Source organism: Microvirga medicaginis, from assembly GCF_052658925.1.
Genome location: NZ_JBQWEL010000010.1, coordinates 1 through 56013, shown reverse-complemented (window position 1 = coordinate 56013; position 56013 = coordinate 1). Strand labels below are relative to the sequence as shown.

The 56013-nt window shown below is 61.6% G+C and carries 54 protein-coding genes, 1 tRNA gene and 1 other RNA gene (1 of these 56 only partly in view); 25 read left to right on the top strand and 31 right to left on the bottom strand.

The annotated features are described in order from the left end of the window. The 7 genes from ACUXUR_RS14165 to ACUXUR_RS14135 form a co-directional block, all read left to right on the top strand. Positions 1–490, top strand: partial view of a LysR family transcriptional regulator gene (locus tag ACUXUR_RS14165; RefSeq protein ID WP_445503008.1) — the 3' portion only. The gene continues 437 nt to the left of window position 1, outside the view; only the last 490 of its 927 coding nucleotides appear in the window; its start codon lies off the left edge, out of view; its stop codon occupies positions 488–490. A gap of 136 nt (positions 491–626) precedes the next feature. Further along, entirely contained in the window at positions 627–1478 is an 852-nt protein-coding gene (locus ACUXUR_RS14160; RefSeq protein ID WP_445503007.1) for a substrate-binding periplasmic protein, read from the top strand. Between the two features lie 5 nt (positions 1479–1483). Beyond that, positions 1484–2245: an amino acid ABC transporter ATP-binding protein gene (locus ACUXUR_RS14155; protein WP_445503006.1), complete on the top strand. Its 762-nt coding sequence runs from the start codon at positions 1484–1486 to the stop codon at positions 2243–2245. 9 nt (positions 2246–2254) lie between these two features. After that, positions 2255–2929 (top strand): amino acid ABC transporter permease, encoded by a 675-nt coding sequence (locus tag ACUXUR_RS14150; RefSeq protein WP_445503005.1) that lies wholly within the window; start codon positions 2255–2257, stop codon positions 2927–2929. Beyond that, positions 2929–3603 (top strand): amino acid ABC transporter permease, encoded by a 675-nt coding sequence (locus ACUXUR_RS14145; RefSeq protein WP_445503004.1) that lies wholly within the window; start codon positions 2929–2931, stop codon positions 3601–3603. Before ACUXUR_RS14150 ends, ACUXUR_RS14145 begins: the two co-directional genes overlap by 1 nt. 28 nt (positions 3604–3631) lie before the next feature. Then, a complete protein-coding gene (gene hydA, locus ACUXUR_RS14140) occupies positions 3632–5113 on the top strand; it encodes a dihydropyrimidinase (RefSeq protein WP_445503003.1) in 1482 nt (493 codons plus the stop codon). Between the two features lie 27 nt (positions 5114–5140). Further along, a complete protein-coding gene (locus ACUXUR_RS14135) occupies positions 5141–6238 on the top strand; it encodes an NAD(P)/FAD-dependent oxidoreductase (RefSeq protein ID WP_445503002.1) in 1098 nt (365 codons plus the stop codon). A gap of 449 nt (positions 6239–6687) precedes the next feature. On the opposite strand, the gene ACUXUR_RS14130 is transcribed toward ACUXUR_RS14135, so the two are convergent. After that, positions 6688–6763 (bottom strand) — tRNA-Lys (locus ACUXUR_RS14130). A gap of 99 nt (positions 6764–6862) precedes the next feature. Further along, entirely contained in the window at positions 6863–7720 is an 858-nt protein-coding gene (phhA, locus tag ACUXUR_RS14125) for a phenylalanine 4-monooxygenase (RefSeq protein ID WP_445503001.1), read from the bottom strand. Between the two features lie 129 nt (positions 7721–7849). Here phhA and ACUXUR_RS14120 point away from each other — a divergent pair, with 129 nt between their 5' ends. Next, positions 7850–8320: an Lrp/AsnC family transcriptional regulator gene (locus tag ACUXUR_RS14120; protein ID WP_445503000.1), complete on the top strand. Its 471-nt coding sequence runs from the start codon at positions 7850–7852 to the stop codon at positions 8318–8320. A gap of 104 nt (positions 8321–8424) precedes the next feature. Here ACUXUR_RS14120 and ACUXUR_RS14115 read toward each other — a convergent pair whose 3' ends face one another. Further along, positions 8425–9987 (bottom strand): 2-isopropylmalate synthase, encoded by a 1563-nt coding sequence (locus ACUXUR_RS14115; protein ID WP_445502999.1) that lies wholly within the window; start codon positions 9985–9987, stop codon positions 8425–8427. A gap of 435 nt (positions 9988–10422) precedes the next feature. Here ACUXUR_RS14115 and ACUXUR_RS14110 point away from each other — a divergent pair, with 435 nt between their 5' ends. After that, the gene (locus ACUXUR_RS14110) at positions 10423–10758 is read left to right on the top strand and encodes a hypothetical protein (protein ID WP_445502998.1); all 336 of its coding nucleotides are present in this window, start codon (positions 10423–10425) and stop codon (positions 10756–10758) included. Here the strand turns inward: ACUXUR_RS14110 and ACUXUR_RS14105 are convergent. From ACUXUR_RS14105 to pdxY, 3 genes are read right to left on the bottom strand one after another with little or no spacing between them, the layout of a single operon-like run. Next, positions 10749–11462 carry an NUDIX hydrolase gene (locus ACUXUR_RS14105; protein ID WP_445502997.1) on the bottom strand — a complete coding sequence of 238 codons (714 nt, stop codon included), beginning with the start codon at positions 11460–11462 and terminating at the stop codon, positions 10749–10751. The two genes, ACUXUR_RS14110 and ACUXUR_RS14105, sit on opposite strands and share 10 nt — an antisense overlap. After that, entirely contained in the window at positions 11459–12364 is a 906-nt protein-coding gene (locus ACUXUR_RS14100; RefSeq protein WP_445502996.1) for a PhzF family phenazine biosynthesis protein, read from the bottom strand. The genes ACUXUR_RS14105 and ACUXUR_RS14100 overlap by 4 nt, the downstream gene beginning before the upstream one ends. 5 nt (positions 12365–12369) lie before the next feature. Beyond that, entirely contained in the window at positions 12370–13218 is an 849-nt protein-coding gene (gene pdxY / locus ACUXUR_RS14095; RefSeq protein WP_445502995.1) for a pyridoxal kinase PdxY, read from the bottom strand. 169 nt (positions 13219–13387) lie between these two features. Here pdxY and ACUXUR_RS14090 point away from each other — a divergent pair, with 169 nt between their 5' ends. Together ACUXUR_RS14090 and ACUXUR_RS14085 are read left to right on the top strand one after the other, a co-directional pair. Then, positions 13388–13909 carry a DedA family protein gene (locus ACUXUR_RS14090; RefSeq protein ID WP_445502994.1) on the top strand — a complete coding sequence of 174 codons (522 nt, stop codon included), beginning with the start codon at positions 13388–13390 and terminating at the stop codon, positions 13907–13909. A gap of 63 nt (positions 13910–13972) precedes the next feature. Next, on the top strand, positions 13973–14128 hold the full coding sequence (locus tag ACUXUR_RS14085; RefSeq protein WP_445502993.1) for a hypothetical protein: 156 nt from the start codon (positions 13973–13975) through the stop codon (positions 14126–14128). 125 nt (positions 14129–14253) lie between these two features. Here the strand turns inward: ACUXUR_RS14085 and ilvC are convergent, their stop codons facing one another. Further along, on the bottom strand, positions 14254–15273 hold the full coding sequence (gene ilvC, locus ACUXUR_RS14080; RefSeq protein WP_445502992.1) for a ketol-acid reductoisomerase: 1020 nt from the start codon (positions 15271–15273) through the stop codon (positions 14254–14256). Between the two features lie 273 nt (positions 15274–15546). Here ilvC and ACUXUR_RS14075 point away from each other — a divergent pair, with 273 nt between their 5' ends. Next, positions 15547–16095, top strand: a complete 549-nt coding sequence (locus ACUXUR_RS14075; protein ID WP_445502991.1) for a DUF924 family protein — start codon at positions 15547–15549, stop codon at positions 16093–16095. Between the two features lie 4 nt (positions 16096–16099). On the opposite strand, the gene ilvN is transcribed toward ACUXUR_RS14075, so the two are convergent. Genes ilvN through ACUXUR_RS14060 form a run of 3 tightly spaced genes read right to left on the bottom strand, consistent with a single transcriptional unit; the run spans position 16100 to position 19144 of the window. Further along, positions 16100–16645 carry an acetolactate synthase small subunit gene (gene ilvN, locus ACUXUR_RS14070; protein ID WP_047188691.1) on the bottom strand — a complete coding sequence of 182 codons (546 nt, stop codon included), beginning with the start codon at positions 16643–16645 and terminating at the stop codon, positions 16100–16102. A gap of 28 nt (positions 16646–16673) precedes the next feature. Continuing rightward, positions 16674–17354: a glutathione S-transferase family protein gene (locus ACUXUR_RS14065; protein ID WP_445502990.1), complete on the bottom strand. Its 681-nt coding sequence runs from the start codon at positions 17352–17354 to the stop codon at positions 16674–16676. Positions 17355–17371: 17 nt separating this feature from the next. Next, a complete protein-coding gene (locus tag ACUXUR_RS14060) occupies positions 17372–19144 on the bottom strand; it encodes an acetolactate synthase 3 large subunit (RefSeq protein WP_445502989.1) in 1773 nt (590 codons plus the stop codon). Between the two features lie 286 nt (positions 19145–19430). Between ACUXUR_RS14060 and ACUXUR_RS14055 the strand changes: the two genes are divergently transcribed. Then, entirely contained in the window at positions 19431–20258 is an 828-nt protein-coding gene (locus ACUXUR_RS14055) for an RMD1 family protein (protein WP_445502988.1), read from the top strand. On the opposite strand, the gene miaA is transcribed toward ACUXUR_RS14055, so the two are convergent. Beyond that, positions 20236–21168 (bottom strand): tRNA (adenosine(37)-N6)-dimethylallyltransferase MiaA, encoded by a 933-nt coding sequence (miaA, locus tag ACUXUR_RS14050; RefSeq protein ID WP_445502987.1) that lies wholly within the window; start codon positions 21166–21168, stop codon positions 20236–20238. The two genes, ACUXUR_RS14055 and miaA, sit on opposite strands and share 23 nt — an antisense overlap. Positions 21169–21182: 14 nt before the next feature. Here miaA and serB point away from each other — a divergent pair, with 14 nt between their 5' ends. Further along, positions 21183–22097, top strand: coding sequence for a phosphoserine phosphatase SerB (serB, locus tag ACUXUR_RS14045; RefSeq protein WP_445502986.1), 915 nt, complete (start codon positions 21183–21185; stop codon positions 22095–22097). A 28-nt stretch (positions 22098–22125) separates the two neighbouring features. Here serB and ACUXUR_RS14040 read toward each other — a convergent pair whose 3' ends face one another. From ACUXUR_RS14040 to ACUXUR_RS13995, 10 genes are all read right to left on the bottom strand, one after another. After that, a complete protein-coding gene (locus ACUXUR_RS14040; RefSeq protein WP_445502985.1) occupies positions 22126–22947 on the bottom strand; it encodes an alpha/beta fold hydrolase in 822 nt (273 codons plus the stop codon). A 220-nt stretch (positions 22948–23167) separates the two neighbouring features. Beyond that, complete coding sequence (gene acs / locus ACUXUR_RS14035; protein WP_445502984.1) at positions 23168–25111, bottom strand: acetate--CoA ligase; 1944 nt, start codon at positions 25109–25111, stop codon at positions 23168–23170. 166 nt (positions 25112–25277) lie between these two features. After that, positions 25278–26747, bottom strand: coding sequence for a DegQ family serine endoprotease (locus tag ACUXUR_RS14030; protein ID WP_445502983.1), 1470 nt, complete (start codon positions 26745–26747; stop codon positions 25278–25280). A gap of 262 nt (positions 26748–27009) precedes the next feature. Further along, a complete protein-coding gene (locus ACUXUR_RS14025; RefSeq protein ID WP_116527710.1) occupies positions 27010–27201 on the bottom strand; it encodes a DUF2065 domain-containing protein in 192 nt (63 codons plus the stop codon). Between the two features lie 7 nt (positions 27202–27208). Next, a complete protein-coding gene (gene hflC, locus ACUXUR_RS14020) occupies positions 27209–28132 on the bottom strand; it encodes a protease modulator HflC (RefSeq protein WP_445502982.1) in 924 nt (307 codons plus the stop codon). Next, positions 28129–29262, bottom strand: a complete 1134-nt coding sequence (gene hflK / locus ACUXUR_RS14015) for an FtsH protease activity modulator HflK (RefSeq protein ID WP_445502981.1) — start codon at positions 29260–29262, stop codon at positions 28129–28131. The genes hflC and hflK overlap by 4 nt, the downstream gene beginning before the upstream one ends. Positions 29263–29396: 134 nt before the next feature. Then, positions 29397–29909, bottom strand: a complete 513-nt coding sequence (locus ACUXUR_RS14010; protein ID WP_445502980.1) for a dihydrofolate reductase — start codon at positions 29907–29909, stop codon at positions 29397–29399. Beyond that, on the bottom strand, positions 29909–30388 hold the full coding sequence (locus tag ACUXUR_RS14005) for a GNAT family N-acetyltransferase (protein ID WP_445502979.1): 480 nt from the start codon (positions 30386–30388) through the stop codon (positions 29909–29911). Before ACUXUR_RS14005 ends, ACUXUR_RS14010 begins: the two co-directional genes overlap by 1 nt. A gap of 48 nt (positions 30389–30436) precedes the next feature. Beyond that, complete coding sequence (locus ACUXUR_RS14000; RefSeq protein ID WP_445502978.1) at positions 30437–30742, bottom strand: DUF2293 domain-containing protein; 306 nt, start codon at positions 30740–30742, stop codon at positions 30437–30439. Between the two features lie 5 nt (positions 30743–30747). Next, the gene (locus ACUXUR_RS13995) at positions 30748–31542 is read right to left on the bottom strand and encodes a thymidylate synthase (protein ID WP_445502977.1); all 795 of its coding nucleotides are present in this window, start codon (positions 31540–31542) and stop codon (positions 30748–30750) included. A 156-nt stretch (positions 31543–31698) separates the two neighbouring features. On the opposite strand from ACUXUR_RS13995, the gene ssrA reads away from it, so the two are divergent. Both ssrA and ACUXUR_RS13985 read left to right on the top strand, forming a co-directional pair. Beyond that, positions 31699–32055, top strand: a transfer-messenger RNA (tmRNA) gene (gene ssrA, locus ACUXUR_RS13990). Between the two features lie 24 nt (positions 32056–32079). Next, entirely contained in the window at positions 32080–32688 is a 609-nt protein-coding gene (locus tag ACUXUR_RS13985) for an SspB family protein (protein ID WP_445502976.1), read from the top strand. Between the two features lie 747 nt (positions 32689–33435). On the opposite strand, the gene ACUXUR_RS13980 is transcribed toward ACUXUR_RS13985, so the two are convergent. Further along, positions 33436–34830 carry a cytochrome P450 gene (locus tag ACUXUR_RS13980; RefSeq protein WP_445502975.1) on the bottom strand — a complete coding sequence of 465 codons (1395 nt, stop codon included), beginning with the start codon at positions 34828–34830 and terminating at the stop codon, positions 33436–33438. Between the two features lie 89 nt (positions 34831–34919). On the opposite strand from ACUXUR_RS13980, the gene fumC reads away from it, so the two are divergent. Genes fumC through ACUXUR_RS13965 form a run of 3 tightly spaced genes read left to right on the top strand, consistent with a single transcriptional unit; the run spans position 34920 to position 36735 of the window. Continuing rightward, positions 34920–36314, top strand: coding sequence for a class II fumarate hydratase (fumC, locus tag ACUXUR_RS13975; protein WP_445502974.1), 1395 nt, complete (start codon positions 34920–34922; stop codon positions 36312–36314). A gap of 13 nt (positions 36315–36327) precedes the next feature. Then, a complete protein-coding gene (locus tag ACUXUR_RS13970; RefSeq protein WP_445502973.1) occupies positions 36328–36516 on the top strand; it encodes a DUF4169 family protein in 189 nt (62 codons plus the stop codon). Then, positions 36517–36735 carry a ribbon-helix-helix domain-containing protein gene (locus tag ACUXUR_RS13965; RefSeq protein WP_445502972.1) on the top strand — a complete coding sequence of 73 codons (219 nt, stop codon included), beginning with the start codon at positions 36517–36519 and terminating at the stop codon, positions 36733–36735. 40 nt (positions 36736–36775) lie between these two features. Here ACUXUR_RS13965 and ACUXUR_RS13960 read toward each other — a convergent pair whose 3' ends face one another. After that, complete coding sequence (locus ACUXUR_RS13960; RefSeq protein ID WP_445502971.1) at positions 36776–40339, bottom strand: AsmA family protein; 3564 nt, start codon at positions 40337–40339, stop codon at positions 36776–36778. An 81-nt stretch (positions 40340–40420) separates the two neighbouring features. Continuing rightward, complete coding sequence (locus ACUXUR_RS13955) at positions 40421–41836, bottom strand: FAD-binding oxidoreductase (protein ID WP_445502970.1); 1416 nt, start codon at positions 41834–41836, stop codon at positions 40421–40423. A 185-nt stretch (positions 41837–42021) separates the two neighbouring features. On the opposite strand from ACUXUR_RS13955, the gene ACUXUR_RS13950 reads away from it, so the two are divergent. Continuing rightward, positions 42022–42564 (top strand): thioesterase family protein, encoded by a 543-nt coding sequence (locus ACUXUR_RS13950; RefSeq protein WP_445502969.1) that lies wholly within the window; start codon positions 42022–42024, stop codon positions 42562–42564. On the opposite strand, the gene ACUXUR_RS13945 is transcribed toward ACUXUR_RS13950, so the two are convergent. Next, on the bottom strand, positions 42561–42836 hold the full coding sequence (locus ACUXUR_RS13945) for a serine hydrolase family protein (protein WP_445502968.1): 276 nt from the start codon (positions 42834–42836) through the stop codon (positions 42561–42563). The two genes, ACUXUR_RS13950 and ACUXUR_RS13945, sit on opposite strands and share 4 nt — an antisense overlap. Positions 42837–42982: 146 nt before the next feature. On the opposite strand from ACUXUR_RS13945, the gene ACUXUR_RS13940 reads away from it, so the two are divergent. Together ACUXUR_RS13940 and ACUXUR_RS13935 are read left to right on the top strand one after the other, a co-directional pair. Then, entirely contained in the window at positions 42983–45358 is a 2376-nt protein-coding gene (locus ACUXUR_RS13940; RefSeq protein ID WP_445502967.1) for an ATP-dependent helicase, read from the top strand. A gap of 125 nt (positions 45359–45483) precedes the next feature. Next, positions 45484–45840 carry a hypothetical protein gene (locus ACUXUR_RS13935; RefSeq protein WP_445502966.1) on the top strand — a complete coding sequence of 119 codons (357 nt, stop codon included), beginning with the start codon at positions 45484–45486 and terminating at the stop codon, positions 45838–45840. A 95-nt stretch (positions 45841–45935) separates the two neighbouring features. On the opposite strand, the gene ACUXUR_RS13930 is transcribed toward ACUXUR_RS13935, so the two are convergent. Further along, on the bottom strand, positions 45936–46817 hold the full coding sequence (locus ACUXUR_RS13930) for a manganese catalase (protein ID WP_445502965.1): 882 nt from the start codon (positions 46815–46817) through the stop codon (positions 45936–45938). A 202-nt stretch (positions 46818–47019) separates the two neighbouring features. On the opposite strand from ACUXUR_RS13930, the gene ACUXUR_RS13925 reads away from it, so the two are divergent. After that, positions 47020–48291, top strand: coding sequence for a class I SAM-dependent methyltransferase (locus ACUXUR_RS13925; protein ID WP_445502964.1), 1272 nt, complete (start codon positions 47020–47022; stop codon positions 48289–48291). 17 nt (positions 48292–48308) lie between these two features. Here ACUXUR_RS13925 and ACUXUR_RS13920 read toward each other — a convergent pair whose 3' ends face one another. Further along, positions 48309–49184, bottom strand: coding sequence for an SDR family NAD(P)-dependent oxidoreductase (locus tag ACUXUR_RS13920; protein ID WP_445502963.1), 876 nt, complete (start codon positions 49182–49184; stop codon positions 48309–48311). Between the two features lie 151 nt (positions 49185–49335). Between ACUXUR_RS13920 and ACUXUR_RS13915 the strand changes: the two genes are divergently transcribed. After that, positions 49336–50256, top strand: coding sequence for a 50S ribosomal protein L11 methyltransferase (locus ACUXUR_RS13915; protein WP_445502962.1), 921 nt, complete (start codon positions 49336–49338; stop codon positions 50254–50256). Between the two features lie 152 nt (positions 50257–50408). Here ACUXUR_RS13915 and ACUXUR_RS13910 read toward each other — a convergent pair whose 3' ends face one another. Beyond that, positions 50409–50633 (bottom strand): hypothetical protein, encoded by a 225-nt coding sequence (locus ACUXUR_RS13910; protein ID WP_445502961.1) that lies wholly within the window; start codon positions 50631–50633, stop codon positions 50409–50411. 293 nt (positions 50634–50926) lie between these two features. Here ACUXUR_RS13910 and ACUXUR_RS13905 point away from each other — a divergent pair, with 293 nt between their 5' ends. Beyond that, positions 50927–52747, top strand: a complete 1821-nt coding sequence (locus tag ACUXUR_RS13905; protein WP_445502960.1) for an aminopeptidase P family protein — start codon at positions 50927–50929, stop codon at positions 52745–52747. On the opposite strand, the gene ACUXUR_RS13900 is transcribed toward ACUXUR_RS13905, so the two are convergent. Genes ACUXUR_RS13900 through ligA form a run of 3 tightly spaced genes read right to left on the bottom strand, consistent with a single transcriptional unit; the run spans position 52744 to position 55912 of the window. Further along, positions 52744–53043 (bottom strand): AzlD family protein, encoded by a 300-nt coding sequence (locus ACUXUR_RS13900; RefSeq protein WP_445502959.1) that lies wholly within the window; start codon positions 53041–53043, stop codon positions 52744–52746. The two genes, ACUXUR_RS13905 and ACUXUR_RS13900, sit on opposite strands and share 4 nt — an antisense overlap. After that, a complete protein-coding gene (locus tag ACUXUR_RS13895) occupies positions 53040–53729 on the bottom strand; it encodes an AzlC family ABC transporter permease (protein WP_445502958.1) in 690 nt (229 codons plus the stop codon). Before ACUXUR_RS13895 ends, ACUXUR_RS13900 begins: the two co-directional genes overlap by 4 nt. 17 nt (positions 53730–53746) lie before the next feature. Next, positions 53747–55912 carry an NAD-dependent DNA ligase LigA gene (gene ligA / locus ACUXUR_RS13890; RefSeq protein WP_445502957.1) on the bottom strand — a complete coding sequence of 722 codons (2166 nt, stop codon included), beginning with the start codon at positions 55910–55912 and terminating at the stop codon, positions 53747–53749. Positions 55913–56013: the final 101 nt, after the last annotated feature.

The window sequence follows — 56013 nt, the reverse complement described above, 5'->3', positions numbered from 1 at the left end:
CCTTTCAGTCCTGCCCGTCGATGAACCAACCATCGCGGACACGGCGATTATGAAGGGAAGTCTCCGGGTTATCTTCCGGCGCGGCCATGAACTCGCGAACCTGTCCGAGATCACCCCCGCTGATCTGGCGTCCTATTCTCTTATCGGCTACGGCCCGCAGACCCCCTACGGTCTCCATATCGAACGCGCCCTTTCGGCGAGCGGCACATCGCTCCGTTTCGACACTGTCGTGCGCTTCACGCCCGTGGCCTGCTCCCTGGTCCAAGCCGGAGCCGGAGTCGGCATCGTGGACGAATTCGTGATCCGCGGCGGTACTTGGCCCGAAATCGAGGCGCGGCCGTTCGTGCCGCATACGCAGATGCACGTTCACCTCGTTACGTCGCGTCTCGAGCCTCTCTCGCGCATTGCTCAGGCATTCACAAAGATCCTGCACGACCTCGGTCGCGCACCGATCCCGAAATCCGATCCGCACACGAACACTGTTTCTTAACACAATGTTATGCCTCGGCCATAAGATAGCATGGGCAAGGAATGGGTGACTGCTGATACGCTGATCTTCGGATGGCTCATTCCATCAATATAATCATAAGGGAACAGAGGTTATGTGGATTTCATCGATGAAGGGAATGCGTACTGCAGTTCAAGGCTTGGCTCTTGCCGCTCTGCTCGCTACTCCCGTCCTGGCACAGGATGCCGATCACCCTCAAAGCGAGAAGCTGAAGATCGCCTGCGACCTCGGTTTCGCACCCTTCTGTTTCAAGAAGCCGTCCGGCGAGATCACCGGCTTTACCTATGATTTCGCGGAAGCCATCGCGAAGAAGCTCGGCCGCCCGGGCATCGAGGTCACGGACAGCAACTTTTCGGCGATTTTTGCTGGGCTGTTCTCCAAACGCTACGAAATGATTCCGGCACCGACAAACATCACCGCCGAACGCGCAGCCCAGATGTTGTTCAGCGAACCCTACATGCCGACCGGCATGGGCTTCCTTGTCAAGAAGGGCGGCAAGATCGCCAATCTTGAGGACCTGAAGGGTAAGGAGCTGACCGTTAATAACGGCAGCATCTCGGACAAGTGGCTCACAGATAATCAGGCCAAGTACGGCTATTCGATCCAGCGCTATAATAAGAATGCGGATGCCGTGCAGGCGGTCATGATCGGTCGCGCTTTCGCGAATGTCGCGGATGCTCCCGTCTCCCGCTACGTCTCGACCCAGGTCCCCAATACCGAGGTTGCTTTTGTCCTCGACAGCGGCCGGAACTTCGGCATTGCCTTCCGCAAGGAAGATACGGATTTCCGTGCAAAAGTTGAGGGGGCCGTCGAGTGCCTGAAGACGGATGGCACCCTCGCCAAGATTTATGAGAAATGGTTCGGCGTTCCGCCGGAGGAAGGATCCTCGACTGCGAAGGTCTATCCTGGAACAGGAGCGCCCGAGTTCGAGGGCTACGATGCCACCGAACGCAAGGCGTCCTGCCAGTGATGGTTATGCAAAATAACATCGGCACCACCGATGACGACGATCTCGTCGTCATTGAGGAGCTCCGTAAGTCTTATGGTACCGTGGAGGTCCTCCACGGTATCAACCTCAATGTGAGGAAGGGCGAGGCCGTCGTCATCGTCGGCTCGTCAGGCTCGGGTAAGAGCACTTGCCTACGCTGCATCAATCGCCTCGAAGAACCCACCAGCGGGCGTATTGTCGTTGGTGGGAGCGAGATCACGGGTAGGAACGTGGATCTCAACGCCCTGCGACGGCGCATCGGCATGGTGTTTCAGAGCATCAATCTCTATCCGCACAAAACGGCGCTAGGCAACGTGACCCTCGCCCTGCGCAAGGTCCTCGGCCTGTCCAAAGCAGAGGCGAATGCGAAGGCCCTCAAGTACCTCGAGCTTGTCGGTCTTGGCCATAAAGCGGACTCTTATCCAGCACAGCTCTCTGGTGGACAGCAGCAGCGTGTCGGTATAGCCCGAGCGATGGCGCTCGAACCGCAGGTGATGCTCTTCGACGAGCCTACCTCGGCCCTCGATCCGGAACTGGTCGGCGAGGTGCTGAATGTGATGGTGCGCACAAAAGAGATGGGCATGACCATGATCGTGGTTACTCACGAGATGCAGTTCGCCCGTGAGGTGGCGGATCGGGTGGTGTTCATGGAACACGGGTCGATTCTGGCGCAAGGTACGCCTGAGGAGATCCTGGTGTCTCCGCAAAATCCCCGCATCCGCGAATTTGTGACACGCACCAAATCCTGACGGCGGCTGATGGATCAGATTGTTCGATATTTCTTCGACTTCCCGCTGATGGCGGCCTACTGGCCGGACATCCTCAGGGGATTCCTCGTCACGGTCCAGATGTCGGTGCTGACGATCGTAATCGGGATTCCGCTTGGGCTCCTGATTGCAATCATTCGGCTCTACGGCATCAAGCCGCTCAACGCACTCATCATCTTCTATATCGACTTCTTCCGTTCGATTCCGCAGCTTGTGCTGATTGTGCTCGCCTACTTCGCCCTACCCCATTTCGGGCTGGTTCTCGAGCCGTTCACTGCCACTGTAGTCGCTCTCGCCGTGGTTCTATCGGCATTCGCGGAAGAGATCTTCTGGGCCGGGATCAATGCAGTCCACAAGGGGCAGTGGGAGGCGGGCCGCTCGACTGGTTTGAGTTTTACTCAGACGCTTTCTTATATCATCTTGCCTCAAGTGGTGCGGATATCTATCCCGCCCCTCACAAATCGCGCGATCGGCATCAGCAAGGGCACCACTCTCGGTTCCGTCGTCGCTGTTCCAGAACTGCTCAATGTCACATCGAGCATCCAGTCTAATGTTGCCAATCCGACTGCCTTGACCGTCGGTGCGCTTCTCTTTCTCGCTCTATTCCTTCCGTTCGTGCGCTTCACGCGCTGGCTTGAGCAGGCCTACGCCCATCCGAGGACCTAATGAGCGAGCTCGTCAACACCTTCTTCAATCTCGACATCCTCTGGGAGGTCTGGCCTCTCCTCGTCGAAGGACTATGGCTGACCCTAGCCCTCGCAGCAGTCGCGATACCTCTCTCCATTGGGATCGGCCTTGTCATCGCGGTCGCGCAAGACGTGCAGAACACTCCGTTGCGCTTCGTGCTCGTTGCCTATGTGGACGTGCTGCGCGCAATCCCGCCCCTCGTCCTGCTGATCTTCATATTCTTCGGCTTTCCGTTCCTCGGCCTTAGCTTAGGAGAATTCCCGGCAGCCGTCCTGGCCCTGACGCTGAACGGTTCAAGCTATTTCGCCGAGATTTTCCGAGCGGGCCTCGAATCCGTGCCGAAGGGACAGCGGGAGGCCGCCCGCTCGACGGGTCTCACTTGGCTGCAAAGCATGGCCTATGTGGTAGCCCCGCAGGGAACCCGCAACGTGCTGCCCGATCTGGTGAGTAACACGGTCGAGCTCTTCAAGCAGACTTCCATCGCGTCTGCGGTGGCGCTGCAGGAGTTGCTGCGCTCGGCACAAATTGCGCAGGGCCTCCTGTACAACCCGACCCCGCTCGTGGCGGCGGCCATCGTGTATTTCCTCATGTTCTGGCCGTTCGTGCGCCTCGTGTCCCGGATGCAGAACAAGACCGTCATGCATTCAGCCTGACCCTTTGGCAGCAAAGGCCGAGTTTCTTATGAGCATGCAATCGTTCGACGTAGTGGTCCGCGGCGGCCGGGTCGTGACTCCACAGGGCGTCGCGGAAACGGACATCGGCATCCGCGACGGCCGGATCGCGGTGGTAGGGTCGGGGCTCTCGTCCGCGGGTGACGTGATCGACGCGCGAGGTCTTCTCGTACTCCCTGGCGGAGTCGATGCACATTGTCATATCGACCAGATGGTTTCGAGTGGTGCCCGCACCGCCGACGATTTCGCTAGCGCGAGCATGGCGGCCGCCTTCGGCGGAACCACCACGCTTATTTCATTCGCAGCCCAGCATCGAGGCCAAAGCCTTCGTCGCGTGGTTGATGATTACAAGACTCGTGCAGAGGGCAAGTCCGTCGTTGACTACGGTTTCCACCTGATCGTGACGGATGCCTCCCAGCAGACGCTGGACATCGACTTGCCTGCGCTTGTGAGCGAGGGCTTCACATCGGTGAAGATTTATCTCACCTACGACGCCCTTCGGCTTGATGATCGAGCAGCGCTCGACGTTCTGGCAGCCGTTCGGCGCGAGGGAGCGATGCCGCTCATCCATGCGGAGAGCCACGACATGATTGCGTGGTTCACTGAGAAACTCCTGTCAGCCGGCTACAGCAAGATCCATCACCTCGCCGACGCAAGACCTATACTCGCAGAGCGTGACGCGGTGCATCACGCAGTCTCCCTGGCAGAACTCGTCAACGTTCCGATTGTGCTGGTCCATATGTCGAGTGCGGAAGCAGTGGAGCAGGTTCGATGGGCTAAGAAGCGTGGCTTCCCGATCCATGCTGAAACCTGCCCGCAATATCTGGTCCTTACGCGCGAGGCCCTTGGCCGGCCGTCTTTCGAGGCCGCCAAGTTCTGCTGCAGCCCTCCCCTGCGCGACAAGACAAGCCAGGACGCGCTGTGGTCGGCGCTAAGTGATGGGACACTCTCGATCCTGTCCTCGGACCATTCCGCCTTCTTGATGGAAGGTCCCGACGGCAAGCTGAGGGATGGTCCTGATACCGCCTTCAACCGGGTCCAATACGGCATGCCGGGCCTCGAACTCCGCCTTCCCCTGATTTTCTCGGAGGGTGTCGTGAGCGGACGTCTGTCGATCGAGCGCTTCGTGGAGGTCACGGCGACCGAGCCCGCTCGCTTGTATGGCCTCGCGGGCCGCAAAGGCGCCATCGCCCAGGGTGCTGACGCCGATCTCGTTCTCTGGGATCCCAAGAAGCAAATCAGGATCGATCCCGATACATTGCACGATGGCCTCGGCTGGACACCTTACGAGGGGCGCGAAGTGACGGGTCTGCCGGTGATGACGATGGTGCGCGGCACGGTTATCTGTCGCGAGGGTGAACGACTTGCACCTGACGGGCACGGCCGCCTTCTGGCTCGGGCGCGGCCGGAGGCCTGCGCCATTGCGACACCGCCGGTCACCGGCTTCGATGTCGTGAGTGGCCGTTTCGTGTGCGACGCCCCCGCCTCTTAGAAAACTCACCGGTCCGGATCCGCTTTCATGGACCATTTCGATGCAATCATCATCGGCGCAGGCGTCGTGGGGCTTGCAGTCGCGCGGGAGCTTGCTCTGCAAGACCTATCGGTTCTCGTGCTGGAAGGTGCAACGGGCATCGGCATGGAGACATCTTCCCGCAACAGCGAGGTGATCCATGCCGGACTTTATTACGAGCCCGGGAGCCTCAAGGCACGCCTCTGCGTTGAGGGGCGCCATGCGCTTTACGCGTATTGCGCTGCACGCGGTATTCCCCATCGCCGATGCGGAAAAATTCTCACTGCATCCAACGAAGCGGAATTGGCTTCTGTAGAGGCATTGGCAGCACAGGGACGCTGCAATGGTGCAGATGATCTAGAGATGATCACGGGACATCAGGCTCGTGCGATGGAGCCTGCTCTCAAGACCGTCGGGGCAATGTGGTCACCTTCTACTGGAATTATCGACAGCCACGCCCTGATGCTCGCTCTGCAGGCGGATGCGGAGAATGCCGGTGCTCTTTTCGCCTTCCGCACGCCGTTTGTCGGCGCCGAGTGTGCTGGAGGCGTGTTCATCGTCCAATGCGGAGGCGATGAGCCCGTGGAAGTCGGCTGCCGAATCCTGGTGAATGCCGCCGGCCTTCATGCCTCAATAGTTGCACGAAAGATCACGGGCCTGTCGGCAAAGGATATTCCGGAAACGCGCTACTGCAAGGGCAACTACTTCATGTCCTCAGGCCGGGTTCCCTTCTCACAGCTCATCTATCCTGCCCCTCATGCTCACGGCCTAGGCGTCCATCTCACCCTCGATATGGCGGGCCAGGCACGGTTCGGACCTGACACCGAATGGATTGATACGCTCGATTATCACGTCAGGCAGGATCGCCAGCATGAGTTCGAAGAGGCGGTCCGTCACTACTGGCCCGACCTGCCCCGAGGCTCACTAGTTCCGGGATATTCAGGCATCAGACCCAAGCTAACGGAGCCAGGGAAACCTTCCGCAGATTTCGAGATTCATGGCGCGGAGGTTCACGGCATCTCGGGCCTTATCAATCTCTTCGGAATCGAGAGTCCTGGGCTGACGTCATCTCTTGCAATAGCACGTGAGGTGGCAAGTCGACTTTGAGAACTTGCCGCTCGTTTAGCTGGCCATTGAGCCCGCTCGCCCGAATGGAGTTTTCGTCATTTTAGTCAGACAAACCCAGCCGACAGCTGGCGCGCGGTCCGTGTCAAGGGCCTGGCCGCTATACGCAGGAAATGCCTGCTTCGGATCAATTGCGGAAGTGCAGCCGCGGCTTCAGACAGTCAGCTTGCACACGACAAGCTGACCTTGAGCACCAAGTCCGGGCGTCGAGACACGTCTCAGTCGCGGTTCGAACCGGTCTCTGTTGAGCCACTCCTCAGAGCCCAGAAAATGTACTTTTTGCGGAGGAGGAAACGCCGGCGAAAGAAGCGGACAGAAAGCGCTCAACTGCCGAGAACCGGGGCAGAGAGACAGCCCGCATCCAGCTAAACCATTGAGAAATGGCACCGTCTCCAGCCACTTGGAAGTTCAGTGATTTTCGGAGGACTGCTTGGTGGGTGTGCAAGGATTCGAACCTTGGACCCGCTGATTAAGAGTCAGCTGCTCTACCAACTGAGCTACACACCCGTCACCGAAGCGAATTCAGCGGCGCGGTCTCCGCTGAAGAGGCCGTGCGTGTAACAAACCGTACGGCCCCTGTCTAGCCCATTTGGAGAGGTTTTTTCCTCAAGCTGCGGATTTCGATTTGGCGCGGTGATAACTGCCGTCACCCTGTGTCAGAATCCGGTCTTCAGGCTGAATTTGCCCGGGCTCGATCTCCCCCTGCCCCTCCAGTTCCTTCCAGAGCGGGATCAGCCGGTCGATGTCCAGGCTCGGCCAAGCTTCGATGCCGTCGAGCACGAAATAGGTCTCCTGGTAATCATCGATGCGGTAGAGAGTGCGCATGACACGGCCAAGATCGAAGGCAACACGGTTCGGTGACGGGCTCTCGAGCGCAAAAATCGTCTCGCCGGGGGACGAGGCGATCCCCGCGCCGACGATGCGCATCCCTTGAGGGGTCTGGGCGAGGCCGAACTCGACCGTGTACCAGTAGAGCCGAGCCAGATATTTCAATGCTCCGTGCTCGGCGGCCACGAGCCCTGCCTTACCGTAGGATTCGAGATAATCTGCATAGATCGGCTGCATGATCAGCGGCACATGGCCGAACACGTCATGGAAGATATCCGGCTCCTCGATATAATCGAGCTGTTCCGGTTTGCGGATCCAGAAGCCCGCCGGGAACTGACGGTTCGCCAGCATGCGGAAAAAGGCGAGATCCGGGATGAGCCCGGGCACGGCCCTGACTTCCCAGCCCGTCGCCGCCTTGAGGCGCTGGTTCATGACGCGGAAGTCGGGGATCCCCTCGTCGCCGATGCCGAGGCGGTCGAGCCCCTCCAGGAACTGGTCGGCGATGCGGCCCTTCAGAATCTCTCTCTGGCGCTTGGCCAGGGTTCTCCAGGTGGCGTGATCGGTCTCGGTGTAATTCTCAAAGCCCTGATCACGGATGTAATCGCGAGGATCGTCGCTGCCGGTGGCTGTGTTCATGGCGTTTCCTCCGTCATTCTTATCATGCAAGGATAACACCCGCTCCAGGTCATTGTTCGCCGGATCTCTCCTGGAAAAGCGCCCGGTCAGTCATAAAATGACCTGAACGCCTCAATCCGTGAAATTTTGATGAAACGTCACCTGTCTCCCTCCGACCGCCGGATCCTGCGTACCATCCAGGGGGATGGGCGCATTCCCAACTCCACTCTGGCCGAGAAGGTGGGCCTTGCCGCCTCTCCCTGCTTACGGCGACTGAAGTCACTGGAAGAGGACGGGATCATCGAGGGCTATCGGGCGCTCGTGAACCGCAAGGCCCTCGGCTTCGAAGTGGAGGCTTTCGTGTTCATCAAGCTGGAGCAATCAGAGCCTGGTTGGCGAACCCGGCTCGTGGACCGGCTGAAGGGCTATGAAGAGGTGATCGCCTGTCACGCCTTGGCCGGCGAGGTGGACATCATCGTCCATGCGGTGGCGCGGGACATCGAGAGCTTCGGCGAGTTCACCATGAATCGGCTCCTCACTCTGCCCGGCGTCGCCGATGTCCGCTCCAGCTTCGTGCTCTCGACCATCAAGCCGCAGAGCCCGATCCCGGTGCCGGATTAATTGAATAGCCTTTTGCGCCATGGCCGCATGTGTTGCGGCCATCCACGTCTTCATCGCCTAAACGTGGATGCCCGGCACGAGGCCGGGCATGACGGGAAGGTCCCTTACTCTGCCGCGTGCTGCGCGTGGAGGCGAACGCCTCGGCTCAACAGCTTGTTGAGCGCACCGAGATAGGCCTGGGCGGAGGCGACCAGCGTATCGGGATCGGCTGCGCGCGATGTCACGCTGCGGCCATCAGCGGAAAGGCGAACAGACACTTCGGCCTGCGCATCTGTGCCTTCCGTCACCGCGTGCACCTGATAGAGCTCCAGCACGGCCTCATGCGGCACCAGCGCCTTGATGGCGTTGAAGGTGGCGTCCACAGGGCCGTTGCCCTCCTGCTCCTCGATGACGGTCTTGCCGTCGACCTGCAGGCGCATGGTGGCGCGCTGCGGACCGCGCGTTCCGGCGACGATGTGGAGCGAGACGAGCTTGATGCGGTCATGCGCGGTGGCGATGTTCTGATCGACCAGCGCCTCAATATCCTCGTCGTAGACATGCTTCTTGCGATCGGCCAGATCCTTGAAGCGCTCGAACGCATCCTGGAACTGGTTATCGGACAATTGGTAGCCCAGCTCTTCCAGCTTGTTGCGGAAAGCGGCGCGACCCGAATGCTTACCCATGACGAGCGAGGTCTTGGACACGCCGACGCTCTCCGGCGTCATGATCTCGTAGGTCTGCGCATTCTTCAGCATGCCGTCCTGGTGAATGCCACTTTCGTGCGCGAAGGCGTTCCGGCCGACGATGGCCTTGTTGTACTGCACCGGGAACGAGGTCGCGGCCGAAGCGAGCTTCGACGCGCGTGTGAGCATCGTTGCTTCGATGCCGGTCTCGTAGGGCAGCACGTCGCCACGCGTCCTGATGGCCATCACGACTTCTTCCAGTGCCGCATTGCCTGCACGCTCGCCGATGCCGTTGATGGTGCACTCGATCTGGCGCGCGCCGCCCTCCAACGCTGCGAGCGAGTTCGCAACCGCGAGGCCCAGATCGTTGTGGCAATGGGCGGAGAAGATCGCCTTGTCCGCATTCGGCACGCGCTCGCGCACGGCCCTGAACATGCCGCGGTATTCATCCGGCGTTGCATAGCCCACCGTATCCGGCAGGTTGATGGTGGTGGCGCCCGCCTTGATGGCTGCTTCCACGCAGCGGCACAGGTAATCGATGGGCGTACGCGTGGCATCCATGGCCGACCATTCGATGTCCTCGATCAGGTTGCGCGCCTGGGTCACCGTAGTGGTGATGATCTCCAAAACCTCTTCTTCGGTCTTGCGCATCTGGTGCGCCAGATGGATCGGCGAGGTGGAGACGAAGGTGTGGATGCGCGGCTTCTTGGCATGGCGCACGGCCTCGCCGGCCCGGGCGATATCGGCCGAGATGGCGCGGGCGAGACCGGCGACGGTCGCGTTCTTCACCTGCTGCGCGATGAGAGACACGGCCTCGAAGTCGCCGTTGGAGGCGATGGGGAAGCCCGCCTCGATGATGTCGACGCCCATGGCATCGAGCAAAGCCGCAACCTCGAGCTTTTCCTCCAGCGTCATGGTCGCGCCGGGGCATTGCTCGCCGTCGCGCAGGGTGGTGTCGAAGATCAATACGCGGTCCTTGGAGGAGCCGGTGGTGGAAGCGGTCATCGTGTCAGTCCTTCTCGGAGGGAGCGCTATCCAGGGTCTTTAAGCCATGCGCTCGGGGTTGTTCTTGAGATCTTCCAAAAACCCCTGAGAGCCCAGGCGACAGCGCCCAGCCGACCCTCAGGGGCGGCTAAGGAGAAGGAGGCCAAGGAGAAGCGCGCGGCCGGCCGCTGAAGCGGTGCCGTTCTTGCCAGCGCTGTGGGAGCCGATTGCCATCGCTGCCCATTCCTCCAAAGACCGCGGCGCAGCCCGCGAACAACGGGCATGTTTGTAACGGGAGGTTCATGGAATGGCAAGCACTTGAAACAAACGAAAAGCCAAAGCTCGACGATGGTCTAGGAAATATCGTCCGAGGCCTGGTCTGGCCGGAGGTCAAAATGCTCTAGATCAGAGCAAGCTTGGCTTTTGTTCAGGCCATCCCAACATGAGGTGCCTTCGATGACGAACGCGATCCGTGGCTTATGGCTCACCGGCCTCGTGGCCCTGCCGCTCGCCGCCTGCAACCAGACCGCCTCGGGCCCTGCCCCGGTGCCTGCCGGCACAAGCGTCACGCCTTCGAGCTTCCGCATGCCGGACGGCTCCGGCTGCCAGGGCGAGATCGCCCGCTACCGGGCCGTGATGAGCAACGATCTCGCCATGGGCCATGTCAACCAATCCGTCTACAACCGCGTCGACCGGGAGATCGGGCAGGCCGAGGCCGCCTGCGCCGCGGGCCGCGATGCCGAGGCCCAGCGCATGGTCCGCGCGACGAAGGCCCGTCATGGCTATCTGTGAGTGAAGACCCACTCGAAGAAGGATTGCAGAAAGAGGGGCATCGTCTTCGGGTCGATGTCGTCCACTCGGCGGATGATCCGCACATCCTGCAATTCGGGCTCGGGGTCTTTGGCGATGTTGGCGCGGATGAGGCGGGCGCCCTCCTCCGCCGTCATCGGCAAAGTCACCATGCGCAGCAGGGCCATGGTCGGCCAGCGCTGGACGATGATCCACTCGTCATCCACGTGGAACTCGTTCTCCTGAAGACCTGTCTCTTCGATCAGCTCGCGTGTCAGGCTGGAGGCAAGGTCGACAGTGCCGTCAGGCCTGAGATCTGATAGATCGGGCGTCCCCGCCGCGAAATAGACGCGGCCCGCATTCGTGGTATGCGCGCCCATGACGCCGCAGATGAAAGCGCCGTCCGATCCCCGCAACGCGCCCATGGCAAAGCCGTTGGCAATGCTCCTGTCGGGATAGCCGCTGTCGATCCAAGCAACGAAATCGGCGTAGCTCGTCTCGAAGTAGGTGTTGCGGCACTGGTCCTGCTCGAACTCGACATTGCGGAGCAGCAGAACCCGTCCGTTGAACATCTTCGGCTTGTCCGCCGTGCGGCGCTTCCAGTTCGCCTCGATCAAGGAGCGGTTCTGCTCAGCCCAGGCCCATTCCATGGGCACGCACCTCGCCTCGACGCGCGAGACGCGCCTGATCTGAACCTCGCGATTCACGCGATGATCTCGCCACGGGTTACCATGACCGCGCTGCCGCCGATCTCGGCGGAAATCAGCGCACCATTCTTGATGGTCATCTGCAGGAAGATCTCGCTCGGACGGCCCATCTCGACGCCCTGCTCGATGACGATGTTATGCTCGCCATCTCCGAGCGGCTCGCATTGCATGAGCGCGCCTGCGAAGGCTGCAACGGCAGAGCCGGTGGCCGGATCCTCCAGGACGCCCATGCCGGGACCGAACATGCGGGCACGGAATCGCAGGCCATCCGCATTCGGCATGCGGGTATAGACATAGGCTGCGGGATGATCGCTGTCGGCGAAAGCCTTGTCGAACGCCTCGCCCTGCGGCTTGGCGCGGGCCAGCGCATCGAGCGATGCGACGGGGACGAGATCGTAAGCCACACCACCCGTGTGGCGGCTCGGCACATGCCGATCGAAACCGATCTCCGTGGGATCGAGGCCGATCGCCCAGGCGCAAGTTGTCGTGTCCTTGCCCTCGCCCCACGACGACGGCAAGCGCGGCAGGCGGAAACGGGCCTCCCCGCTCACGGCATCCTTCACCTCGGCCACGCAGGGCACGATGCCGACCTTTTCCTTCAGGCCGAAGGCTACGGCGCCGGGCTGGCCGTTCTGATCCAGCAGCGCGAGCAGCACCGCCGTTCCCACGGTGGGGTGACCGGCGAAGGGGAGTTCGCGTCCGGGCGTGAAGATGCGGATATCGGCGCGCTGATGCGGATCAGCCGGCGGGAAGACGAAGACGGTCTCGGAGAGGTTGAACTCTTTCGCGATGGCCTGCATGCGCGCGTCGTCGAGCCCCTCTGCCTCGAGAACGACGGCCAGGGGATTTCCGGTGAAGCCTTCCGATGTGAAGACGTCGAGGGTGATGAAGCGATGGGCCATGCGGATCAAACCTCTTCGACGATGAAACGATGGGTGGGCGAGACGAACTCGTCCTGCGCCGCGATGGTGAGGATCTCGCGGGACCCCGCCTCCGCCGTGCGCTTCAACAAGCCGTAGACAGAGGCGGAGGCTTCGGCAAGTGCCGTAGCAGCGGAGCCCGAGCGCGCATAGTGAACGAAGAACAAGGCCGCGATCGCGTCCCCTGCCCCGTTCACGCTGAGCGCGAGCTTAGGCGTGCGCACGCGCCAGAAGCGCCCACCTTCGCCCGCAATGAGATCGATGGAATCCGCAGGTGTCTCTTGAGCTTCGACGGAAGTCACGAGCACGGCCCTCGGGCCAAGCTGCTGCACGGCGGAGACAGCCTGCTTCACATCTCTCAAGGTTTCCGTCGGCAGTCCTGAGAGATAGTTCAGCTCGAACTGGTTAGGCGTGATGATATCGGCCGCAGGAACCGCCTGATCCCGCATGAATTCGGGAATGCCGGGGCGCACGAAGATGCCGCGCCCCACATCGCCGATCACCGGATCGCAGCAATAGAGCGCCTCCGGGTTGAGCTCCCGCACCCGGGCCACGGCGGAGAGGATCGCATTGCCGATATCGGCCGAGCCCATATAGCCGGAGAGAACGCCGTTGCAGCGCTCCAGCACGCCGCGCTCGGCAATGCCGTCGACCAGCTCCTCGATGGCAGGCCCGTCGAAGACCCGGCCCTTCCAGGAGCCATAACCCGTGTGGTTGGAAAACTGCACCGTATGGATGGGCCAGACCTCGACACCCAGTCGCTGCATGGGAAAGACGGCGGATGCGTTGCCCACATGACCATAGGCAACATGGGATTGGATCGAGAGAACGTTCATGGTTTTGGCCCCTTCTGCTTCCTGGGTTAGCGCATCGCCGATCCAGCATCAAATCAGGGGATGTGATCTTTTTCATCACGAGGAGGAAACATGCCCCCTGTGGCCGTCGGCTTAGGCCTTCGTTACAAGCGCAGCATGAAAGGGATAGCAGCATGAAAGGGATATTGGCGTGAATCTGGAAACCATCACCAATGCCGTCCTGGAGTTCATCCGAGTGCACCAATCCTATGCACCCTTGATCGTAGGCTTGATGACCTTTGGGGAATCCTTCGCCCTTATCTCGCTGATCCTGCCTATGATCACCATTCTCGTGGCGGTGGGCTTTGCGCTGGCGGCAGCTGATGTCCCATTCTGGCAGGTCTGGCTCGGCGCTGCGGCAGGAGCCTTCGTGAGCGCCTGGATGTCTTACGAACTCGGCTTCAAGGTCAAGAAGCGGGCCTATGGCATCTGGCCCCTCTCGCGAAACCCGGACATGATCGAAAGAGGCGAATTCTTCTTCCAGCGTTTCGGCCCCTGGGCCATGTTCCTGGGCCGTTTCTTCGGTCCCACCCGCGCGGTCCTCCCGCTGATCGCCGGCATCTTCATGATGCCGCGCGTGCTCTTCCAGGCTGCCAACATGGCGTCAGCCTCGGTCTGGGCTTTTGTCCTCTTTGCGCCTGGGGCTGGGCTGGCCCATTCCCTGCTCTGGTAAGGTTTTTCCGGGAACCGGGTCAGGCAAGGCTCATTAACCTCCCATACCAAATGGAGGTTTCCCATGGGCAAAGGCAAGATGAGCGGCGACAACTCCGCTGAGAGCAAGAAGCACCCCGGCACTCACATCCGCGGCTCGGGCGGCACCATGAAGAATCGCATGGATCCCGGCAAGCAGGACAACAACAAGGCCGCAAACACCAAAACCAACCAGCAGTAATGCCGGTGCTTTACATGCCAATTGCGGCGGCAGTCGTGGCCAGACACTCGCTCCGATCCGCTGAAAATAGGTAAAAAGAAGGGGCGGAAACTTCCGCCCCTTCTTAATATCGTCTCCTGGCAAGATCAGTTCTTGGTCTTGTCGACCAGAGCCTTCTCCTTGATCCACGGCATCATGGCGCGCAGGCGAGCACCCACGTCCTCGATCGGGTGAGCGGCGTTGCGGGCGCGCACGGCCTTGAACGAGGTCTGGTTGACCTTGTTCTCGAGCATCCAGTCGCGGGTGAACTTGCCGGTCTGGATGTCCTCCAGAACGCGCTTCATCTCGGCCTTGGTCTCAGGCGTAATGATCCGCGGGCCGGTGACGTACTCGCCGTACTCGGCAGTATTCGAGATCGAGTAGTTCATGGTGGCGATGCCGCCCTCGTAGATGAGGTCGACGATCAGCTTCACTTCGTGCAGGCACTCGAAATAGGCCATCTCGGGGGCATAGCCCGCCTCGACGAGGGTCTCGAAGCCGGCCTTGATCAGCTCGACGAGACCGCCGCAGAGCACCACCTGCTCGCCGAAGAGGTCGGTCTCGCACTCTTCCTTGAAGGTGGTTTCGATGATGCCGGCGCGGCCACCGCCGTTGGCGGAAGCGTAGGACAGCGCGATGTCATGAGCATTGCCCGTGGCGTCCTGGTGGATGGCGATCAGCGTCGGCACGCCGCCACCGCGCTGGTACTCGGAACGCACGGTATGGCCGGGGCCCTTCGGAGCGACCATGAGCACGTCGAGGTCCTTGCGGGGCTCGATGAGGTTGAAGTGCACGTTGAGGCCGTGGGCGAAGAGGAGAGCCGCGCCCTGCTTCATGTTGCCGTGCAGCTCGTCGCGGTAGATGTCGGCCTGCAGCTCGTCCGGGGTGAGCATCATGACCACATCGGCCCACTTGGCGGCCTCGGCCACTTCCATCACGCGGATGCCGGCGGCCTCGGCCTTGGCCGCGGAGGGAGAGCCCTTGCGCAGCGCCACGACGATGTCCTTCACGCCGGAATCGCGCAGGTTCAGCGTATGGGCATGTCCCTGGCTGCCATAGCCGACGATGGCGACCTTCTTGCCCTTGATCAGATTGATATCGGCGTCGCGATCGTAATACACGCGCATGATGCTCTGGTCCTTGTGTTTCAGGGGGCGTCCCCCGGTCTTCATGGCATTGCGGTCAGGCCCATGCCTTCGCGCAACATTTGTTTTGTCCAGCGCCGCTTTTAGCGAACAAAACTGCGCTGACAAGTCGAAGTTTGTCGGAAAGATGCGGAAACTGCCCCAATCCGGCAGCCTTGCCTCACCCACAAACGCTCCGAGCCCGGAGAGTTCAAAGTGCCCTCCAATGCTCTAGATTGGCTTCAAAGCGATTCTCCCCTCGAAAGGACAAGCCGCATGCAGGGCCTCGCCACTCCCGATGAAATTCTCGCCTTCTGGCGCAATGCCGGGCCGGAGAAGTGGTTTTCGAAGGACGAAGTCTTCGACCAAGTCTGCCGGGACCGTTTCATGCCCACCTATGAGGCCGCCGCGAGGGGCGATCTCAACGAATGGGAGCTCACCCCTGAAGGTGCGCTCGCCGTTATCCTCCTTCTCGATCAGTTCCCGCGAAACATGTTCCGGGGACGGCGCGAGACCTACAAGACCGATCCCGTCGCCCTAATGGTCGCGGACCGCGCCATCGAGAGAGGGTTCGACCACAAGGTGGAGCCGGAGCTCCGCCGTTTCTTCTACCTGCCCTTCATGCACTCCGAGTCCTTGCGGCACCAGGAGCGCTCGGTGGCCCTGAACGAAGCCCTCGGCGAGGAAGACTCCATCAAATGGGCGCGCCACCATCACGACATCATCGCCCGCTTCGGCCGCTTCCCTCATCGCAACATCATTCTTGGGAGAGAGACGACGCCGGATGAGGAAACCTTCCTGAAAGAGAGCGACTTCAGAGGTTAAACCCTCACAGAATTCCTTCCGCGCCACGTGCCATGGCGGCAACGCCGGTGCGGGACACTTCCACGAGGCCCACTGCCGTCATGAGCTTGATGAAGCGCTCGACCTCATCGGTCGTGCCCGTCAGCTCGTAGACGAAGGACGTGAGCGTCGCGTCGAGCGTGCGCGCGCCGAAAGCGGAAGCGAGCCGCATCGCTTCCACGCGGTGATCGCCCTTGCCCACCACTTTCACGAGGCAGAGCTCGCGCTCCACGGCTTCGCCGGTCATCGTGAGATCGACCACGCGATGCACCGGCACGAGACGTTCGAGTTGGCTCTTGATCTGCTGGATAATGCTGTCCGTGCCCGTCGTGACGATGGTGATGCGCGAAATATGCGCCTCGTGCTCCGTCTCCGTCACGGTCAGGCTTTCGATGTTGTAGCCGCGGCCCGAGAAGAGGCCCGCGATGCGGGCGAGGACGCCCGGTTCGTTGTCGACGACCACTGCAAGAGTGTGCCGGTTGACGGGCTCGACGCGGTGCGCATCGGGATAATGGGTTTTCATCTGGAGCATTTTCGTTGTCCGGCTTCGTCATCTGGTTTCAGGCTGCTTTGCGGTAATTTTCGACCGCTTCTTCATCGACCTCGTCGGCATCGACGATCCAGGTCTCCTTCAGCGCGGCGGCGCGCCATTCCTCGAAAGCGGGAAGCGAGAGGATCGTGTCGACATAAGCGCGCGTTGGCGCATCGAGAGGAAAAGAATAGGTATCGAGGCGTGTCGCGAGCGGTGCATACATGGCGTCCGCCGCCGAGAACGCGCCGAAGAGGAACGGCCCGCCCGCCCCGAAACGCTCACGCGCCTGCCGCACCACTTCACTGAAACGCGCCACGTCGCGCGCGACGGCTTCACCACGGTCCTTTTGCGCATACTTCTTGCCCAGATTCATCGGGCACGCATTGCGCAGAGCGAGGAAGCCGGCGTGCATCTCCGCCGCGACGGAACGTGCCATGGCGCGAGCCTTGCGATCCTCGGGCCACACAGGAGCACCGAAGGCATCGCCCACATATTCCATGATGCTGATGCTCTCCCACACGGTCACATCACCATCGATGAGGATCGGTACTTTTCCGGCGGGAGAGTGCCTGAGCACCTTCTCCTTCGTATCCGGCAGGTCGAGCGGAATCGTGATCTCGTCGAAGGCGACGCCCAGCTGCTTCATCAGCAGCCAGGGACGCAGCGACCAGGACGAGTAGCACTTGTTGGCAATGACGAGGGTGGGCATATGTTTACTCTTTCCGATCACACCAGCATCTTGCCCTTCTCGTCGATCACGGAGCCGATATCGGCACCGGTCTCGCCGAGATAGTCATTCAGCAGCATCTCGTTATGGGCCTTGCCCGACGGGATCATCGGGAAGCAGTTTTCCGTCTTGTCGACGATGCAGTCGAAGATCACCGGACGGTTCACGTTGATCATCTCCATGATCTTCGCATCGAGCTCCGCCGGGTTGTCGCAGCGGATGCCGACACCGCCATAGGCCTCCGCGAGCTTCACGAAATCAGGCAGCGATTCCGAATAGCTCTGCGAGTAGCGGCCGCCATGCAACAGCTCCTGCCACTGGCGCACCATGCCCATGTACTCGTTGTTGAGGATGAACACCTTGATCGGCAGGTTGTACTGCAGCGCCGTCGACATCTCCTGCAGCATCATCTGGATCGAGGCTTCTCCTGCGATGTCGATGACGAGAGCGTCGGGATGGGCGAGCTGCGTGCCGACCGCCGCCGGCAGGCCGTAGCCCATGGTGCCGTGACCGCCGGAGGTCATCCAATGGTTTGGATCCTCGAACTTGAAGTACTGCGCCGCCCACATCTGGTGCTGACCGACTTCAGTCGTGACATAAGGCGCACGATCCTTGGTGAGTTCGTAAAGACGCTGGATCGCGTATTGCGGCTTGATGGTTTCCTTCGAGTTCTTGTAGGCGAGGCAGTTGCGTGCGCGCCAGCCCTCGATCTTGCTCCACCACTCCTTCAGCTCCATCTTGTCCGCCTGGTGCGCGCCCTGGCGCCACAGACGCACCATGTCTTCAAGCACATGCGCGCAATCGCCGACGATCGGGATGTCCACCTTCACGGTCTTGTTGATGGAGGACGGGTCGATGTCCACGTGAATGCGCTTGGAATACGGAGAGAACGCGTCGAGGCGACCCGTGATGCGGTCATCGAAACGTGCGCCGATGTTGATCATCACATCGCATTCGTGCATCGCGAGATTGGCCTCGTAGGTACCGTGCATGCCGAGCATGCCGAGCCACTGCCTGTCGGAAGCCGGATAGGCGCCGAGGCCCATCAGGGTCGAGGTGATGGGGAAGCCCGTGAGGCGCACGAGTTCGCGCAGCAGCTCCGAGGCATGCAGGCCGGAATTGATGACACCACCGCCCGTGTAGAAGACGGGGCGCTTCGCATTCGCCATCAGCTCGACGGCGGCGCGAATGTGGTCCATGTCGCCCTTCACGGTCGGGCGATAGGTCTTGTGCTGGTTGTTGGTGGGACGAACGTAGTTGCCGGCCTTGAACTGGATGTCCTTCGGCAGGTCCACCACCACCGGGCCGGGGCGGCCGTTCTGCGCCACGTAGAAGGCCTCGTGCAGGACGCGCGGCAGGTCCTCGATGGATTTGACGAGATAGTTGTGCTTCGTGCAATGGCGCGTGATGCCGACCGTGTCGCATTCCTGGAATGCGTCGGAACCGATGAGATGGGTCGGCACCTGACCGGTGATGCAGACCAGCGGGATCGAGTCCATCATCGCATCAGCGAGACCGGTGACGGCATTCGTCGCGCCGGGGCCCGAGGTCACCAGCACCACGCCCGGCTTGCCCGAGGAGCGCGCATAGCCTTCCGCAGCGTGAACCGCACCCTGCTCGTGACGGACGAGAACGTGGCGCACCTTCTCCTGGTGAAAGAGCGCATCGTAAATGGGAAGAACCGCTCCGCCCGGATAACCGAAAACATGCTCGACTCCCTGGTCCTGCAGGGCTCGGATCACCATTTCGGCTCCGGTCATCGTCTCGCTCATGGTCCTTATCTCCGTCGGGTCTGCTTGTGTTTGTCTGCGTTGTTCTGGTGTTTCGGGCAATAAAAAAGGCCCCTGAGGGGGCCTGTGCGCCATCGCCGGACCTGCGGGGATCAGTCCCGCTCCGTCGATGGCGCTCGTACTACGAGAATAAGCTTGCGCATTTGGGCAGCTCTCGGTTCAAAAGTTGCGCAGACGCTATCTGATCCCTTTCATTCGGTCAAGCGGGCCAGATTGGCAGATCGCAGCGTGGCTTTTAAGGTGCGCGTCCTATTTTAGTCGTATGACCATGACCGATACCATCTCCTCGACCGGCGTTCCGATGCAGAATCAACGCCTGACCGCCCGCGCCCTCCTCTTGGGCGATCGTCTCGACGTGACAGGGCTCGAGCGCAGCGATGTTCTGTCCACCACCCCCCTCGCCTTCCGGGCCGGCCAGGATGGCTTCGTGGCCCTGTTCCGCTATGGCGTGGCCGTTCTGGTGGGCCTCACGCCCCTGGAGGAGGATGAGGTCATCCGGGGTCTGCGCCAGCGCATCCAGGGGGAGTTCGCGCGCCACGAGGAGGAGACCGCGATTATCGAGATCTCGCCGGACCGGGACGACCAGATCCCGCCGGGCGGCCCGATCTATATCAAGCAGCTTTCCACGGAGCGGCTGATCGTCATTGCCGATGCGCTCTCCAAAAGCGCGACGCTGGCCCGCGACGAGCGCGAGGCGACCGCCGCCTTCGAGCTGGTGGAGCCCTCCGTCGAGCATCTGGCGGCAAAAGGACGTCGCCCCCGTGATCGCCGCAAGATCCTCAAGCATGTGGGCCGCGCTCTGCTCGTGCGCCAGCGCATGTCAGGGCGCGTGGCCGTGGAGGAAAAGCCGGACGTTCTGTGGGACCGGCCCGATCTCGAACGTCTCTATGCACGTCTCGAGGACGAATACGAGCTGAAAGAGCGCGCCGCCGCACTTCACCGAAAGCTCGAAGTATTGGGTGATACGGCCCAGGCGCTCACCGACATCATCGACACGGAGCGCTCCTTACGTCTCGAACTGATCATCGTGCTCCTGATCGTGTTCGAGATCTTCATCACCTTTTACCAGATGTTCACGGGCGTCTCAGGGCATTGAGGCCCGTCATCACCACCTCGTATCCCCTCTCGGGCTCCACCCATTGCCAATCCGGCAGCTGATGGCGGAACCAGGTGAATTGGCGCTTGGCGTAGCGGCGCGTGTCGCCCTGCCCCTTGGCGACGGCCTCGTCGAGAGAGATCTCGCCCCGCAGACAGCTGAGCAAGCCCGGCACACCGTGCGCCCGCATGGCGGGGAGCATCGGGTCGAGGTTTCGTTCGCCCAACGCTTTCACTTCATCGAGCGCGCCCTGCTCCATCATGGCGAGGAACCGCTGGTCGATGCGACTGCGCAGTTCCTCCCGCTCGGGGGCCAGGAAGAGTTTGATGACGGGCACGTCGTTCAGCGGCCCTGGCTGGCGGGCTCCGTGGAAGGAGACGAGCGGTTGCCCTGTGGCCGCGAAGATTTCGAGCGCCCGCTGCACCCGCAGCCGATCCGAGGGGCGCAAGGTGCCTGCCGTTTCGGGGTCGCGTTCCGACAGCAGGCGGTGAAGCTCGGGCGTCTCCAGCCCCTCGCTTTCCCGGCGCACCTCTTCGCGGATTTTTTCCGGCACCGGCGGAATATCCGAGAGGCCCTCGGTCAGCGCCTTGAAGTAGAGCCCGGTCCCGCCCACGAAGATCGGCAGCTTTCGACCTCGGATCTCCCCCAGGACCTGGACGGCATCGGCGACATAGCGACCCACGGAAAAGTTCACGGCGGCATCTACGTGGCCGTAGAGGCGGTGGGGGGCCTGGGCCTCCTCTTCGGGCGTCGGGCGGGCCGTGATCACCCGCAGGTCGCGATAGACCTGCATGGAATCGGCATTGATCACCACGCCGTCGAGGCTTTGAGCCAATTTGATGCCCAGAGCGGACTTGCCTGATGCGGTCGGTCCTGCAATGAGAACGGCGCCGATCTCAAATCCACTCACAGCCCGGTCTCCCCATGGCGTCTTCTCAAGAATCCCTCGTTGCGACCCTGATCGCCAACCCATCCCAGCCGGTCGTCACGGACGACCTCTTAGGCATGGCGGCGCGCGCGCTTGGTCATGAGACGGAACGCACCATTCTGGCAAGGGGAATCGCAGCGGACCTGATCCTTCCCACCCCTGCCGAGGCCAAGACCGTCGAGGCAGACCTCCGCGCGGCCCTTGAGGGACAGCCCGTCGATATCGTCGTGCAGCCCTTAGGAGTCCGCCGCAAGCGCCTGTTCCTGGCGGATATGGATTCCACCATGATCGGCCAGGAATGCATCGACGAGCTCGCCGATTACGTGGGCCTTAAACGCGAGGTTTCGGAAATCACCGAGCGCGCCATGCGCGGCGAGATCGCCTTCGAGCCGGCGCTCCGTGAACGCGTGGCGCTCTTGAAGAACCTGCCCGTCGGCGTCGTCGACGAGATCATCGAGAAGCACATCACCCTGACGCCCGGCGGCCGCGCCCTGGTCCAGACCATTCGAGCCAATGGCGGCTATACCTGCCTCGTCTCCGGCGGCTTCACCCTTTTCACCGGCCCGGTCGCTGCGATGGTCGGCTTCAACGAGCACCGGTCCAACCACCTGATCGTCGAAGGGGAGAAGCTCGCCGGTCTCGTGGAAGAGCCGATCCTGGGCCGCGAGGCGAAGCTCGCGACGCTCATCGAGCTGCGGGAGCATTTCAAGCTCGCGCACCACGAGACCATGGCCGTGGGCGATGGCGCGAACGATCTCGCCATGCTGGGCGAAGCAGGGCTCGGCGTTGCCTTCCGGGCAAAGCCCGCCGTGGCCGCCGCCGCTCACGCGCGCATCGATCATGCGGATCTGACGGCGCTTCTCTATGTACAGGGATACCGGACAGAGGAGATCGTTGCGACGCCGGTCTAAGAAAAATCCAGGCGCCGCAACGCCTGCACTATTTTTGAATGAAGGCGAGCAGATCGTTGTTGAACTGCTCGACCTGGATCTGCGCCAGACCGTGCGCTCCTCCCGGATAGACCTTCAGCGTCGCATTCGGCACGATCTTGGATGAGAGCATGGCCGATGCCGCGATCGGCACGATCTGATCGTCATCACCATGGATGATCAGCGTCGGCACATCGATTTTCTTCAGATCTTCCGTGAGGTCGGTCTCGGAAAACTGCTTGATGCAATCATAGGCCGACTTGATACCGGCCTGCATGCCCTGCAGCCAGAAGGCCATGCGAAGGCCTTCGTGAACAGCCGCTCCCTCTCGATTGAAGCCATAGAAGGGCATCGTGAGATCGTAGAAGAATTGGGGTCGGTTGAGATAGGTGTTCTTTCGAATGTCGTCGAAGACCTCAAGCGGTGTTCCGTTTGGATTGGCATCCGTCTTGAGCATCAGTGGCGGGATCGCGCCCACCAGCACGGCCTTGGCGATGCGCTGCGTTCCATGACGACCGAGATAGCGTGTGACTTCGCCTCCGCCTGTCGAGTGCCCGACGAGCACGGCATCCCGAAGGTTCAGATGGTCGATCACGGCGGCGAGATCATCCGCATAGGTGTCCATGTCGTTGCCGGTCCAGATCTGGCTCGAGCGACCATGCCCGCGCCGATCATGCGCGATGACGCGATATCCCCGCTCTCCGAAGAAGAGCATCTGCGCATCCCAGGCATCCGCACTCAGCGGCCACCCGTGAGAGAAGACGATGGGCTGACCGTCGCCCCAGTCCTTGTAGAAAATATCCGCGCCGTCTCTTGTCGTGACCGTACTCATAGCTCTGCTCCTGATACCCCTTTTTGTGGAACGCGGGCAGCTCATTCGCACGCTCGGCCGTCATGGCCAGCGGCTGTGCCTCATTGGGTTTGCACTGAACTGACTGGGATACTGAACTGGACGAGACTGGCGTCGGATTGCCGGAGGCGGGATCCGTGCGGAGTCTCCGGCGACCAACCTATCCTGATGAGCTATGACTTTTATGACAAAGGTATGGCGGTCAGGCTTGCTGGACCTGAATCCGCCTCACGATATCCGCCACCACGGTGGGATCGGCCACGGTCGACGTGTCGCCATGGTTCTCAAAATCACCAGCAGCGATGCGCGTGAGGATGCGGCGCAGGATCTTCCCGGAGCGGTTCTTCGGCAATTGCGCTGCCCACTCGATGCGATCGGGCGTCGCGATGGGGCCGATGCGGGTGCGAACGATCTGAACGAGATCACGCTGCAATTCCTGGCTTTCGGCGACGCCTTCCTTCAGCGTCACGAAGGCGAAGATGCCCTGCCCCTTGATCTCGTGCGGAAAGCCCACGACGGCAGCTTCTGCCACAGACGGATGTGAAGCGAGAGCCGCTTCCACCTCGACCGTCCCGAGGCGATGACCGGAGACGTTGATCACATCGTCCAGACGGCCGGTGATCCAGTAATAGCCATCCGCATCCCGACGCGCGCCATCGCCGGTGAAGTAGAAGCCGGGATAGGTGCTGAAGTACGTTTTCAGGAAGCGCTCGCGGTCGCCATGAATCGTGCGCGCCTGTCCCGGCCAAGAATCGGCAAAGCACAAGCCTCCTGCCCCCTCGCCGTCGACGGTCTTACCGTCGTTGCCCAGCAATGCAGGACGTACGCCGAAGAACGGCTTCGTCGCGGAGCCCGGCTTCAACGCCATCGCACCCGGCAGCGGGCACAGCAGGACCGCGCCCGTTTCCGTCTGCCAATAGGTGTCGACGATCGGGCAGCGCCCACTACCGACAACTTCATGATACCAGAGCCAGGCTTCCGGGTTGATCGGCTCGCCTACGGAGCCCATGATCTTCAGCGACGAAAGATCGTGCTTGCGCACCGGCCCCTCGCCTTCGCGCATGAGCGACCGAATGGCTGTCGGCGCCGTGTAGAAGATACTGACCTTGTACTGCTCGATGATCTGCCACCAGCGCGACGCATCGGGCCATGTGGGCACGCCCTCGAAGAGCACGATGGTCGCCCCGTTCGCAAGGGGTCCGTAGATCAGATAGGTATGCGCCGTCACCCAACCCACATCCGCCGTGCAGAAGTGGATGTCGCCGGGGTGATAGTCGAACATCGCCTTGAAGCTCGATGCCGCATGCACGAGATAGCCGCCGGTCGTGTGCAGCATGCCCTTCGGCTTTCCCGTAGAACCGGAGGTATAGAGAATGAAGAGCGGATCTTCCGCACTCACCTCCACCGGCTCGCAGGTATCCGACGCTTCCGCCAGAGCCTCATCGTACCAGCGGTCACGTCCGGCCTTCATGGGAACATCGCGTCCCGTGCGGCGAACCACGAGCACATGCTCGACGAAGGGAAGATTCTCGAGAGCCGCATCCGCATTCTTCTTCAGCGGAACATACTTGCCGCCGCGCATGCCTTCATCGGCCGTGATGAGAACGCGCGAGCGGCAATCCCCGATGCGCCCTTGAAGCGCCTCCGACGAGAAGCCGCTGAAGACGACCGAATGGACAGCACCGATGCGTGCACAGGCGAGCATCGCGGCAATCGATTGATGAACGACCGGCAGATAAACGCTGACGAAATCGCCCTTCTTCACGCCGAGCTTTTTCAGCGCATTTGCGAGACGGGAGACCTCGCCGTGAAGTGCGCTCCATGTGATCCGCTTCGTCTCGCCCGGCGTATCGCCCTCCCAAAGGATCGCAGCATCATTCCCGCGGGTGGCTGCGTGGCGATCCAGGCAGTTGTAAGACGCGTTCAGTCGGCCATCGGCGAACCATTCGATGACGACATCCTCGGGCGAGTAATGCGTGTTTTGCACCTGCGTGAACGGCTTCGACCAGTCAAGGATCTGCGCCTGCTCCCGCCAGAATGTCTCCGGATCGTCAATGGATTGCCGATAGAGCCTCTCATAAGCCTCGGCGTTCACGTGAGCCGATGCTTGCAGGCTGGCGGGTACGGGGAAGATGTTCTGGGTCATCGAAGGTCATCGCTGGATTCGCGAGCGGCTCAAGGCTCGTTGAGGAGGCAATGGCCTCCAGATGCCTCCATGGCGGACGCTATGTCAACCAAAACGTTCTTTATTTAGAACATTGCGTCATGAAAAAGGCGGCCGGAGCCGCCTTTCATAAGAGATTTTTCGGTGGCTACTCGATAGACAATGCCACGAAGCGAACTTCGCCCTGAGGATTGGCGACCAGGAGCAGCGCAGACTTGCGCCCTTGAGCCTTCAAGTCGTCGATCTTTTTGGTGACGTCGGCCGGGCTCGCCACCGGCTCCTGATTCACCTCGACGATCACCTCGCCGGCCTGGATCCGCTTGTCGGAGGCCGAGGAGTTCGGATCGACACGGGTGATGACCACACCCTTCAGGTCATCCTTGAGGCTGAAGCGGCGGCGCAGCTCATCCGTCATGCCGGACATGCTGAGGCCGAGAGCCTGGCGCGTGACGGTCGGGGCTTCCGCAGGCGGCTGCTGCAGGCTGGCCTGCTTTTCACCGTCTTCGAGGCGGCCCAGGGTCACCTTCTTGGTCATCTCCTGACCCTTGCGCACGATGGTGACATCGACCTCCTTGCCGACGGGCGTAGAGGCGACGATGCGCGGCAGGTCGCGGGAATCCTTCACGTCCTTGTGATCGAACTTGACGATCACGTCGCCGACATCAAGACCGGCCGGCTTGGCGGGACCTTTTTCGTCGACACCGGCGATCAGAGCACCACGGGCCGAGCCGAGGCTCAAGGCTTCGGCGGTGGCGTCATCCACATTCTGGATGCGCACGCCCAGCCAACCGCGACGGGTCTCGCCGAATTCTCGCAGCTGATCGATGATCGGGACAGCCGTGGAAGCCGGAACCGCAAAGCCGATACCGACCGAGCCGCCCGTGGGTGAGAGGATGGCGGTGTTGATGCCGATGACCTCGCCGTTCATGTTGAACAGCGGACCGCCGGAATTGCCTTTGTTGATGGCGGCATCGGTCTGAATGTAGTTGTCATAGGGGCCGGACTCGATATTGCGGCCGCGAGCCGACACGATACCCGCCGTCACCGAGCCTCCGAGGCCGAACGGGTTGCCGATCGCCATCACCCAATCACCGGGGCGAAGGGCATCGGAATCGCCGAATTTCACAGCCTTGAGGGGCTTGTCGGATTTCACGCGCAGCACCGCGAGGTCGACCTTGGAATCCTTGCCCACGATCTCGGCCTTGAGGCGCGTGCCGTCGGAGAAGATCACGCTGATGTCGTTGGCATCGCCGATCACGTGATTGTTCGTGACCACGATGCCCGAGGGATCGATCACGAAACCGGAGCCCAGAGAGTTCGAGCTGCGCGGACGCGGAGGCGTGTTGTCGCCGTTGCCCTGACCGCGACGGTTGAAAAATTCCTCGAAGAGGTCCTCGAAGGGGGTTCCAGGCGGCAGCTGAGGCAGGGTGCGGTTGCGGGCCTCGACGGTGGTCGAAGCCGAAATGTTGACCACGGCGCCGGTCACCTCCTCTGCCAGATCGGCAAAGGACTCGGGTGCCGAGCGGGCTAAGGCAGGGAGCGGCATGGCAGCCGCGACAAACGTCACGACCGCAAAGAAGGATGCGGCGAGCCGGTTTATGCGGCGCTGAGACGGCATCTTAGCGCATCGTGCGGACCCAGCAGGCCGCGCTAGCGAAAAGCGGTCCCGGTATTCCGCATCAACGATGCGCTGATTAATAGGAGAGAGCATCGGATTTGCCCCAAAAGCGGAATCCACTTTTGGGTCCGATGCTTTGGCGGAGAGCGCCAGCGCATTCGTGGCTTGAGTCATCGAGAACCCTCTCTTGGAGAATGAGATATAGATTGTCGTTCTTGCCCGCCATTCAAGCGGCGAATACGGCAGAAGCTGGGCCGTTGCCTTAAGCAAACCAGCGCACCAGCCATATGATGCCAAGGCCGATGAAGGCCGACACGATGCCGACAAGTCGCATCTGATCGCTCGGGCTGTGCGCGGCCTCGTACATGGCGCGGCGCATTCCGTCGGGAAAGGCCGCAAACAAAAGGCCCTCGACCGCGAGAGCGAGGCCGAGGGCTGCAATCAAGTCCAACATCAGGTTTTTACTGAGCAGGAGCCGGCTGGGGAGCCGGGGTTGAGGGAGTGCCTCCATTGGGGCTGCCGGCAGACCCGTTGAAGTAGCGGAAGAACTCTGAGTCAGGGCTCAGAACGAGGCGTGTGCCGCCTCCCTTCAAGCCTGCCTCGTAGGCCTGCATGGAGCGGTAGAAGGCGAAAAACTCGGGATCCTGACCAAAGGCCTCGGCCAGGATGCGGTTGCGATCCGCATCACCCTGGCCGCGCAGCTCTTCAGCTTTGCGGTTGGCTTCGGCACGAATGATCGTGGCCTCGCGCTCAGCCTGGGCCCGGATGGTCTGAGCACGCTGCTGTCCGTTGGCCCGCAGGTCCGCGGCCTCGCGCTCGCGCTCGGTGCGCATGCGTTGATAGACGGCCTGACTGTTTGCCGCGGGCAAGTCGACGCGCGTGAGGCGCACGTCGATCATCTCGATCCCGAGGCTGCGTGCTTGGCGGTTCACGTCTTCCTGAATCCGGTTCATCAACCCACCACGTTCCGTGCGAACGATGGCATCACGCGAGGCATTGGCAAGGACATTGCGCATGACCGAGTTAGTGAAGCTCTGCAGGCGCTGGTTGGCAAGAGCAATGTTGCCGACAGCCTGATAAAAGCGGAGCGGATCGTTAATGCGGTAGCGCGTGAATGCATCGACCTCGAGGTTCTGACGATCGGCGGACAGGACGGTCTGAACCGGCAGATCGAGATCGAGCACCCGCTTCTCGAAATAGGTGACGTTGTCGATGAGCGGCATCTTGAACTTCAAGCCCGGCTCAGAGATCGCGGACTGCACGGCACCAAAGCGCAGCACGAGTGCATATTGCGTCTGCTGGACGATGTAGATCGAGCTGTAGAGAACGATGGCAACCAGAGCCAGAAGGATCAGGAAACCTGTGCGAAGCGCGGAGTTGTTCATCGCGTGGCTCCCGGACTGGTGGAGGGGCTGTTCTGGGATTGCGGCACTTGGTTGAGCGGCAGGAAAGGCACGACCCCCTGTCCCTTCTGATCAACGATGATCTTGTCGACGCTGCCGAGGACACGCTCCATGGTCTCAAGGAACATGCGCTCGCGGCTGACGTCGGGCGCCTTGCGATATTCCTCATAGACCTGACGGAAGCGCGCGGCCTGACCGCTCGCATCGGCGACGGACTGCTCGCGATAGGCTTCCGCCTGCTGGATGGTGCGGGAGGCTTCGCCTCGCGCTTCGGGAACGATGCGGCTGGCGAAGGTCTCAGCCTCGTTCTGCACGCGCACCGCATCCTGCTGCGCGGCGTTCACGTCGAAGAAAGCCTGCTGGACCTCGGACGGAGGACGGGCTGCCTGAAGCTGCACCACGTTGATCAGCACGCCTGCGCCATAGGCATCGAGCGCTCCCTGCATGATCTGGCGCACTTCCTGGGCGATGCTCGCCTGCTCGGTGGTGAGAATGGCCTGGATATTGCGCCGGCCGATCACCTCGCGCATGGCGCTTTCGGCGACGGACTTGATGGTGCCGTCGGGGTTCTGCAGGTTGAACACGTAATCCTGCGGACGCGCGGGATTGATCTGCCAGACCGCATCGAAATCAATGTCGACGATGTTCTCGTCGCCAGTGAGCATCAGGCTTTCCTCGATCACGTCCCGGGCACGGCCCTGGCCAGTCGCCATCGAGCGGTAGCCGACCTCGACCCGTTGCTGCGCGGTCACGTTGGGCTTGATCACCCGGCCGATCGGATAGGGATAGTTGTAGCGCAGGCCTTCGCCGCTCGTGCTGCTGTACTGGCCGAAGATCATGTTGATGCCGACCTCATTGGGCCGGACCGTGTAGAAGCCGGTCAGCAACCAGATGGCGACGACACCGAGAACGAGGAGGATGAGCCCCCTGCCGCCCATGGAGCCGCCGGGGATGAAATCCTTCAGGCGATCCTGGCTGCGACGCAGGATATCCTCAAGGTCGGGCGGGTTTCCGTTGCCCTGCGGGCCGCCGGAGCCCCAAGGGCTCTTGCCGCCTGATCCGCCGCGCTGCCCCCAGGGGCCACCGCCGCCGCTTTGGTTACTCCAAGGCATAGGACGCCTTTCCTCACTCTGAAAAGACCGGCTGGAAGCCGATGGGAATTTAAAGACCGTTTTGGATTTTGCCTTTTCCGCCTGTCAAGCCTGCGAATTGGGGATTCAAGAGCCGTTCGTCAACCTTAGGCAAGTCAGGAGCGCCTTTCGAGATCAATAAAGGTAAACGGATGCTCGTCGTCCGGCCCCTTGGGATGCGCAATCCGGGCCGTTTCGCTAAACTGTGAACGGTCGATAGACGGGAAGAATGCATCCCCCTCCGGTGCCGCAGCCACCTCGGTGAGGTATATTTTCTGCACATGCGGCAGGGCCATTTTATAAATTTCGGCCCCTCCTACGACAGCAACGGCATTGGCTCCCATCGCTTTGGCAAGTTCCTTCCCCTTGGCCACGGCCTCGTCCCAGCTGTGGACGACATGAATGCCCGGGACGGAGAAGTCGGCATGGCGCGTGAGCACGATGGTCTCACGCCCCGGCAGCGGCTTGCCGATGGATTCAAAAGTCTTGCGCCCCATGATCAGGGGTTTGGCGATGGTGAGCTCCCGGAACCGCTTCAGGTCCGTGCGAAGGCGCCAGAGCAACTGGTTGTTGCGTCCGATGACGCCGTTCTCGGCCACGGCGACCACGAGGATGAGAGGGATCGGCATTACGTCTCCGCCAGTTTGTCGAGCGCCTCGCCCGTCACGCGCTGCACGGTCCATTCCTCCATCGGCACGGCGCCGAGGGAGCGATAGAACTTCAGCGCCGGCTCGTTCCAGTCGAGCACCCACCATTCAAGACGCGGCAGGTTCTCGTCGATGCAGCGCTGCGCGAGATGCTTCAGCAGCGCCTTACCGATGCCCTTCGATCGGAACTCCGGCCGGACGAAGAGATCCTCCAGATAAATGCCCTGACGCCCACGGAAGGTGGAGAAATTGTAGAACCACAGGGCGAAGCCTGCAGGTCTCCCCTCCCATTCGGCGATATCCGCAAATACGCGCGGGTTCGATCCGAACAGCGCCTTCGCCATATCGCCCTCGGTCACCTCGACTTCGTGCGCCAGCCGCTCGTATTCGGCGAGCTCCCGGATCAAGGAGACGATGAGCGGCGCGTCGCGCTCTTCAGCTTTGCGGATAGCAAGTGTCATTGGGCAAGTGTCATTGGGCTTGTACTGAAATTCGAAATCGTCGTGGATTCAATCCGCTTCGTCCTCAGCGAGGACACGGCGCGGCGACCCCCATTCCTCGAGAATGGCATTCATGTCGTCGAGCACGAAGAAGCGGGCGCTTTCCACATCGTAACCTTCATCGAGCAGGTTGTCGTAATCAGTGAACCTGTGGCGGATATACGAGGTGATCGAGAGCCACGCCGCCGTCTCGGGCGAAGCCGTGTGGAGGCCGCGGCTGCCGAGGGCATGATCCGTCACGGACTCGAACTCGTGCTTCGGGATTCGCGGAGCCAGAACCCGGACGGCACCCTCGATAGCCTCGCGCCTGTTCATGCACGTCAAACCGCAACAGGAGCCCTGATGGCAGGATGCGGATCGTAGCCCTCGATGGCGATGTCATCGAAGGTGAAATCGAACAGCGACCGCACAGCCGGATTGAGCCTCAGCTTCGGCAGAGCGCGCGGCTCGCGCGAGAGCTGCAGGCGCGCCTGCTCCAGATGATTCAAGTAGAGATGCGCATCGCCGAAGGAATGCACGAAATCGCCTGGCTGCAGCCCTGTCGCCTGCGCCATCATATGCGTGAGCAGCGCATAAGAAGCGATGTTGAACGGCACGCCGAGGAACACGTCCGCCGAGCGCTGGTAGAGCTGGCAGGACAATCGTCCCTCCGCCACGTAGAACTGGAACAGGCAGTGGCAGGGCGCGAGCGCCATCTTATCGAGATCCGCCGGGTTCCAGGCGGAGACGATGAGACGACGGGAATCGGGATTACGGCGGATCTCGTCGAGAACCCATTTGATCTGATCGACGGTGCCGCCGTCTGGCTTCGCCCAGGAGCGCCACTGCTTGCCGTAGACGGGGCCGAGATCGCCGTTCTCGTCGGCCCATTCGTCCCAGATCGAGACGCCGTTCTCCTTGAGATACCGGATGTTGGTATCGCCCTTCAGGAACCAGAGCAGTTCATGAATGATCGACCGCAGGTGAAGCTTCTTGGTGGTGACGAGCGGGAAGCCCTGACTGAGATCGAAACGCATCTGATGGCCGAAGACGGATATCGTCCCGGTTCCGGTCCGGTCGTCCTTGCGGACGCCCTCATCCATGATGCGGCGGAGAAGATCGTGATAGGCTTGCATGGAGCGCTCCTCCCCTCATCATAGGCCAGCGGACCCGCCCCTCCGAGTCGGGAATTCTCTATTCCTGTGAATCATTTAATTTTGGCAAACGAGCAGCCGGAACGCCGCGCTCCCGGATTTTTCAGGGCGCTTTTCCTGGCCGATCCGACCGCACACACCCTTTCAAATTCCATCCGCCATCCTTATATTGACCCTGCCGGTCGCGAGACCGGCTACGGCGATAAACGGCTATCGGAATAAACCCATCGGACCCGGGGGCGGTACCCGGCGCCTCCACCAAAGCCCAGGCTGAGCCTGGGTTTCGGCGGGGGCGAAATAGGATCGACGAGGGCGTAAAGGATAGACTTTCGCTCGGCATGGTTCCGCCGATATCGGGCCGATTCAATAGTTGCCAACGACAACTATGCTCCGGTTGCAGTGGCTGCTTAAGCAGTCCCTAAAGCCGACTCAAAGCCCTAGCGGGTAGCACCGTTAGGCGGGGTTCGGAGGCACCTGGCAACAGAAGCCTCCACTTTTGTTTCTGAATAGGGATCGCCTATGGCTGGCAAAGACCTGATCCGCTACGATCTTCTGGTGCAGGACGCGCTGAAGGGCGTCGTGCGCAAAGTGCTGATCGATGCAGGCAAGGACGGCCTCCCGGGCGAGCACCATTTCTACATCTCCTTCCAGACGGATTATCCCGGCGTTCGGCTCTCAAACCGCCTGCGCGAAAAATATCCTCAGGAGATGACCATTGTCCTTCAGCATCAGTTCTGGGACCTGAACGTCACCGAGCACACCTTCGAGGTGGGCCTCTCCTTCTCCGGCGTTCCCGAGCGGCTGCTCATCCCCTTCGATGCGCTCACCGGCTTCTTTGACCCCTCCGTCCAGTTCGGCTTGAAGTTCGACGGCCAGGACGAGGAGGAAGACGAGATTGCCGAGGCTCCGCCGGCGCCGCAGCCCGTGCGCGGCTCCGAGCCCGTGGAGCTGAAGCAGCCCCGAAAAGCCCCGCCCGCCGCGGAGAAAAAGTCTGCTCCCGCGAAGCCCCCGGTCACCAAGGTCGAGCAGACCGAAGCAGTTCCTGCTTCCAAGCCGGAAGCGGCGGACGCCAATTCCTCCGGCACCGCCGAGGTCGTGAGCCTCGACGCCTTCCGCAAGAAGAACTGACCCTCTTCCGATACGGCTCCGACGCCCTGCCGTCGGCGATCCCGGACGTGCTCCGGGACCAGCCGCGTCATGGCCGGGCGTGTCCCGGCCATCCCGATTAGGAGAGCGCTGCGCCTCAGAAGATCGAGATCACCGGCCCAAGGCCGGGGATGACAGAGAGTGAGCTGGATTGCGCCGGAGAATGTTCTCGCTTTGTTCTTGACTGCAGTCCTGGTCTGAACTATGTTGCATCTGTCCTGACCTGCCGGGGGCGCGCTCGCGAGGCGTCGTGACTGCGGGGTCGGGAGCGGTCCCGTGCGGGAGGTGAACGCAGCCTCCGGTGACGGGAGGCCCAGGCTGTGCAAGTCGGGCTCGGATCGGTCACAAGCCGCCCGCAGGTCGAGACGCGACCGCTGCGGTGTCCGCTTGCGGCGGTTGACGGAGCCGGTGCCGCCTGTCCGCCTAAAAGAACCGTGCGCGAGGAGCCGCCTGGCTCTTCACACACCTCACAGATCGAGCCGGACCGCTTCCTCGCGCCTCCCCTCGACCGCTCACCCTCGGGCCGACACGCCGCGAGGACGTTTCCGCGCGCCCGCAGGCTCTTTGACACCACCGACCTCACCCGCCCGTGTCATCCCCGGCCGTCCGCCAGGACCGGGGGGCCCATGGCCCTGCGGGTTCAGTGGATTCCCCGCCCCTCCGATGGCTTTCGCCCTCTCCGGCCGGGAATGCCAGCGATGTACGATTAGCTGTCATGTTCGCTGTCGCTCAACGCGAGCGATGCGTCAGTCGCATCGGCAGACCGCCCCGCGGTCTTAAGGTAATTCTCTGCAGGGGCATTACCTCATGCCCTTCGACAAGATCGAGCCGTACCGCCCGGACGATAGTGGCCAGCACGATGACCGCTTCCTGCAGCGAGAAGCTCGCACCGATGCAGACTCGAGGACCGGCTCCAAAAGGCAGGTAGGCGAAGCGGTCGATGCGGCTCCGCTCTTCCGGCAGGAAGCGCTCGGGCCTGAAAGCGTCGGGCTGATCCCACAGCTTCCGATGCCGATGAAGAACATAAGGCGAGATCGCCACCATTGACCCGGCCGGAATATGCACATCCCCGATCCGATCGTCCTGGATCGCGGCCCGGCTCATGTAAGGTGCAGGCGGGTAAAGACGGATCGCCTCGTCGATGACCGCGCGCGTATAGATGAGCCGTTCGAGATGATGCGGCTCAAGGGGCCCCTGTCCCAGAACGTCATCCACCTCCTGCTCGATCCTGGCGCGGGCCCGCTCATCCTGGGACAGCAGATAAAGCGACCATGAGAGGGCGTTGGCGGTCGTCTCGTGCCCCGCCCCGATGAAGGTCACGATATTCGCCCGCACCTCGATATCGCTCCGCCCTTTGCCTGTTTCAGGATCGGAGGCCTCCAGGAGAAGGGTCAGCAGATCCCGCGGGGCAGGCTCACCGCGGGCGAGTAGCGCCTTTCGGGCCGTGATGAGTTCGTTGACCGTTTCTTCGAAGAAGCGAATGGCCGGTCTGGCACGCCAGCGGCCGATTCTCGGAATCCACTCCGGAAAGCCGAAGATATCGAGAGGATCAACCTGCCCCAGACTGTTGAAATAGCGCGTGATGGCCCGTCCGAGGGCGTCCGGGTCCTGCGGCACACCATGGGTAAAGATCGTCCGTTCCAGCACATCGAGCGTCACGCGGGTCATTTCCAGCGAGGCATCGACCACGCGGCCCTCCGAGCGTCTTCGCCAGCGCCTGACGAGACGCTCTGCCGCCTCGGCCATGGCGGGGAAGAAGCTGCCGACATTGCGAGGCGTAAAGAGCGGCGCAATGGTGCGCCGCTGAAGCTTCCACTCCTCTCCCTCGGCGGTAATGAGACCGCGCCCCAGACCTGGAGCGAGGATACGGATCTGAAGGTCGTCTTTCCGGTAATTGGCCGCGTTCTCGACAAGGATGTGGCGGATCATGGCCGGGTCGTGCACCACGGTCAGATGACCTAAGGTGCCCTCGCCCGCCAGAACCAGTTCCTCGAAATGCTGCTCCATCCAGGTGGTGATGGGATTTTCGCGGACGGCTCTCAAGAAGGCCAGGGTCCCGAGCGGCTCTGTCCGTGGCTTGGGGGCCGGTGGGCGGAAAAGCGGGGCGTCGAGGGTGTCGGTCATCCGAATTTACAAGCCCGTTATGCGGCCTTCGCTGTTGCGAGCGCCTGAGTTTGAGATAAGAACACGCAACTCCATCGAAAGAGGTCAGGATGTCGCCCTCAACCCGCACCGAAACAGATACCTTCGGCCCCATCGAAGTTCCTGCCGACAAGCTCTGGGGCGCTCAGACGCAGCGTTCCCTCCAGAACTTCCGCATTGGCACTGATCGGATACCGCTCCCCCTCGTTCATGCGCTGGCCATCGTGAAGCAGGCCGCCGCCCTTGTGAACAAGGATCTCGGCAAGCTGGATCCCCGCCTCGCCGACGCCATCGCCTCGGCTGCCGCCGACGTGGTGCAGGGCAAGTATGACGGCGAGTTCCCCCTCGTGGTCTATCAGACGGGCTCGGGCACCCAGTCCAACATGAACATGAACGAGGTGCTCTCGAACCTCGCTATCGAGCGCCTCGGCGGCGAGCGCGGCAGCAAGAAGCCGATTCACCCGAACGATCACGTGAATATGGGTCAGTCGTCCAACGACTCGTTTCCCACCGCCATGCACATTGCCGTGGCACGCGAGATCAACGACCGCCTGCTTCCCGCCCTCAAGCACCTGCTGAAGGCTCTTGAGGACAAGGCCGAGGCCTTCAAGGACCTCGTGAAGATCGGCCGCACGCACCTGCAGGATGCGACCCCGGTCACGCTCGGCCAGGAATTCTCCGGCTACGCCACTCAGGTCCGCCTCGGCATCGCCCGAATCGAGCAGACGCTGCCCGGCATCTATGCATTGGCTCAGGGCGGCACCGCCGTCGGCACGGGCCTCAACGCCCATCCGGAATTCGCGGACCGTTTCGCTTCGAAGGTGGTGGAGCTGACCGCACTCCCCTTCACCTCGGCGCACAACAAGTTCGAGGCGCTCGCCTCCAACGATGCTCTGGTCTACACGCACGGCGCGCTCGCCAGCCTCGCCGCTGGCCTCTTCAAGATCGCCAATGACATCCGCCTCATGGGCTCCGGCCCGCGCTCGGGCATCGGCGAGATCTCGCTGCCTGAGAACGAGCCCGGCTCGTCGATCATGCCCGGCAAGGTGAATCCGACTCAGGCCGAAGCCATGACGATGCTGTGCTGCCAGGTGGCGGGCAACCAGACCACGGTGACCTTCGCCGGCAGCCAGGGCCATTTCGAGCTCAATGTGTTCAAGCCGGTGATCGTGAATGCCGTGCTGCAGTCGATCCGCCTGCTCGCGGACGGCGCGATCAGCTTCACCGACAACTGCGTCGTCGGCATCGAGCCGAACAAGGATCGCCTGAAGGAGCTGATGGAGCGTTCGCTCATGCTCGTGACGGCGCTCGCTCCAAAGATCGGCTACGACAAGGCCGCAGCAATTGCGAAGTCCGCGCACAAGAACGGCACGACGCTGAAGGAAGAGGCCCTCAAGGCCGGTGTTTCGTCTGAGGACTTCGACGCCGTCGTTCGTCCCGAGACGATGCTTCAGCCGGGCGAATAACAAAACAAGCGCCATGGCTGAGATCATCAATCTGCGCCAGGCACGCAAGCAAAAGGCGCGGGCCGAGAAAGAAGCCCGCGCCGAGCAGAACCGCATCACCTTCGGCCGCACCAAAACGGAGAAGGATCGGACCCTGGCCGAGCGGGATCTGGCGCATCGCCGCCTCGACTCCCACAGGCGCGACGACAACGAGAAGCCTTAAATGGGCTCCGGCATCGTCAAGCGCTCCGTCTCCATTGCCGGTCACCGGACCAGCATTTCTCTCGAAGAGCCGTTCTGGCAGATTCTGCGCGAGATCGCCGAGCGCGAGAAACTTTCCATCCAGTCCCTTATCGGACGCATCGACGCCGAACGCGGAGAGCAAAATCTCTCCTCTGCCATTCGTGTCTTCGTGCTGATGGATCTGCGCAATCGCGGATGAGAGCCGCAGAAAAAGTGCTCCTTACCAAAAGCTGAAAAACTTATCGTTCAGGACTGCCGTAGATCGGTGGCGGAGCATTGAGCTCCACCGGCGGATTCAGCGGCGGCACCGATGTCTGCGAGGGCGTCGCTTCTTCATCCGGCTGTCGCTGCTGCTCGGATTGCAACCGCTCTGCCTCACGACGGGCCCGCTCGGCCTCAGCCTGGGCCCGCAGCTGGCGCGCCGTTTCCTCGGCGGCGGCTCGCGCGCGTTGACGCTCTGCTTCCTGCTGTGCCTGGATCTGGCGCTGACGCTCGGCGGCAGCGCGCTCGAAGGCTTCGATCTTTTCGAGCTCACGCTTGAGCACGATGGCGGCGAGCCCGTTGCGGAATGGCCCCGCATCCACCTCGCGCACGGGAGCGGCAATCGGGCCATGCCAGTTCAACCCAATGGACGGCGGAGCGCCGGTCCATCCGGCAGGAGACGTCCTGGACACGAGCGAGCCCCGCGCATCGAGCTCCAACGTATTGAGATCGAACGTCACTCCACCTTGCCAAGTCGACGGCCCGCCTTCGATCACGAAAGGCGAGAGGCGCAGCGATCCGCCTACAAGCGCTGCCGATGTCTTGACCGTTTGCGTGGTGAGCGCAGCACGACCCAGTTCAGCATTGATGATGGCTTCAGCCTTCCCCTCGACAAGGGGTTCGTTCTCGGCCAGGGCGCGCTTGAGCGCACGGTCGAACACGGCGGGATCGGCATTCGGTACACGCAGCTTGGTGATCGTCCAATCACCTGCACCGCCGAGAGCCGACACGAGCCCGGACGTGCTTTCTCCCGCCGTGCCGAATCTGAGATTGCCGGACAGGATCGCCTCGATCTGCGATGAACCACCAAGGGCCCAAAGCGGCACGCTATCGAGCGCACCTTCGCCGACGACCGTCGCCGTGGCGCCCTGACGTGTAAGGGTGCTGGACCCCGTGAGACGACCGGTGCCAATGCTGGTGTCGAGATTGCGAATCGAGATGCCGTCGGCCTGGGCCTCGACCGTGAAGCTCGCACGCGTGCCCTGGATGCCACGCCCGAGATCGAGGTTGCCAACCCGGAACGTTACCTGCCCACCGCTTACGAGGCGTCCGCTCTGACCGAATCTGGCGTTGGACCAGATCGCGGTGGCATTGGGATCACCTGGCACATTGAGCGCCAGCGCCGCCGTGAGCCACGGCAGCGACAGTCTGTCGAGAGAGACCTCACCGCCGACCTCCGAACGGGAGCGGACATTGAGGCTCGCCTGGACATTGTTGCTGGCGACCTGCCCCGTCACATCGAGGCGGCTTGCATCGCGCTCGCGCCCCAGCGTGACACGGGCCTTGACGGGGACCGGCGGGTTCACGCCAGCGCCATCACCCAGCAACAGCAGAAAGGGGGTGACATCGGCAGTCACGAACTCCGCTTCGCCGCTATCCACCACGTCATCATTCTCGCTCAGAGAGAAAGGCCGCAGAGTTGCAATCTGCGCCCCTGCCACCTCACCGGCGAAAGTGACGTTGAACTGGCCGGAGCCGACACGCGTGCCGCGAAGATCGATCCGGGACGGACGATTGAGACCCGTCATGTTGCTGCGGTTCACCCAGCGGCCTGTATTCTCCGTTGCGAGAGTAAGGTTGAGATTTTCGGTCCGACCGTCGACAGAATCGACACTGCCCTCGATCGTGCCGCCTGCCGCCGTTCCCTTCATCATCGTGCGCAGACGCAACTCAGTGGAGCCAGGAGGCGGAGCGACGCGCTCGGTTCCCACCTGCACATTGAGTGCACCCTCACGTAGGAAGTGCGGCACGAGCTTGGAAACTCCGCCGACCCACACGCTGCCGAGGAGATCGACGAGAGGAGCAGCGCGCTGTGCCGTCACTTTGCCGGTGATGCTGCCGGAGCCATCAGGCGCGATGCGTCCGCTCACCCGGGCATTGGCGCCGGCGAGATCCACGATATCGAGGTTCTCGACGAGCAACGCCGGACCATCGGAGAGAATGCGTGCCGTGATGCGGCCAGTCGCCGAGCTCTTGCCTGCGCTGACGCCGCGCGCCTCGAGGATGAAGCCGACATCGACATTCTGCGTCGCCTCGAACACGCTGGAGAGCTGCGGCAGCTGATCGAGGTTCAGGTTCTGAACTGCGACCTGGGCCTCCAGCTTACCGCGCTCATCGGCTTCGGGCGCGGTATAACGCAGATTACCAGTGGTCACCGCATCGCCGATTTTCACGCGCATGCGGTTGAGCGAAAGAACCGGATTGTTGAAGACGATATCCGACGAGGCTTCGACAGGTCGTCCATCGAGAATGTCGAGAAAAGGCGAGCGGATCTTGATGCGGTCGAGATAACGCGCCAACCGATCCGATGCGTTGGAAGCCAGTGCCACCTTGCCTTCGATGCCGCCCTGTGTCGTCAGACCGAGCTGTCCCTCGAGCGCCACCCGCGTCTCGCCCGGAGCATTGAACTCGATCCGATCGAGCCTCGCCTTGCCCCGCTCGAGGGACAGGCGGAGATTGGCATTGGAGAGGTCCTCCTGTCCCAATCCGATGCTGTCGATCTTGAGATCGAGATCGATGGGAACGGAGATCGGTGGAAGCGACCACTCCTTGAGGCGCGAGGCGAAATCCCGACCGTTCGAGGACAGAATGAAACTGTCCGCATCGAGCCGTCGCCCTTCGAGCTTCAATGCGATGCGCGGATCGGTGATGCCGATGCTGCCCTCGCCGGTCATGCGCAGGCTCGCGCCACCCTCGCCTGCTTCCAACGCCACTGAACTCAGCGCAACGGCGCCATCGGCCGTCTTGAAGTCGGTTTCGACAGTGATCGGAATGGGGATGCCTGCTGCTGCGACCTGAGCCGGAGGGCCGAACAGGACCTTCGCCTTGCCTGAAATATTCGGAATTGTGGTCCCGACCGCCGCATCGTCCAAGGCGAGGCGAGAATCGATATCGAAGCGTGGATAGATGTCTCCCCCACCCGAGAGCTTGACCTGGACGGTCTTGTCCTCGCCCAGCTCGCCGGTCACGAGCCGGAACGGCACACCCGCCGTGGTGCCCTCGACCCGCCACGGACCGATCAGCTTCTGCCCCTCGATCTGGACATTCTCTGCAAAGGCCTGGTTCGTGTGGCCCGTGGCCGTCCTCTGCGTCGTGACCAGAAGCTGGCCGATATTAAGGCTGTCAATGGCCCATTCGCGGCTGCGCCCGCTGCCTGAAACGAGATCAGGCGGCAGGCGCCAGTCACCTTTTCCTGAAACCGGAACCTGGATATCGGCCCGGCCGATCTGAGTTGCCGTAAAGCGGACCTCACCCCGCAGGAGAGGCGTGAGGGCGATCTCGGCCAGAACATTATCGGCCGTCAGCGTGGGTGAATCCGGCGTCTTGCCGCCAAGCCGCAGCCGGTCGAGAACGATCCTCGGTTCGGGCAGCAGACGAATGCCGATGCTGCCCTGCGTGCGCGCCTCTGTTCCCGAGGCACGCGAAATCATCCCGTCGATCGTGTCGCGGTAATCCTCCCAGGTCATGAGAGGGGGCGCCGCAACGGCAATCGCCAGGATCAGGATCACAATGCCTGCGATGATCGTCAGGATATCGCGCAAGAGGTGTATTGTCTCCGTTTCACCCTATCTCTTAGCCCACGGATCCTGGGATCGGGAGCGCCCCGGGCGCTCCTTCCACCATCAAAGTGCAACGATCTTACCCGGGTTCATGATGTTGTGCGGGTCTATCGCCCGTTTCAAGACGCGCATGAGGTCAAGCGCAGCTTCTCCATGCTCGATCTCCAGATATTTCATCTTTTTCTGTCCAACGCCGTGCTCACCGGTGCAGGTGCCCTCCATGGCAACGGCCCGCTTCACGAGGCGATCCACGAACGCCTCGCAGGCGGCGACTTCCGCAGGGTCATCTGTGTTCACAAGCGGTTGAACATGGAAGTTGCCGTCACCTACATGGCCCACGATGGGGGCGATCATGCCACTTTCCAGGATATCCTTCTTCGTCTCGTCGACGCATTCGGCAAGGCGTGAGATCGGCACGCAGACGTCGGTCGCTACCGATTGCGCGCCGGGGCGCAGGCCTCGGGCTGCCCAATAGGCGTCATGCCGTGCCTGCCAGAGGCGCGAGCGCTCTTCAGGCTTCGTGGCCCATTCGAAGGGCTGGTCAGTGAACTCCGCCGCGATCTCACCGAAGCGCTCGGCCTGTTCCTGCACGCCGGCGTCGGTGCCGTGGAATTCAAGCAGGAGCAAGGGGCTCTCCGGCAGGGAGAGCTTCGAATGAAGGTTCACCGCCCTCACCTGCACCTCGTCGAGCAGCTCGATGCGTGCCACCGGGATCCCAGACTGGATCGTCATGATCACCGCATCGCAAGCAGCCTTGACCGTCGGGAAGGGACAGATGCCGGCCGAGATCGCCTCCGGAATGCCCTGCAGCTTCAGGGTGATCTCGGTGATGACACCGAGCGTACCCTCGGAGCCGATCATCAGCCGAGTGAGATCGTAGCCTGCCGAGCTCTTCTTCGCGCGGCTTGCGGTCTTCACGATCTCGCCGTTCGGCAGCACGACGGTCAGCGAGAGCACCACGTCCTTCATCGTGCCGTACCGGACGGCATTGGTCCCGGAGGCTCGCGTGGAGACCATGCCACCAATGGAGGCATCCGCCCCTGGATCGATGGGGAAGAACAGGCCTTTGTCGCGCAGGTGTTCGTTCAGTTCCTTGCGGGTCACGCCCGCCTCGACCACGCAGTCCAGATCCTCCTCATGGACGGCGATGATGCGCTTCATAAGACTCAAATCGATGCAGACGCCGCCGTCGGGCGCATTGATGTGGCCCTCGAGCGAGGTGCCCGTGCCGAAGGGAATGATCGGCACGCCCTTCGCCGCACAGAGCTTGATGATTTCGGCGACCTCCTCCGTCGTACGGGCATAGACCACGATATCCGGCGGCTGGTTCTTCACCCAAGTCAGCGTATGACCGTGCTGCTCGCGTACGGCGGCGGAGGTGACCACCCTTTCGCCGAAGCGGCTGGAGAGTTCGGCCGTCAGGTCGGAAATGGCGGCGTCAGAAGGCTTAGGGCGGCTGGGCGAAAGAATGGCGTTCATCTTGAGTTTGCATTCCGATTACGGGGACTCTTTATCCATACCTACCAAAACCTTCCTGAACGCAAGACGCTAGGCAGCAAATGGGCCAATTAGCCCATGCATGGCTGGCGGATATGTGCTAACATTCTTAGCCATAGCTCATGGAGAGAGATGCTCGTGACCGGCATCGGGGGAATGAACTGACCATGGAGAAGAAGACTCCAGCGTTCTTCTTCGCCCCCTTCGTGTCGTCCACGATGCGGGTCGAGCCAGCCTGGATCGACTACAATGGCCACATGAACATGGCCTATTACCATGTGCTGTTCGACCGCGCCCTCGATGAGGGCTTTAGCCTTCTCGGCCTTGACCAGGAATATGTGGAAGAGCGCAGGGCCTCCTTCTTCGTTGCCGAGATCCACACTCTCTACAAACGTGAACTGAAGGTGCACAACCAAGTACGCGTGACGCTTCAGCTCGTTGATTACGACGAGAAGCGCGTGCACTACTATATGGAAATCCGCCATGCGGCGGAGGGTTGGATAGCCGCCACCCTGGAAGGCTTGTCCCTCCACGTGGACATGGAAACCCGTAAGGTCTCACCTTTTCCCGAGGATATCGCTGCCAATCTCGCGGTCATGAAGGCGTCTCATGCCGGATTGGCTAAGCCCCAGGCTTTAGGCCGCATCATCGGCGTTCCAGGCAAGCTCGACAAGCACGAAGCCCTGCTCGCTTCCGGCACCCGGCACTAGCAACGGACCGCACCCGGAGTGCAACGATAGGGAGACGTGATTGGCGGACTGGGAAACAGCCTCTGCCGCTCGATGTCCTGCCTGATCTGCCCGTTCTTGAGCCGAAAATCCTGCTCCAGCGACTGGATGCGGCGATCCTGCTGCATATTCCGGTTGAGCTCCTCCACCTGACGCTCGGACCGGCTCTTGCGCGGAAGGCGCTGCGGTTGAGCTTCAGCTGGCAGCGGCAGAGCGAAACTAAAGCCAATCAATGCCGCGACGAGGAAACGCATGGGGACATTCCTTTTGGAATCTTCTCTCCCCATATGGCGATGAAAGCCTTTTCTGACAACGTCGACGAGCCTCCAGCCGCCCCGCCGCGGGGTGGGCGGCATTTACGGGCTCGACGCCGTTCGCCTTTTGATCCATGGTCGCGCCGATGAATCAGCCTGATAACAGCCCCCAGTCCCGGAACGATCTTGCGCACCAGCCGTCCTCCGGTTCCTTAAGCGCCCGCGCCCGTGCGGCGGTTGCGCCCCAGTTCGCCTATCTGAATGGCCTGAATCCTGAGCAACGCGCCGCCGTGGAGGCAACCGAAGGCCCCGTCCTCGTGCTCGCCGGCGCGGGCACCGGCAAGACCCGCGTGCTCACCACCCGCATCGCCCATCTGATCGCCACCGGCAAAGCCTGGCCGTCGCAGATCCTCGCCGTGACCTTCACCAACAAGGCCGCCCGCGAGATGCGCGAGCGCATCGGCCGCGCCATCGGCGAAGTGGCCGAGGGCATGCAGTGGCTCGGCACCTTTCACTCCATCGGCACCAAGATCCTGCGCCGGCATGCGGAGCTCGTGGGCCTGCGCTCGGACTTCACCATTCTCGGAACGGACGACCAGCTGCGCCTGATGAAGCAGGTGATCGAGGCGGAAGGTATCGACGAAAAGCGCTGGCCCGCCCGCCAGCTCGCTGGCCTGATCGATGCCTGGAAGAACCGTGGCCTTGGTCCCGACCAGGTGGCTGCTGGCGAAGCCGGAGCCTTCGCCAACGGCAAGGGCGGGCGGCTCTACCGCGCCTATCAGGAGCGCCTGAAGGTTCTCAACGCCGTCGATTTCGGCGACCTGCTGCTCGAATGCCTGCGCCTGTGGCGCGAGCACCCGGATATTCTGGAGCAGTACCAGGAGCGCTTCCGCTACATGCTGGTGGACGAGTATCAGGACACCAACGTCGCGCAATACCTCTGGCTGCGCCTGCTCGCTCAGAAGCGCAAGAACCTGTGCTGCGTGGGCGACGACGACCAGTCGATCTATGGCTGGCGTGGTGCGGAGGTCGACAACATCCTGCGCTTCGAGCACGATTTTCCGGGCGCAACCGTCATCCGGCTCGAACGCAACTATCGTTCCACCGGCCATATCCTCTCTGCAGCCTCCGTGCTGATCGCCAAGAACCAGGGACGCCTCGGCAAGACCCTGCGCACCGAGGACGAGCCAGGCGAGAAGGTGACGATCACTGGCGCCTGGGATTCGGAGGACGAGGCCCGTCTCATCGGCGAAGAGATCGAGGCACTGCACGCCAAGAAGCATCCACTCTCGGAAATCGCCATTCTCGTGCGCATCTCGGCGCAAATGCGCGAGATCGAAGATCGTCTCGTGCAATTGGGCGTGCCCTATCGCGTCATCGGCGGCCCGCGTTTCTACGAGCGCGCGGAAATTCGCGATGCCCTGGCCTATTTACGCGTCGTGAACCAGCCCGCCGACGATCTCGCTTTCGAGCGTATCGTCAATGTGCCCAAACGCGGCCTTGGCGATGCGACGATCCAGGTGCTGCACAACCATGCCCGCGCCGCGCGCGTGCCGATGATGGAAGCCGCGCGCTTCATCGTCGAGACCGATGAGCTGAAGCCGAAGCCGCGCGCGACACTGCGCGACCTTCTCATCTCCTTCGGCCGCTGGTCGAAGCTCTCCGAGACCATGTCGCAATCCGAAGTGGCACAGATCGTGCTGGAGGAATCCGGCTACACGGACATGTGGCAGAAGGAGAAATCCGCCGATGCCGCTGGCCGTCTTGAGAACCTGAAGGAGCTTGTGCGCTTCATGGAAGAGTTCCCGGATCTGCAGAGCTTCCTGGAACATGTTTCCCTCGTGATGGAGGCAAACGAAAGCGACACCTCTGAGCGCGTGAGCCTGATGACGCTTCACGCCGCGAAGGGCCTGGAGTTCGACACGGTATTCCTCCCGGGCTGGGAGGAAGGCCTTTTCCCCAATCAGCGCGCTCTCGATGAGAGCGGTCGTGCCGGTTTGGAAGAAGAACGCCGCCTCGCTCATGTGGGTCTCACTCGCGCAAAGCGGCGTGCGAAGATTTATTTTGCCTCCAACCGACGCATCCACGGCTTGTGGAACTCGACCGTGCCGAGCCGCTTCATCGACGATTTGCCGGAGAGCGATGTCGAGATCGTGGAAGCGCCCGCGAACTTCTCCTATGGCGGCGGATACGGTGGCGGCTCGCGCTTCGATCGCATGCAACCTTTCAGCGGCTCGTCCTACCAGACGCCCGGCTGGCAGCGTGCACAGGCGCATCGCGCGAGCACGGACAGCGGCTATTCAACTCGTCGTTCCGGCGATAGGCGAGGTCCGATGATGATCGAAGGCGAGCTGGTTGCAAAATCCACCGGCAGCTCAGGCTTTACTGTCGGCGGGCGCGTACTGCATTCGAAATTCGGCCCCGGGACCATTGAGGCGGTGGACGGCAACAAGCTCACCGTCGAGTTCGACAAGGCCGGACGCAAGATGGTGCTCGACAGCTTCGTGGAGGCATTGAGTTAACGTGGAAACACCGATGGGCGCAGGCAGCGGCCAATTGTCAAGCTGCTGATATTATCCGACAATGAACGGTATTGGGATTGCAGGCGCTTGGCTTGCACATTTCGCATACGGTCTGGACATCTTGGATGGCTCCTTTCCTGCACCTGTCGACGGCGATACTCATAGGCTTCTTGAGCACAGCAGCTCTCGGCTATCCGACATTGGCATCGGCACAGGAGATCTCGATCGAAGGCCGCATTCAAGAGTTTCAGTGCGGAGATAACTGTTATCTCACCATCGTTGATAATTCCGCTAAGAAGCACACCGGATTGTGCACCGCATCTGCGTGCGGGCCGTGGAATGAGAACGTTGAACTGCCTCCTCATTACATAGGAAAGCGGGTCATCGTGACTTTAGGTCGAGGCGTCCAGACGGATGCCGAAGGTAATGTAATGGGGAAAATGACAGCCTTCAGAAAGATCAGATTTCTGGATCAACCTTAAGCCGTCGAAAAACGGAACATTACCTTAATATCTCACCTGCGCACGCCATGCTCATGGCCTTGGTCATGAGCATGGTCACGACATCCTTTGAATGATCATTCTGCAGCCAAGGGCGGAACCGGCGCGAGCGGCGTGCCGTAGACGCGCGGATCGATGGGATTGAGCTGGCCCTCGTCCTCCGTGTAGGCAGGAGGACGATCCACGTAAGTGAACTGGCCTTTGCCATCCGGCGAGGGACCGTCGGCCCAGCGACCTTGCTGGCTTTCCACGCCTTCCGAGTGATTGAGGAATTGATAGGCGACCTCACTCTTCTCCAGATCCTGCGGGAAGGTCGAGGGCACCGGAGTCATCTCCAGCCCGTCCTCCTCCAGCTCCCTGATGGCAGCGAGCCATTGGTTCTGGTGCATGGTGTCGCGGGCGATAAGGAACGAGAGCATGTCCCGCACACCCGTATCGCTCGTCATGTTGTAGAGCCTGCTCACCTGCAATCGGCCCTGACTCTCCGCCGTCACGTTGAAGCGAAAATCGGCAAGCAGATTGCCGCTTGCGATCGTGTAGGCCGATGTCCAGGGATTGCCGATGCTGTCCGACGGGCGTGCGCCAAGGCCGGCGACAATCATATGCTGCGGATTCATGCCGGCGACAACGGCATCCTCGACGCGCGCACCGCCCATCACAGCTCCGACGATGGAGTTCTTCGCCATGTCTTCCTGCTGCTCGACCGGCGAGGTTTCGAGCAGGCGGGCGATCATGGTGGCGAGCATTTCCACGTGGCCGATCTCCTCGGTCCCGATATCCATGATCATGTCCTTGTACTTCTGCGGACCGCGGCAGTTCCAGCCTTGGAACAGATACGTCATCATGACGCTGATCTCACCCCATTGGCCGCCAAGTGGCTCCTGCAACATCTTGGCAAAGAGCGGATCAGGCCTTTCAGGCTTGGCGTGATATGCCAACTGCCGCTGACGGAAGAACATCGGCTAGCTCCTGGTTAAGTTTAATGAACTGACCCTCTGCCCTTGCAAGGGTCAGCCTTCCAACCAGGGCTCACCGCCGTTGTTCCCCGTGAATCCAAGTAAGTTCTACTTTAGATCCGTTCTGATTTTCTTAGCCTCTAGCCAAGCTCGCTTAAGTGTGGAACCATCCCGACGCAATTGATGCTTCCCCATGAGGTCTCTGATGTTTCCTCTCTCGCACATGCTGAAGTCGTTCGTGCGCACCGGCACGCTCAAAGTCATCGACGCCGAGGGCAAGGTGCATGTCTTCGGCGGGGAGAAGCCCGGCCTGAACGTGACTATGCGGCTGACGGATCGCTCGCTCTATCACAAGCTCTTCCTCAATCCGGAGCTGCATGCAGGCGAGGCCTATATGGATGGGCGCATGAGCTTCGAGGAAGGGTCCACCTTGAGGGACTTCCTGAACCTCTTCTCGCAGAACCGCTCGACGCTGGCGAATTACCCCTTGCAGAGTGTGCTGAAGCGCATCTCACGAACTGTAAAGCGTTTCCAGCAGGCAAACCCCGTTGGCAAGGCGCAACAGAATGTGGCGCATCACTATGATCTGGGCAACGACTTCTACAAGCTCTTCCTCGACAAGGGGATGCAGTATTCCTGCGCTTATTTCATCAGTGATGATGATACTCTGGAAGAAGCCCAGCAGAACAAGCTGCGTCTTATCGCGTCGAAGCTGCAACTCAAGCCCGGCCTGAAAATCCTGGACATCGGCAGCGGCTGGGGCGATCTCGCGCTCTATCTCGCCGCCATGGAAGATGTCGACGTCACGGGTGTGACGCTCTCCAAGGAGCAATACGAGCTCTCGAATGAGAAAGCCCGGCGCGCGGGCCTGTCAGACCGCGTACGCTTTGAGCTGCTCGATTACCGCAAGGTCGACAAGCGCTTCGACCGCATCGTTTCAGTGGGCATGTTCGAGCATGTTGGCGTGCATCATTACGGCGAGTTCTTCGCCAAGATCAACGCGCTGCTCGACGATGACGGTCTCATGGTGCTGCACTCCATCGGCAAGATGAGCCCGCCCGGCACCGCAAGCCCGTGGCTGCGCAAATACATCTTCCCAGGAGCCTACTCTCCTGCCCTTTCGGAAGTCTTCCCTGTCACTGAGCAGAATAGCCTCTGGGTCACGGATCTCGAATTCCTGCGCCTCCACTATGCCAAAACCTTGAATCATTGGCACAAGCGTTTCGAAGCCAACCGGGAAAAGATCGCCGCCATGTATGACGAGCGCTTCTGCCGGATGTTCGAGTTTTATCTGATCAGCGCCGAGACGATGTTCACCACGGGCAGCCAGCTCGTGTTCCACATGCAACTTGCCCGCAGGCGCGATGCCGCGCCCATCGTGCGCGATTACATCACGGATCTTCAGCGCCATTACAGATCCATCGAGCCTGAGCGTCTCAAGATCCTCGAAAAGGCCAAGGAGCTGATGCCGGCATAAAGCCGGCATCGAATCCATCAGGTGATCGTCTCGTAATCCTTGTTCTTCAATCCGTCATGCGAGTGGCGCGTGGGTAGCGTGCCCTTCGGCTGCTTCTTGAAGTGTGAGGACGCCTTCATGCCAACAGGCCCCTTGCCGATCGTAATACCCCCGTCCACCGTGTACAGCGCACCGGTGACGAAGCTCGCTTCGTCAGATGCAAGGAAGCAGAATACGTTCGCAACTTCTTCCGGTGTGCCGCGACGTCCCATGGGAGTGGCTTGTGTAATCATGGTTGCAAGCTCCGTATCCATCGGGCCCGTTGACTTATGCGTCCAGGCCGTATCGATGGGACCAGGGCAGACGCAATTCGCGCGCACGCCGTAGGCGGCCTGCTCAGCGGCGATGCCTTGCATGAAGGAGTGGATGAACGCCTTCGTACCGCCATAAATCGCGTTTTTCGGATGCCCGACCATGCCGGCCTCCGAACCCGTGGAGACGATATTGCCATAGGTCTCCTGCAAATGAGGCAGAGCGAACTTCGTCATGAGAAAAACAGAGCGCACGTTCGAGCGGAGCGTCTCGTCGAACTTGTCGATGGGATAATTCTGGGTTTCTGCGACAGCCAAGAACACGCCTGCATTATTGATGAGGATATCGATGCGTCCGTAAGCGCTCACACAGGCTTCGACCGCAGCTTGAGCGTGATATTCCTCGGCGATATCGCCAAGGTACATTTCGGCGAAGCCCCCTGCCCCGTTGATGAGCCGCGCGACATCCTCGACGGGATCATCGGGCAGGCCGACAAGAAGAAGGCGCGCACCTTCCCGGGCGAATTTCAGGGCGATGGCTTCGCCGATGCCGGTGCCTGCACCGGTAACGATGGCAACTTTATCGAAAAGACGTCCGGACATGGGAATCTCCTGCGGGCACACGGCACCGCTTCAAGCGTCATGGGAAACAGGCTTAGCGCTTGCAAAACGGGCACTGCTCTTGAGGGTTCCGGCAGAAGACCTCAGTCGTGATCGCTTGAGGCATAGCACGCAGGATGCTAGAGCAACGTCCATGCTTGAAGGTCTGCATCCCAATCGCCCCAGCCACGTCTTCCGCATCACTACGGACGAGCGCTCTGCGCGCGCCATGACCGATCTGATCGGAGAAATCTTCGATCCTGCCGAGACGGCTGTTGCCGCCTTCGAGACGGTGGAGGACGGCCCCTGGCTGCTCGAGGCCTATTTCGCCCATGAGCCGAACGAGGCCGCCATCCGCGACCTCGTGCGTCCCATCGTGGGCGAGGAAGCCGACAAGGGCGTGTTCCTGCCCCTGGAGCAGAAGGATTGGGTAAAAACTTCCCTCGAAGGCCTCAAACCAGTGCGGGCTGGCCGCATTCTGGTTCACGGATCCCATGATCGAGATCAGCGCCGCAGCAACGACCTCGCCATCGAGATCGAGGCAGGCTTGGCCTTCGGCACGGGCCATCACGGCACGACGCTGGGATGCCTCAAGGCCTTCGTGGATGAGTTGAAGATCCGCACGCCCCGCCATGTGCTCGACGTGGGCACCGGCACGGGCATTTTGGCCTTTGCCGCAGCCAAGATCCTGAAGCGGCCTGTGATAGCGGGCGATATCGATCCGGAAGCGGTGCGGGTGGCGAAGGAGAATGCGCGTCTCAACGGCATCGGGCCGTGGATGAAGCTCTATGTCGGCCCCGGCACGCGCAATGCGGAAGCCAACCGGCCGGGCCATTTCGATCTCGTCTTCGCCAACATTCTCGCAAAGCCTCTGCGAATGTTGGCGCCCTCGCTGGCACGGGTAGCCAGCAATGATGGAACGCTCATTCTCTCAGGGCTTCTGGCCAATGACGTTCCGGGAGTGCTGTCTTCCTACGCGCATCAGGGCTGGTATCTCCAGCGCCGGTACGATCTTGAAGGCTGGGCCGCTCTGGTGTTGAAGCGGGGCAGCGCGCGTCCGCAACCCCGCCGATAATTGATTAGGGACTTACTCGGTAATCAGGCCGGGATAACGCTTCATCAGCTCGCGGCGGAGCTTGAAGGTGTCGGCGACAACCTCGCGGATGACTTTCATGGCAACGACGATCAACATGGCTTTTCTCTTCTCTTTCGTACGTAATTCTTGTCTCAGATCTTGAACGGCAGATCATTGCTTTGGATCAAGAAATCCGAGGAATGATCCTGCTTGCGGCCGAGATCGGCCATAAGAGCTTCGTGGCGGCGCAGCTCACGCGCAGCGCTCCGTGCACGGCTCTCGGCAAGAGCGCTCATCATGGCCCTGACGATCAGTGAAAACGTGGACGGGGTTTGGACCTGACCGGCATAGACGGACGACAAAACGGCTGTGTTCATGGGCTCATCTCCAACGGGTTGGTGTTGAGACCCTTCAGTTCAGCGTTCCTCTGTTCTTGTTACGCTATACATAAGCCATGCACGACTTTAGTTGTAGGCGGATCGATTGCATGCGAGCCATGCGTCTTTTGCAGCGCACAATCAGAAAATGTTAACGTCCAGGCAGCCGGTGCATAGTGGACGGGCAGATTGTCCGTTGCATATGCACGCTTCAGGACAGCATGGCGGTTGCGGGGCTTCTTCCTCCAGCATAGCGTGCTGCCTTCCTCATTTTCTGCTCCGGTGCTTTTCGGATGGCCCAGTTCCAATTCTTTGACGATACGACCTCCCCTTCGCAGGGCCCCACCCATATCGCCAAGCTGCGGGCCGAGTTGAGTCGACGCGGCTTCGACGGATTCATCGTGCCCCGGGCTGACGAGCACCAGGGTGAATACGTCCCGAAAAGCGCCGAACGCTTGGCTTGGCTGACGGGCTTCACGGGTTCCGCCGGCACTGCCGTGATTCTGAAGGACAAGGCTGCCCTCGTGGTCGATGGGCGCTATACGGTCCAAGCCGCCGAGCAGGTGGACGCCTCCGTCATCACGCCTGTGCAGCTTTCCGAGGTGTCGGTCGAGGACTGGATTGCCGCGAATCTGCCGGAAGGCGGGATTCTTGCCTATGATCCCTGGCTCCATACGAGTGACGGCCTGAGCCGCCTGGAGAAGGCCATGGCGAGAGCAGGCGGCAGGCTCGCTCCCGTCGACATCAATCTTGTCGATGTGATCTGGATCGACCGTCCTGCCCCGCCCCAAGCACCCATACGGCCGCATCCGCTCGATCATGCCGGTGAGACCGCCGAGTCGAAGCTGGAGCGCATCCGCAAGAAGATGGCGGAGGCCAAGCTTGATGCGCTCGTGATCTCTGACCCGCACAATCTCGCCTGGGCCTTCAACCTGCGCGGTGGCGACGTGGGTTATACGCCCTTGCCCCTCGGCTATGGGGTGCTGCCGCGGGAGGGCCGCGCGAGCCTGTTCTTCGATCCGGCCAAGATCACCAACGAAGCCGGAGCGACTGTTGGCGACCTCGCTGAGTTTGCCCCCATCAGCTCATTCCAGAGCGCGCTTGATGCGCTGGGTCAGAAGGGCGGCAAGGTGCGTGTGGATTCCGCCACCGGTGCCGTCGCCCTGATCCGCCGTATCGAGACGGCCGGCGGCACGGTGGATGTGGGCGCGGACCCCATCGCGCTGATGAAGGCGGTGAAGAACAGGGCGGAGATCGCAGGCTCGCATGCAGCCCATCTGCGCGATGGCGTCGCGGTGGCGTGTTTCCTCGCTTGGCTTGATCGTGAGGCACCGAAGGGACAGCTCACCGAGATCGATGCCGTCGAAGCCTTGGAGGCATTCCGCATCGAGACCGGCGTGTTGAAGAATATCTCCTTCCCAAGCATTTCGGGTGCGGGTCCAAATGCCGCCCTGCCGCATTATCGCGTCACGGCTTCGAGCAACCGGAGGATCGAGAACAATCAGATTTTCCTCATCGATTCCGGCGCGCAGTATGAGGATGGCACGACGGACATTACGCGCACGATCATCGTGGGTGAGCCCACGCCTGAGATGAAGGGTCGCTTCACGCGCGTGCTGCAGGGTCATATCGCCATCGCTCGCGCGGTGTTTCCGAAAGGCACGACGGGTGCGCAGATCGATGCGTTTGCCCGCAAGCCACTCTGGGAGGCCGGCCTCGATTTCGATCACGGCACGGGCCATGGCATCGGCAGCTATCTTTCCGTGCATGAAGGCCCGCAGCGCATCGCCAAGACCGGCACAACGCCGCTTGAAGCAGGCATGATGCTTTCCAACGAGCCTGGCTACTACAAGCAGGGTGATTACGGCATCCGCATCGAGAACCTGATCCTCGTGGAGCCGCGCGCCATTCCCGGTGGCGATCGCGAGATGCTGGGCTTCGAGACGCTCACCTTCACGCCCATCGATCTGCGCCTTGTCGAGCCCGCGATCATGAAGGCAGATGAGATTGCGTGGCTCAACGACTATCACGCTCAGGTGCGCGAAAAGATCGGACCGCATCTCGACGCCGAGACGCGCGCATGGCTCGAGGAGGCCACCCGCGCGATCGGCTAGATCAGGCTGCGCAGCACCACGACGGAGACAACGCCAACGGCGATTGTCGCGAGCAGCGGCAATCGGAAAGCGACGACAGCGGTGATGGCGGCGGCAATGGCCTCCGCCCACCCTGTCGTCAACGCCGTCGGTGCGATCACCGAGACGAGCACGGCGGGTGGAATGGCATCGAACGCCGCCTTGGCGCGTCCGGTGAGCACGAGGCGATCCGCCACGAAGATCCCTGCGATGCGCGTGATGTAGGTCGCTACCGCCATGGCGATGATGGCGAGAAGAGTCGTCGTGTCGAGGTTCATGAGCGCGGCTCCTCGGAAGCAGCGAGATAGGCAGCAGCAATACCGGCAAGCGCTCCCGAGGCGACATGCCAGGGCGCTCCGACGAAATGGAGCACGAGCGCAGCCACTGCAGCACTGGTGCCAACCGTCACCAGGGTCACGCGGCTTCGCCCAAAGCCCGCCACGAGGCCGATGAAGAGAGCAGTGAAGGCGAAGTCCGCACCGATGCGTGCAGGATCACCCATGAAGGAACCGAGCACGGCTCCCAATGTCGTCGAAAGGGTCCAGTTCCCCCAGAGCACGAGAGCCATGGCGGCCCAATAAGCACCCGTCACGGGCCGCTCCAGCGCACGCCTCTCGGAGAGCGCCCAAGCCTCGTCCGTCAGGAAGAAGAAGGCGATGAATCGTTGGATGCCTTTGAGATGCATCTTCGGCCCGAGCGAGGCCCCCATCAGCACATGACGCGCATTGATGAGCAGTGTCGCGAAGGCGAGCGCCGCAATCGGTGCGGGATGCGCCCAGGCTTCGATAGCCGCGAACTGCGCGCCACCCGCATAGACGAAGGCGGACATGAGCACGACTTCCAGCGCAGACAATCCTTTGGCGGCAGCCACGGCTCCGAAGAGAAGGCCGATGGGAACGGCGGCGACAGCGACAGGCGCAATGTCGCGCAAGCCTGCGCGGATCTCACGTTTATAGGCGGTCATGGGCGCTCCTGTGCAATTCACGACCCTTGGCGCCCGACCAGCGCGAACCAGCCGTCCTCGTCCATGACCTGAACGCCGAGCTCGGCTGCCTTGGCGAGCTTCGAGCCGGCGCCCGGGCCTGCTACGACAATGTCCGTTTTCTTGGAGACGGAGCCTGCCACCTTGGCCCCAAGACGTTCTGCCATGGCCTTGGCTTCCTCGCGGGTCATCTGCTCGAGAGAGCCGGTGAAGACCACAATCTTGCCTGCCACGGGCGATCTGATTGTGGCGGGCGCTTCCATCGGCTCGACATTCACCTGCGCCAGCAGGGCATCGAGCATCTCTTGGTTGTGTTCCTCTTTGAAGAACTCGATGATGGCCTCAGCGACCACGGGACCGATCCCGCCGATGGAGGTGAGATCCGCATGCGCCTCCGATGCCGGATCGGCTGCGGCTTTGGCCGTCTCACGAAGAGTTTCGAAGGTGTGGAAGTGCCGGGCAAGCAGGCGTGCCGACGTCTCGCCCACATGCGGGATGCCGAGGGCGAAGATGAAGCGGTTGAGCGAGATGTTGCGACGAGCTTCGATAGCCGCGAACAAGTTGCGCACGCTCGTCTCGCCCCACCCTTCCCTGTTCTCCAGCCGCTTGAGACTGCGCGCATTGCGCTCAGCAAGCGTGAAGATGTCCTGCGGGCGCTGCACCAAGCCTTCTTCATAAAACTCGTCGATGCGCTGCCCGCCCATGCCTTCGATGTCGAAGGCGTTGCGTGACACGAAATGCTTCAGGCGTTCGCGCGCCTGGGCCGGGCAGATGAGGCCGCCCGTGCAGCGGCGCACCGCATCTTCCTTGCCGGTGCGCGGATTGACCTCGCGCACGGCGTGGCTGCCACAGGCGGGGCACTGGGTCGGAAACTCGTAAGGCTTCGCGTCGCGAGGGCGCTTCTCCAACACCACGTCGAGTACTTTCGGAATCACGTCGCCAGCGCGGTTGATGACGACCGTATCGCCGATGCGGATGTCGACACCGTCACGGATCTTCTCGCCGTTGCCGCCGATGCCTTTGATGTAATCCTCGTTGTGCAGCGTCGCATTCGACACGACGACGCCACCCACGGTCACGGGACGCAAGCGCGCAATCGGATTGAGCGAACCCGTGCGGCCCACATTGATCTCGATGCCCTCCAGCACCGTCACCGCCTTCTGCGCGGGGAACTTGTGCGCCAGCGCCCAGCGCGGCGAGCGGGAGACAAAGCCGAGCCGCTGCTGAAGATTGAGATCATCGACCTTGTAGACGACACCATCGATGTCGTAACCGAGATTGGCGCGATCGGTCTCGATGGCATGGTAATGCTCGAGCATCTCCGCGACGCTGGAGCAGCGGCGCGTGAGCGGATTCACCTTGAAGCCGAAGCCTCTCAGCGCGTCCATCATGCCGTGCTGCGTATCCGCCGGCATCTCGCTCACCTCGCCCCAGGCATAAGCATAGAAGCACAAGGGACGCGATGCCGTGATCTTCGGATCGAGCTGGCGCAGGCTGCCGGCTGCCGCATTGCGCGGATTGGCGAAGACCGGCTTGCCCGCGGCCTCCTGCCGTTCGTTGATGGCCGCGAAATCCTTATGCGAGAGATAGACCTCACCGCGCACCTCGAACACGTCGGGAATGTGCGAACCTTTGAGCACATGCGGAATGTCGTCGACTGTGCGGGCATTCGCCGTCACGTCCTCGCCTTCCGTGCCATCGCCGCGTGTCGCTGCGGTAACAAGTCTCCCCTTCTCGTAACGGATACTCAAAGAAAGACCATCGATCTTCGGTTCCGCCGTGAAGACCAACGGCTTGTCGGCTTTCCATTGCAGGAAGCGGCGGATGCGCCCGACGAATTCCTCGACCTCCTCGTCGGCGAAAGCATTAGCCAGCGAGAGCATCGGCACGCGGTGCCGGATCTTGGCGAATTTTTCGGAAACCTTGGCGCCGACTTTCTGTGTCAGGCTTTCAGAGGTCTTGAGCTCGGGGAATAGCCCCTCCAATGCCTCGTAGCGCTTGCGCAGGGCATCGTATTCCGCATCCGAAATACTGGGCGCGTCTTCCTCGTAATAGCGCCGGTCATGCTCCGCGATCTCGCGCCCAAGCTCCTCGTGCTCGGCACGGGCTTCGCGATGCGTCAGTTCGTCGACAGGCTTCAGAGAGGGAGCGGTTTTTGCGGGCATGATCGAATCGTTTGTGAGACTGCTTGAACCATAGCGCTCCGGCCTGGACTCTCCAGAGGTTGAAGCCGAATGGCTCACCACATTCACCCCTTCCATGCACA

What these genes read in the sequence shown, in the direction of transcription:
- ACUXUR_RS14160 (WP_445503007.1), top strand. Translation starts at nt 627, where the DNA reads ATGCGTACTGCAGTTCAAGGCTTGGCTCTTGCCGCTCTGCTCGCTACT.
- ACUXUR_RS14155 (WP_445503006.1), top strand. Translation starts at nt 1,484, where the DNA reads ATGCAAAATAACATCGGCACCACCGATGACGACGATCTCGTCGTCATT.
- ACUXUR_RS14150 (WP_445503005.1), top strand. Translation starts at nt 2,255, where the DNA reads ATGGATCAGATTGTTCGATATTTCTTCGACTTCCCGCTGATGGCGGCC.
- ACUXUR_RS14145 (WP_445503004.1), top strand. Translation starts at nt 2,929, where the DNA reads ATGAGCGAGCTCGTCAACACCTTCTTCAATCTCGACATCCTCTGGGAG.
- hydA (WP_445503003.1), top strand. Translation starts at nt 3,632, where the DNA reads ATGAGCATGCAATCGTTCGACGTAGTGGTCCGCGGCGGCCGGGTCGTG.
- ACUXUR_RS14135 (WP_445503002.1), top strand. Translation starts at nt 5,141, where the DNA reads ATGGACCATTTCGATGCAATCATCATCGGCGCAGGCGTCGTGGGGCTT.
- phhA (WP_445503001.1), bottom strand. Translation starts at nt 7,720, where the DNA reads ATGAACACAGCCACCGGCAGCGACGATCCTCGCGATTACATCCGTGAT.
- ACUXUR_RS14120 (WP_445503000.1), top strand. Translation starts at nt 7,850, where the DNA reads ATGAAACGTCACCTGTCTCCCTCCGACCGCCGGATCCTGCGTACCATC.
- ACUXUR_RS14115 (WP_445502999.1), bottom strand. Translation starts at nt 9,987, where the DNA reads ATGACCGCTTCCACCACCGGCTCCTCCAAGGACCGCGTATTGATCTTC.
- ACUXUR_RS14110 (WP_445502998.1), top strand. Translation starts at nt 10,423, where the DNA reads ATGACGAACGCGATCCGTGGCTTATGGCTCACCGGCCTCGTGGCCCTG.
- ACUXUR_RS14100 (WP_445502996.1), bottom strand. Translation starts at nt 12,364, where the DNA reads ATGGCCCATCGCTTCATCACCCTCGACGTCTTCACATCGGAAGGCTTC.
- pdxY (WP_445502995.1), bottom strand. Translation starts at nt 13,218, where the DNA reads ATGAACGTTCTCTCGATCCAATCCCATGTTGCCTATGGTCATGTGGGC.
- ACUXUR_RS14085 (WP_445502993.1), top strand. Translation starts at nt 13,973, where the DNA reads ATGGGCAAAGGCAAGATGAGCGGCGACAACTCCGCTGAGAGCAAGAAG.
- ilvC (WP_445502992.1), bottom strand. Translation starts at nt 15,273, where the DNA reads ATGCGCGTGTATTACGATCGCGACGCCGATATCAATCTGATCAAGGGC.
- ACUXUR_RS14075 (WP_445502991.1), top strand. Translation starts at nt 15,547, where the DNA reads ATGCAGGGCCTCGCCACTCCCGATGAAATTCTCGCCTTCTGGCGCAAT.
- ilvN (WP_047188691.1), bottom strand. Translation starts at nt 16,645, where the DNA reads ATGCTCCAGATGAAAACCCATTATCCCGATGCGCACCGCGTCGAGCCC.
- ACUXUR_RS14065 (WP_445502990.1), bottom strand. Translation starts at nt 17,354, where the DNA reads ATGCCCACCCTCGTCATTGCCAACAAGTGCTACTCGTCCTGGTCGCTG.
- ACUXUR_RS14060 (WP_445502989.1), bottom strand. Translation starts at nt 19,144, where the DNA reads ATGAGCGAGACGATGACCGGAGCCGAAATGGTGATCCGAGCCCTGCAG.
- ACUXUR_RS14055 (WP_445502988.1), top strand. Translation starts at nt 19,431, where the DNA reads ATGACCGATACCATCTCCTCGACCGGCGTTCCGATGCAGAATCAACGC.
- serB (WP_445502986.1), top strand. Translation starts at nt 21,183, where the DNA reads ATGGCGTCTTCTCAAGAATCCCTCGTTGCGACCCTGATCGCCAACCCA.
- ACUXUR_RS14040 (WP_445502985.1), bottom strand. Translation starts at nt 22,947, where the DNA reads ATGAGTACGGTCACGACAAGAGACGGCGCGGATATTTTCTACAAGGAC.
- acs (WP_445502984.1), bottom strand. Translation starts at nt 25,111, where the DNA reads ATGACCCAGAACATCTTCCCCGTACCCGCCAGCCTGCAAGCATCGGCT.
- ACUXUR_RS14030 (WP_445502983.1), bottom strand. Translation starts at nt 26,747, where the DNA reads ATGCCGTCTCAGCGCCGCATAAACCGGCTCGCCGCATCCTTCTTTGCG.
- ACUXUR_RS14025 (WP_116527710.1), bottom strand. Translation starts at nt 27,201, where the DNA reads ATGTTGGACTTGATTGCAGCCCTCGGCCTCGCTCTCGCGGTCGAGGGC.
- hflC (WP_445502982.1), bottom strand. Translation starts at nt 28,132, where the DNA reads ATGAACAACTCCGCGCTTCGCACAGGTTTCCTGATCCTTCTGGCTCTG.
- hflK (WP_445502981.1), bottom strand. Translation starts at nt 29,262, where the DNA reads ATGCCTTGGAGTAACCAAAGCGGCGGCGGTGGCCCCTGGGGGCAGCGC.
- ACUXUR_RS14010 (WP_445502980.1), bottom strand. Translation starts at nt 29,909, where the DNA reads ATGCCGATCCCTCTCATCCTCGTGGTCGCCGTGGCCGAGAACGGCGTC.
- ACUXUR_RS14005 (WP_445502979.1), bottom strand. Translation starts at nt 30,388, where the DNA reads ATGACACTTGCTATCCGCAAAGCTGAAGAGCGCGACGCGCCGCTCATC.
- ACUXUR_RS14000 (WP_445502978.1), bottom strand. Translation starts at nt 30,742, where the DNA reads ATGAACAGGCGCGAGGCTATCGAGGGTGCCGTCCGGGTTCTGGCTCCG.
- ACUXUR_RS13995 (WP_445502977.1), bottom strand. Translation starts at nt 31,542, where the DNA reads ATGCAAGCCTATCACGATCTTCTCCGCCGCATCATGGATGAGGGCGTC.
- ACUXUR_RS13985 (WP_445502976.1), top strand. Translation starts at nt 32,080, where the DNA reads ATGGCTGGCAAAGACCTGATCCGCTACGATCTTCTGGTGCAGGACGCG.
- ACUXUR_RS13980 (WP_445502975.1), bottom strand. Translation starts at nt 34,830, where the DNA reads ATGACCGACACCCTCGACGCCCCGCTTTTCCGCCCACCGGCCCCCAAG.
- fumC (WP_445502974.1), top strand. Translation starts at nt 34,920, where the DNA reads ATGTCGCCCTCAACCCGCACCGAAACAGATACCTTCGGCCCCATCGAA.
- ACUXUR_RS13970 (WP_445502973.1), top strand. Translation starts at nt 36,328, where the DNA reads ATGGCTGAGATCATCAATCTGCGCCAGGCACGCAAGCAAAAGGCGCGG.
- ACUXUR_RS13965 (WP_445502972.1), top strand. Translation starts at nt 36,517, where the DNA reads ATGGGCTCCGGCATCGTCAAGCGCTCCGTCTCCATTGCCGGTCACCGG.
- ACUXUR_RS13955 (WP_445502970.1), bottom strand. Translation starts at nt 41,836, where the DNA reads ATGAACGCCATTCTTTCGCCCAGCCGCCCTAAGCCTTCTGACGCCGCC.
- ACUXUR_RS13950 (WP_445502969.1), top strand. Translation starts at nt 42,022, where the DNA reads ATGGAGAAGAAGACTCCAGCGTTCTTCTTCGCCCCCTTCGTGTCGTCC.
- ACUXUR_RS13945 (WP_445502968.1), bottom strand. Translation starts at nt 42,836, where the DNA reads ATGCGTTTCCTCGTCGCGGCATTGATTGGCTTTAGTTTCGCTCTGCCG.
- ACUXUR_RS13940 (WP_445502967.1), top strand. Translation starts at nt 42,983, where the DNA reads ATGAATCAGCCTGATAACAGCCCCCAGTCCCGGAACGATCTTGCGCAC.
- ACUXUR_RS13935 (WP_445502966.1), top strand. Translation starts at nt 45,484, where the DNA reads ATGGCTCCTTTCCTGCACCTGTCGACGGCGATACTCATAGGCTTCTTG.
- ACUXUR_RS13930 (WP_445502965.1), bottom strand. Translation starts at nt 46,817, where the DNA reads ATGTTCTTCCGTCAGCGGCAGTTGGCATATCACGCCAAGCCTGAAAGG.
- ACUXUR_RS13925 (WP_445502964.1), top strand. Translation starts at nt 47,020, where the DNA reads ATGTTTCCTCTCTCGCACATGCTGAAGTCGTTCGTGCGCACCGGCACG.
- ACUXUR_RS13920 (WP_445502963.1), bottom strand. Translation starts at nt 49,184, where the DNA reads ATGTCCGGACGTCTTTTCGATAAAGTTGCCATCGTTACCGGTGCAGGC.
- ACUXUR_RS13915 (WP_445502962.1), top strand. Translation starts at nt 49,336, where the DNA reads ATGCTTGAAGGTCTGCATCCCAATCGCCCCAGCCACGTCTTCCGCATC.
- ACUXUR_RS13910 (WP_445502961.1), bottom strand. Translation starts at nt 50,633, where the DNA reads ATGAACACAGCCGTTTTGTCGTCCGTCTATGCCGGTCAGGTCCAAACC.
- ACUXUR_RS13905 (WP_445502960.1), top strand. Translation starts at nt 50,927, where the DNA reads ATGGCCCAGTTCCAATTCTTTGACGATACGACCTCCCCTTCGCAGGGC.
- ACUXUR_RS13900 (WP_445502959.1), bottom strand. Translation starts at nt 53,043, where the DNA reads ATGAACCTCGACACGACGACTCTTCTCGCCATCATCGCCATGGCGGTA.
- ACUXUR_RS13895 (WP_445502958.1), bottom strand. Translation starts at nt 53,729, where the DNA reads ATGACCGCCTATAAACGTGAGATCCGCGCAGGCTTGCGCGACATTGCG.
- ligA (WP_445502957.1), bottom strand. Translation starts at nt 55,912, where the DNA reads ATGCCCGCAAAAACCGCTCCCTCTCTGAAGCCTGTCGACGAACTGACG.